This window comes from Streptomyces sp. ISL-43 (assembly GCF_018614195.1).
Classification (GTDB): Bacteria; Actinomycetota; Actinomycetes; order Streptomycetales; family Streptomycetaceae; genus Streptomyces.
This window is the reverse complement of record NZ_JAGGOT010000057.1, coordinates 1-56282: the sequence shown is the minus strand read 5'-3', so window position 1 is coordinate 56282 and position 56282 is coordinate 1. Positions and strand designations below refer to the sequence as shown.

Genomic DNA, 56282 nt, shown 5'->3' with positions numbered 1-56282 from the left:
CGCGCCGGGACCACGCTGCTGGTGCCCGGCGGGCAGTACACGGGCGACTTCGAGCCGCGGCTCACCGACTGGCTGCGCGCGTACGGGAGGCGTGCGGAGCGCCTGGTGTCGGTGTGCACCGGGGGGCTGCTGCTGGCCGAGGCCGGTCTGCTGGACGGCCGCCGCGCGACGACCCACTGGTACGTGTGCGAGCAGATGGCCCGGGACTACCCGGCCGTCGTCGTCGAACCGGATCCGATCTACGTCCGGGACGGGCCGGTGGCCACGTCGGCCGGGGTGACGGCCGGCATCGACCTCGCGCTGGCGCTGGTGGAGGAGGACCACGGGCGGGAGCTCGCCCTGTCGATCGCCCGGCACCTGGTGGTCTTCCTGCGGAGGCCCGGGAACCAGGCGCAGTTCAGCGCGCAGCTGGCGGCGCAGACGGCGATGCGGGAGCCGCTGCGTGACGTACAGCACTGGATCACGGAGCACCCGGGGGAGGACCTGAGCGTGGAGGCGCTCGCGGCGCGGGCCGCGCTGTCGCCGCGGCACTTCGCGCGGGCCTTCCAGGCGGAGACGGGGGTGACGCCGGGGCGGTACGTCGAACGGGTACGGGTGGAGCACGCGCGGCGGATGCTGGAGGAGGGCGGCGAGGGCGTCGCCCAGATCTCCCGGGCCTGCGGCTACGGCACCCCTGAAGCCCTCCGCCGCGCTTTCGTGAAGACCCTGGGCCAGTCCCCGGCCGAGTACCGCCGCCGGTTCGGCGTGCCCCGCTAGACCCCATCGCCAGACCCCATCGCCAGACCCCATCGCCAGGACCGACCGGTAGACCCCGTCGGTCACGTCAACCGCTCCGGAGGAGCCATGCAGATCGCCGTACTGCTCTACGACCGGTTCACCGCCCTCGACGCCATCGGGCCCTTCGACACCCTCGGCCGGCTCCAGGGCGCCGAGACCGTCTTCGTCTCCGAGCGGCCCGGGCCCGTACGGACCGACAACGGATCGCTCGCGCTCGTCGCCGACAAGGGGCTCGGCGAGGTGACGAGGCCCGACATCGTGATCGTGCCCGGCGGGCCGCACCCCGACCTGCAGATGGCGAACCCGGTCGTCCTCGACTGGCTGCGGGCCGTCGACGCCACGACCACCTGGACCACGTCCGTCTGTACCGGTTCGCTGCTGCTCGCCGCCGCCGGCCTGCTCGAGGGGCGGCGGGCCGCCGGCCACTGGCTGTACCTGGACCAGCTGCCCGGGTTCGGCGCCGAACCCACCGGGGAGCGGGTCGTCTTCGACGGGAAGTACGTGACCGCCGCCGGAGTCTCCTCGGGGATCGACATGGGGCTCACGCTCCTCGGCCGCATCGCGGGGGACGAGTACGCGCAGACCGTGCAGCTGATGACCGAGTACGACCCGCAGCCGCCCTACGACGCGGGTTCCCCGGAGAAGGCGCCCGCCGAAATCGTCGCGCGGCTGCGTGCGCTCAACCCGCGGGCGGGGTCCAGGTAAAGGCAGGAGCCCGGCGCTCCAGGAACGCGGCGACACCTTCCGTGATGTCGCCGCTTCCGGCGGCCTGCGCCGCCCAGTACGCGTCCCGGTCGGTGCGGCCGTCCGCGAACTCCTTCGCCGCGGCCTGGGTGAGCTGTGAGCGCGAGGCCAGGATCCGGGTGAACTCCGCCACCCGCTTGTCCAGTTGGCCGGCCGGGTGCAGCTCGTCCAGGAAGCCGGTCCGCAGCGCCCGGCCCGCGTCGATCAACTCCGCGGAGAAGAGGAGGTACTTGGCGGCGGCCGGGCCGACCAGGGCCGCCAGCCGCCGCGTCGAGGAGGCCGGGTAGACGATGCCCAGCTTCGCCGGCGTCACGCCGAACGAGGCGCCCTCCTGTGCGAAGCGCAGGTCACAGGCGGCCGCCAGCTGGCTGCCGCCGCCCACGCAGAAGCCGCGGATCGCGGCGAGCGTGGGCTTGGGGAAGGCGGCCAGGGCCTCCTCCGCCGCCACGGCCAGGGCTTGCGGGTCGTCGTCCCCGGTCAGGGAGGAGATGTCCGCTCCCGCGCAGAAGGTCTCGCCGGCGCCCGTCAGGACCAGCACCCGTACGGCGGGGTCGGCCGCCAGCCCGGCCAGCAGCCCGGGCAGGCCGCGCCACATCGCCGCCGTCATGGCGTTGCGCTTGGCGGGGTGGGAGATCACGACGGTGGCGACCCCGTCGGCGACGGAGGGGAGGAGGGCTGCGTCCATGCGCCGGATGCTATCCCGGGCGGTCAAACCTATGATCAAAAGACCGGGACCCCGCAGGTCGGTGGACCGGCGGTCAGGGAGTCCGTCCGGGGGGTGCTGAAAGGTGGCGCGTCCATGGGCGCAGACCGTACCGAGCATGCAGACCGCAACGGCTTCCAGGGCGGCAAGGCCGGCAAGGACGACGGGGACGGCAAGGGCGACACGAAGAAGGTCAGCCGCAGCTTCGGAGTGATGGCCCTGCTCGGGGTGCTCCTGGTGCTGGCCGGGCTGGTGGGCCTCGTCTACACCGGTGTCGCCACCCTGACCACGATGTTCCTCTTCGGCTGGCTGCTGCTGGCCGGTGGCGCGGTGGGCCTGCTGCAGGCGTTCCAGTCCCGCAAGAGCAATTACTTCTGGCTCGCCGTCATCGTCGCCGCGATCAACATCGCGGCCGGTTTCGTGATCCTGCGCCGCCCCGAGGCGAGCGCGGAGGCGCTGACCATGTTCGCCGCGCTGCTGTTCCTCATCGGCGGGGTGTTCCGGCTGGCCGGCGGTGTCGTGGTGCGCGGCGCGCACTTCGGGCTGACCCTCGTCCAGGGGGCCTTCGGCATCCTGCTGGGCCTGCTGATCCTCTCCAACTGGCCCGGCAACAGTCTGTACGTGATCGGAACGTTCTTCTCGCTCGCGCTGCTGTTCGACGGTCTGAGTCTGATCGCCCTGGGCATGGGCGCGCGCCGCATCCTGGGTTTGGTCAGCGACGACGGCGGGCCGGCGGCGTCGGCGGGGGTGCCGGACACGGCGGCCGAGGCGGGCGAGACCACTGGGAAGCGACCCTCAGAAGATCAGGAACAGTCGAACAACTGACTCTGTCATACGCCAGTGGTCAGAAAGTGTCCGATTGACGCTGACTTCTGGTCAGTGGTCCGGCCCGGACCGCTCGGGTCCCCACTCTTGACGCGTGGAGACGATCGAGCGTGAAGACGGGGGCCGGGAGATGGATGTCAGCGGGAGCGTCCCGCCAGTCAAGGGGGGTGAGCCGGAGGTCGCGGCTGCCCCCCTCGCATATGAGGGAGTGTGGCGTTTCACGGCTCCCGCCGTAGAAGGATCCGTTCCGCAGGCCCGCCGGGCGGTCCGCGACCTGCTCGGCCGCCAGGAGGTGCCGGCCGACCGGGACCTGGTGTACTCCCTGCTGCTGATCGTCTCCGAACTCGTGACGAATTCGGTCCGGCACGCGGCCCTGCTCTCGCCGGAGGTCGCGGTCGAAGTCGCCATCGGCCGGGAGTGGGTACGGGTGGCGGTCGAGGACAACCACCCGTACCGGCCCAAGGCGCTGGAGGCCGACTTCGGCCAGACCGGCGGCCGCGGGCTGCTCCTCGTCAGGGAGATCACCCTGGAGGCCGGCGGAGTCTGCGACGTGGAACACACCTCGACGGGCGGGAAGGTGATCTGGGCGGCCCTGCCGCTCACCACGCCTGCCGCGTCGCCGGCCGCCACCCCGACCTCGGCGGTCTGAGGCGGCGTACGGCGACACGGGCTCGGCCGAGGAGGCCTACCAGCCCGCCGCGTCACCCGTCAGTTCACGGATCGCGGGCCGGGCCGCGTCCAGCACCGTCATGAACCAGGCCGAGAAGGGAACCTCGGCATGCCGCTTGGCCAGCTCCTCGGCCGTGACGAAGGCGGTGTCCGCGATCTCCTCCGGGTCGGGCCGCACCGTCGACTGCGCGAGTCCCACGAACAGGTGGTTGTACTCCTGCTCCACCAGACCCGACGCGGGGTCCGGGTGGTTGTAGCGCACCGTCCCCGCCTCGGCCAGCAGCGTGGGCGACAGCCCGAGCTCCTCGTGGGTCCGCCGGGCCGCGGCCGCGAAGGGCGACTCCCCGGGGTAGGGGTGACCGCAGCACGTGTTCGACCAGACGCCGGGGGAGTGGTACTTCCCGAGGGCGCGCTGCTGGAGCAGCATGCTGCCCTGCTCGTCGAAGAGGAACACGGAGAACGCGCGGTGCAGCAGACCGGGGGCCTGGTGGGCGGAGAGCTTCTCCGCCGTGCCGATGGTGCTGCCGGACTCGTCGACCAGTTCGAGCATGATCGGTTCTTGAGTGCCGGTGCCGGTGGACGCGCTGTTCGCGGCGGTGGCTGGTGTGGTCGGCATACCCATCCTTCGCTTCGGACTTCGGCCTTCAGTCTGCCGTACAAAAGCAGATACCCCTGACTTCGGTGATCCGCGCATGTCCGCCCCCCGCCACGTGATATGCGGCGAGGGGCGGAGGAAATTCAGCCCATGGGGATGTCCGTCAGATTCCGAACGGGGCCGGATATCCGATCGTGCCCGCCGGCACCGGGAGGCGGTCGTCGAGCACCAGCGCCATCATCGCCTCGTCGGGTACCTCGAAAGGCGCCCGGATCCCGAACCGCGAAGCAGCTACGAACCCGAAGCGCGCGTAGTACGCGGGATGCCCGAGGACCAGGACCAGTGCCTCCCCCCGCTCACGTGCCGCCGCGAGCACCGCCCGTACGACCGCGCTGCCGGCGCCCGAGCGTTGGAGCGCGGGATCGGCCGCCACCGGCGCGAGCGCGAGCGCCGGGACCCCGTCCACCTCGCACCTGGTCAAGAGGGCGTGGGCCGCGACCGACCCGTCCGGGCCCTCGGCCACGTAGGAGAGGCCGGGCAGCCAGGAGCCGTCCGTCCGCAGCGCGTCCACGAGGTCCGCCTCGGCGCGGGTCTCGAAGGCCGCCGAGTTCAGCGCGTGGACGGCTGCCGTGTCGGCCCCGGTCTCGGGGCGGGTGGTCCAGGCGCCGCCGTCGCCGGCCGTGACCGGGCGCAGGACGTAGGCCGTGTACCCGTACTCGTGCCCGTACCGCTCCCGGGTGTCGAGCTCCTCGCGTACGAAGCCCAGCGCGGCCGCGGCCTGCGGCCCGGCCGGCTCCGGAGCCGCGGCGGCCCGCTCGCCGAGGGGGCCGTAGTAGGCGGCCCAGTCGGAGTCGGGATGGCGGTGGACGGCGAGCACCCGGTACCCGGCGGCCTGGACGGCGGCCAGGTTGCGGGCGGTGGTGCGCAGCGCGTAGTGCGGGTCCCAGAAGGCGCGGACCCCGGCGGAGGGCTCCTCGACGGTCCATTCGCACTCGCTGAGCACGAGGGTGCCGCCGGGTGCGAGGAGCCGCTTCCACCGCCGGAGCGCGGTGGCGAAGCCGATGTTGTAGGCGGAGCCCTCGGCCCACAGGAGGTCGAAGGAACCATCCGGACAGGGGAGGTCGCCCATGTCGGCCTTGACGGCCCGGACCCGGTCGGCGAGCCCGCGGGCCGCGGCGGCGGCGCGCACCTCGTCGAGGAAGCCCTCGTACAGGTCGACGGCGGTGACGTCGGCGCCATGGGTGCCGGCTTCGGCGGCGAGCAGCAGCGCGCTGGGGCCCGGACCGCACCCCAGGTCGAGGACGCGCGGCCGCTCGGGCAGCGGTCCGCACAGGGACAGCAGGTGACGGGTGGTGGCCTCGGATCCGGGTGACTGCCGGGGCAGGCCCCGGTGCAGCTCCATGAAGGACTCGAAGAAAGCGGTGTTACCGGTGATGTCGGTCAACGCGAACCCTTGAACGGGGGCTCCGGCCGACGAGGCCGCGAAGATCGCGAGGATCAGGCCTGGCCGGATGCCCGGAAGGAAGAAGGGGGGATGTACCGGAGCGCGTCGCTGCCCGTGGCCGCGACCTCTGCGACGGTCATCAACCCACCTCTTTCTCTCTCGGTTCCGTATGGGACGTATTGACGAGACTGGTACACGTCTGCGGTCAGCCTAACATCGAGGCGGTTTGAGTCCCCCGGCGTTCTCGTCAATGATGATCGCCACCGGGCGCACAGCCCCGGAATATTCGGCTTGTCGGGGCGCAAACGGGTGGTGAACCCCTCCTTCCGTTCATCCGATAGCCTCTGCCGACGTGCCGCCGCCCCCTGGCGCACGTCCCGTGTTCGTGCAAGGAGTGAGTTCGTCTGCCGACCGTCATCCTTACCGGCCTGCCGGTGCCCGGATCGCCGCTCGCCGACGAGCTGCGCTCCCTCGGCTTCGACGTCCGCCCCGCCGCCACCCCGCGCGACACCGCCGCCGCGCTGGCCCTCGTACCCGCCGACCAGCGGGTGGCCGTCGTGGACAGCGAGTTCGTGGGCCACGCCCACGCGCTGCGGCTCGCGCTGACCGACCCTCGGTTCGACGCCTGCGCGGTCACCGGAGCCTTCGCCGTCCAGCCGGGCGCCCGCGCGGCCCTGGACCGGGCCGCCGCACTGGACACCTCCGATCCCGTGGGGACCGGCCCGTACCCCGACCGGCTGGCCGCCGCCGTCGAAGCCGCCGGCACCACCGTCCAGCGCCCCGAGCTGGGCACCCTGGTCGCCGCCGTCCCCCTGACCACCGCCGAGCGCGACGCCGCGGCCGCGGCCGTGGCCGCCGTCGACGACGAGGCCGTCCGGCTGCGTACGGCCGTGAAGTCCCGGGACGGGTTCTTCACCACCTTCTTCATCAGCCCGTACTCGCGCTACATCGCCCGCTGGTGCGCGCGCCGAGGCCTGACCCCGAACCAGGTCACCACCGCCTCCCTGGTCACCGCGCTGATCGCGGCCGGCTGCGCGGCCACCGGCGACCGCTGGGGCTACGTCGCGGCCGGCGTGCTGCTCCTCTTCTCCTTCGTCCTGGACTGCACCGACGGGCAGCTCGCCCGCTACTCGCTCCAGTACTCGACGATGGGCGCCTGGCTCGACGCGACCTTCGACCGCGCCAAGGAGTACTCCTTCTACGCGGGCCTCGCGCTCGGCGCGGCGAGGAACGGCGACGACGTCTGGGCGCTCGCGCTCGGCGCGATGATCCTGATGACCTGCCGGCACGTCGTGGACTTCGCCTTCAACGAGGCCAACCACGACGCCACGGCCACCGCGGCATCTCCTTCCGGGAGCCCCACGGCCGCCCTCTCGGCCAAGCTCGACAGCGTCGGCTGGACGGTCTGGGTGCGGCGGATGATCATCCTCCCGATCGGCGAGCGCTGGGCCATGATCGCGGTGCTGACCGCCGCGACCAGCCCCCGGATCGTCTTCTACGCCCTGCTGGTCGGCTGCGCCTTCGGCGCGCTCTACACCACCGCCGGCCGGGTCCTGCGCTCGCTGACCCGCAAGGCCACGCGCACCGACCGGGCCGCCCAGGCGCTCGCGGACCTCACCGACTCGGGTCCCGTCGCCGAGCTGGTCAGCCGGGCGCTGATCCGCGTCCGAGCCAAGTCGCCGGGGGCCCTCGGGGTCGCGGTGCTGGCCTCGGCGCAGCTTCTCTACGGTGCCTGGCAGCTGCCGTTCGGCAGTTGGACCATGGTCGTCTCGGCCGGCCTCTACGCCTTCTTCGCGGGCGGCGCCGTCATGGTCCCCCTCAAGGGCGCCCTCGACTGGCTCGTGCCGCCCGTCTTCCGGGCCGCCGAGTACACCACCGTCCTGATCCTCGCCGCCAAGGCGGACGTCCCCGGGGCCCTTCCGGCGGCATTCGGACTGGTCGCGGCGGTCGCCTACCATCACTACGACACGGTGTACCGCATCCGCGGTGGCACCGGCGCGCCCCCGCACTGGCTGGTGCGGACGACCGGCGGGCACGAAGGCCGGGTGCTGCTGACCGCGGTCCTGGCCTCGGTCCTGGCCTCGCGCGCCGCAGACTTCCCCGTCGCGCTCACGGCCATGGCTGTGTTCGTGGCACTGGTGGTGCTCGTGGAGAGCATCCGCTTCTGGGTTTCCTCCGGGGCACCCGCCGTACATGACGAAGGAGAACCAGCATGATCGGCCTCGTCCTCGCTGCCGGTGCCGGACGCCGCCTGCGTCCCTACACCGACACCCTGCCCAAGGCCCTCGTGCCCGTCGGCCCCGAAGGTGACGAGGAGAGCATCACGGTCCTCGACCTGACGCTCGGCAACTTCGCCGAGGTCGGCCTCACCGAGGTCGCCATCGTCGTCGGCTACCGCAAGGAAGCCGTCTACGAGCGCCGGGAGGCCCTGGAGGCCAAGTACGGCGTCAAGATCACGCTGATCGACAACGACAAGGCCGAGGAGTGGAACAACGCCTACTCCCTGTGGTGCGCGCGGGACGTCCTGGGACAGGGCGTGATCCTCGCCAACGGCGACACCGTCCACCCGGTCTCCGTCGAGAAGACCCTGCTCGCCGCCCGCGGTCAGGGCCAGAAGATCATCCTCGCCCTCGACACGGTCAAGCACCTGGCCGACGAGGAGATGAAGGTCATCACCGACGGCGAGAAGGGCGTCCGGCGGATCACCAAGCTGATGGACCCGGCCACCGCGACCGGCGAGTACATCGGCGTCACCCTCATCGAGCCCGAGGCGGCCGAGGCCCTGGCCGAGGCCCTGAAGACCACCTTCGAGCGCGACCCCGACCTCTACTACGAGGACGGCTACCAGCAGCTCGTCGATGACGGTTTCACCATCGACGTGGCCCCCATAGGGGACGTCAAGTGGGTCGAGATCGACAACCACGACGACCTCGCCAAGGGCCGGACGATCGCATGCCTGTACTGACGCGGCTCATCCCCTCGCCCGTCGTCGTCGACATCAGCCGCGGGGCGATGGACGATCTGGCCGGCCTCCTGGCCGACCAGCGCGTCTCCACGTCCGGCAAGCTCGCGATCGCGATCAGCGGCGGCTCCGGCGCGGTGCTGCGCGCCAAGCTGGAGCCCGTACTGCCGCACGCCGACTGGTACCCCGTCGTCGACGGGACCATCGACTCCGCGGTCAAGCTCGCCGACGACATAAAGGGCCGCCGCTACGACGCCGTCGTGGGCCTGGGCGGCGGCAAGATCATCGACGTGGCGAAGTACGCCGCGGCGCGGGTCGGGCTGCCGATGGTGGCCGTCGCCACCAACCTCTCCCACGACGGCATCTGCTCGCCGGTGTCCATCCTGGACAACGACAACGGCCGGGGCTCCTACGGAGTCCCCATGCCGATCGCGATGGTCGTCGACCTCGACGTCATCAAGGAGGCCCCGGCGCGGTTCGTCCGGGCCGGCATCGGCGACGCGATCTCCAACATCTCGGCCATCGCCGACTGGGAGCTCTCGCACCGCCTCAACGGCGAGTCCGTCGACGGCCTGGCCGCCGCCATGGCCCGTACCGCCGGCGAGTCCGTGCTGCGCCACCCCGGCTGCGTCGGCGACGACGAGTTCCTCACCGTGCTGTCCGAGGCGCTCGTCCTCTCCGGCATCGCCATGTCGATCAGCGGGGACACCCGCCCGTCGTCCGGCGCCTGCCACGAGATCAGCCACGCCTTCGACCTTCTCTACCCCGGGCGCTCCGCGCTCCACGGCGAGCAGGTCGGCCTCGGCGCCGCCTTCGCCATGCACCTGCGCGGCGCCGCCGCGCAGTCCGGGCTCTTCGTCGAGGTGCTGCGCCGGCACGGCCTGCCCGTCCTCCCCGAGGAGATCGGGTTCAGCGTGGACGAGTTCGTCGCGGCCGTCGAGTACGCCCCCCAGACCCGTCCGGGACGCTTCACGATCCTGGAGCACCTCAACTTGTCCGCAGCCGAGATCAGGGACGCTTACGCCGATTATGCCAAGACCATCCGTAGCTGAACTCCGGCCCGTCGTTCACCCGGCGGGCGTCAAGGACCGGGTCAGCGGCGAGCACTGGGGCGGGCGCCTCTACATGCGCGAGATCTCCCTGCGCATCACCCGCCTCCTGGTCACCACCAAGGTCACGCCGAACCAGCTGACCTACGTGATGACCCTCGCCGGCGTCCTCGCGGCCCCGGCCCTGCTGGTGCCGGGCGTCTGGGGCGCCGTCCTCGGCGTGGTCGCGGTCCAGCTGTACCTGCTGCTCGACTGCGTCGACGGCGAGGTCGCCCGCTGGAAGAAGCAGTTCTCGCTGTCCGGGGTCTACCTGGACCGCGTCGGTGCCTACCTGTGCGACGCGGCGGTGCTGGTCGGCTTCGGCCTGCGCGCCGCGGACCTGTGGGGCAGCGGGCGCATCGACTGGCTGTGGGCCTTCCTGGGCACCCTGGCCGCGCTCGGCGCGATCCTGATCAAGGCCGAGACCGACCTGGTCGGCGTCGCCCGCCACCAGGCCGGCAAGCCCGTGGTCAAGGACGCGGCGGCCGTGCCGCGCTCGTCCGGCATGGCGTTCGCCCGCCGGGCCGCCGCCGCGCTCAAGTTCCACCGCCTGGTCCTCGGCATCGAGGCCTCGCTGCTCATCCTGGTGCTGGCCGTCCTGGACCAGGTCCGCGGCGACCTGTTCTTCTCCCGGCTGGGTGTCGCCGTACTCGCGGGCATCGCGCTCCTGCAGACCGTCCTGCACCTGGTGTCGGTCCTCGCTTCGAGCAGGCTGAAGTGAGCGCCCCGATGCGCCTGGGCGCCGTCGTCATCACCATGGGCAACCGCCCCGACGACCTCAAGGCCCTCCTCGACTCGGTGGCCCGCCAGGACGGCGACCCCGTACAGGTGGTCGTCGTCGGCCAGGGAGTGAAGGTCAGCGGGGTCCCCGAAGGAGTCCGTACGGTCGACCTCCCCGAGAACCTGGGCATCCCGGGCGGCCGCAACGTCGGCATCGAGGCCTTCGGCCCCGGCGGCAGCGATGTGGACGCCCTGCTCTTCCTCGACGACGACGGGCTGCTGGAGCGCACCGACACCGCCGAGCTGTGCCGGCAGGCCTTCGCCGAGGACCCCGCGCTCGGGATCGTCAGCTTCCGGATCGCCGATCCGCAGACGGGCGAGACCCAGCGCCGCCACGTGCCCCGGCTGCGCGCCTCCGACCCGATGCGCTCCTCCCGCGTGACCACCTTCCTGGGGGGCGCCAACGCCGTCCGCACGAAGGTGTTCGAGCAGGTCGGAACACTGCCGGGGGAGTTCTTCTACGCCCACGAGGAAACCGATCTGGCCTGGCGGGCGCTCGACGCGGGGTGGCTGATCGACTACCGCGCGGACATGGTGCTCCTGCACCCCACGACGGCCCCCTCCCGGCACGCGGTCTACCACCGTATGGTGGCCCGCAACCGGGTGTGGCTCGCCCGCCGCAACCTGCCCGCCCCGCTGGTCCCGGTCTACGTGGGCGTCTGGCTCGTTCTGACGCTCCTGCGCAGGCCCTCGGCGCCGGCGCTCAAGGCGTGGTTCGGCGGGTTCAAGGAGGGATGGACCACCTCCTGCGGTCCCCGGCGCCCCATGAAGTGGCGTACGGTCTGGCGGCTGACCCGGCTGGGCCGACCGCCTGTCATCTAGCACGCTCGCGTCTGAGAACATGACGCGATCACGATCCGAGTGCCTCAGGCCCGATGCCACTTCTGCCGCATCATGAAGACGGAAAGTTTCATCTTGTGAGTGACACAACCCAGGACGGCGCCCTCGCCACGAGCAAGCCGCCGTCCGAAGACGCGGGGCTGACCCCCGCGGAGCTCGCCAGGAAGTACGGCCTGTCCGTCAGCGGCGCCCGGCCGGGTCTGGCCGAATACGTGCGGCAGCTGTGGGACCGGCGCCACTTCATCGTGGCGTTCTCCCGCGCCAAGCTGATGGCCCAGTACAGCCAGGCGAAGCTCGGCCAGATCTGGCAGGTGGCGACCCCACTTCTGAACGCACTGGTCTATTACCTGATCTTCGGCCTGATCCTGGACGCCGGCCGCGGCATCGACAAGGACGACTACATCCCCTTCCTGGTGATCGGCGTCTTCGTCTTCACCTTCACGCAGAGCTCGCTGATGGCGGGTGTCAGGGCGATCCCGGCCAACATCGGCCTGGTCCGCGCCCTGCACTTCCCGCGGGCCTCGCTGCCGATCTCCTTCTCGCTGCAGCAGCTCCAGCAGCTGATGTTCTCGATGATCGTCGTGTTCTTCGTCGCGGTCGGCTTCGGCAACTATCCGAAGCTGTCCTGGCTGCTGGTCATCCCGGCGCTGGTCCTCCAGTTCGCCTTCAACACCGGCCTCGCGCTGATCTTCGGCCGGATGGGTTCCAAGACCCCCGACCTCGCGCAGCTCATGCCGTTCGTCACGCGTACGTGGATGTACGCCTCGGGCGTCATGTTCTCGATCAGCGAGATGCTCAAGGGCAAGCCCGCGTGGATCGCGGACGCGCTCCAGTGGAACCCGGCCGCGATCTACATGGACCTGGTCCGCTTCGCGCTCATCGACGGCTACGGCCGGGAGAACCTCCCGCCGCACGTCTGGGCTTTCGCCGTCGGCTGGGCGGTCCTGATCGGCCTCGGCGGTTTCGTGTATTTCTGGAAGGCTGAGGAGCGTTACGGCCGTGGCTGAGAACAACCGGGGGCACGTCCCCACCGTCATCGCCGACGACGTGCACATCGTCTACCGGGTCAACACCGGCAGCTCCGGCAGGGGCAGCGCCACTGCCGCGCTGAGCAAGATAGTCCGCCGGGGCAAGGGCGACTCCCCGGGCGTCCGCCGGGTCCACGCCGTGCGCGGCGTCTCCTTCACGGCGTACCGCGGCGAGGCCATCGGCCTCATCGGCTCCAACGGCTCCGGCAAGTCGACGCTGCTGCGCGCCATCGCGGGTCTGCTGCCCTGCGAGGCCGGCAAGGTCTACACCGACGGCCAGCCCTCGCTGCTGGGTGTCAACGCGGCGCTGATGAACGACCTCACCGGTGAGCGCAACGTGGTCCTCGGCGGTCTCGCCATGGGCATGAGCCGCGAGCAGGTCAAGGAGCGCTACCAGGGCATCGTCGACTTCTCGGGCATCAACGAGAAGGGGGACTTCATCTCCCTGCCGATGCGCACGTACTCCTCCGGCATGGCCGCGCGACTGCGTTTCTCCATCGCCGCGGCCAAGGACCACGACGTCCTGATGATCGACGAGGCTCTGGCCACCGGTGACCGGAAGTTCCAGGTGCGTTCCGAGGCGCGCATCCGGGAACTCCGCAAGAGCGCCGGCACGGTATTCCTGGTGAGCCACAACAACAACTCCATCCGCGACACCTGCGACCGGGTGCTGTGGCTGGAGCGGGGCGAACTCCTGATGGACGGCCCCACCGAGGAAGTCGTCTCGGCATACGAGAAGGCGACCAGCTGACGGAACGCCGCCGGCCCCCGCTGCTTCGCGCGGCGGGGGCCGTGGCATGCCGTGGAGCGCTATTTCCGCGGGCGACATTCGGTAGTGGACCGAATACCCGTCGAGCCGTCGCGCCGTTGTACAGCGTAAGCTGGGCCAGGCCTCAATCGCGGGCAAGAGGGGACGATTCCATACAGGTGAATAGCCTGGGACACCCCGGTGAAAGCCCGGCGGCGTGTCCGAAATGGGATGTATTGGGTTGGCAGTGTAGAACGGGAGATGTGACGGCAATGGCTACGGGAATTCTCCGGCCCCCAGGCACGACGGCCGTCCCCGCCACGGGCGGCGGGCGGTGACCCCGGGGCACGGCATCAGCTCCCGGCCGCACGCGGTCCCCGAAAACTCCGGCGCTCCCGGCACCTCCGACGATTTTTCCGCCGTCACGGGCGCGACCCTCGGCAAGGCCCGCAGCGAGAACTTCCCCGTCGCCCCCGCCTTCCTGCCCCGCGCCTGGCGCGAGGGTCTGATGGCGGTCTACGGGTACGCCCGCCTGGTCGACGACATCGGCGACGGAGACCTCGCCCCGGGCGGCCGCGACGCGGCCCTCCTCGGCCTCGACCCCGCCGCCGCGGACGACCGGCTCGCCGTGCTCGACGCCTTCGAGGCAGACCTGAAGCGCGTCTTCGGCGGCCCCGGCGGCCCCCCGCGCCACCCCCTGATGCTGGCCCTGCAGCCCGTCGTACGCGCCCACGGGCTCACCCCCGAGCCGTTCCTCGGACTCATCGAGGCCAACCGCCAGGACCAGCGGGTCGCGCGCTACGCGACGTACCGCGACCTCCTCGGCTACTGCGAGCTCTCCGCCAACCCGGTGGGCCGCCTCGTGCTCCAGCTCACCGGCACCGCCACCCCCGAGCGGATCCGCCGCTCCGACGCCGTCTGCACCGCCCTGCAGATCGCCGAACACCTCCAGGACGTCGCCGAGGACCTCGGCCGCGACCGGATCTACCTCCCGGGCGAGGACATGCGCCGCTTCCACGTGGCCGAGGCCGACCTGAGGGCCCCGTCCGCCGGAGCGTCCGTACGCTCCCTGATCGCCTTCGAAACCGAGCGCGCGCGGGATCTCCTGGACGAGGGCACACCGCTCGTGGGCAGCGTCCACGGAAGGCTCCGGCTGCTGCTCGCGGGCTTCGTCGGGGGAGGGCGCGCCGCCCTTCGAGCCGTCACCGCCGCCGGCTTCGACGTCCTGCCCGGCCCGCCCAAGCCCACCAAGAGCGGCCTGCTCCGCGAGGTGGCCGCCGTCCTGCGCACAGCGCCGAGAAAGGGGTGAGCCCGACCGTGGAGGGCCCCACACACGCGTCCGCACCGGGCGCCCCGTCCGCACCCGTACTGGCGGCATACAGCTACTGCGAGGCCGTCACCGGCGCGCAGGCGCGCAACTTCGCCTACGGCATCCGGCTGCTTCCCGCCGACAAGCGGCAGGCGATGTCCGCGCTGTACGCCTTCTCCCGGCGGGTCGACGACATCGGCGACGGCACGCTGCCGCCCGAGGTCAAACTGGCCCGGCTGGAGGAGACGCGTTCCCTCCTCGGCCGGATCCGCGCCGAGAGGATCGACGAGGACGACACCGACCCCGTCGCCGTCGCCCTCGCGCACGCCGCCCGCCGCTTCCCGATCCCGCTCGAAGGGCTCGACGAGCTCATCGACGGCGTCCTGATGGACGTGCGCGGCGAGACGTACGAGACCTGGGACGACCTCAAGGTCTACTGCCGCTGCGTGGCCGGCGCCATCGGCCGGCTCTCGCTGGGGGTGTTCGGCACGGCGAACGCCGGCGGCCCCGACGCGGCACGGGCCGGGGAGTACGCCGACACCCTCGGCCTGGCGCTGCAGCTCACGAACATCCTGCGGGACGTCCGGGAGGACGCGGCCAACGGCCGCACCTACCTGCCCGCCGAGGACCTGGCCAAGTTCGGCTGCTCCGAGGGCTTCCACAGCGACCGGATGCCCGCCGGCTCAGACTTCGCCGGGCTCGTCCACCACGAAGTCCGCCGCGCCCGCGCGCTGTTCGTCGAGGGCTACCGGCTGCTGCCCATGCTCGACCGGCGCAGCGGCGCCTGCGTCGCCGCCATGGCCGGCATCTACCGGCGCCTCCTGGACCGCATCGAGCGCGAGCCCGAGGCAGTGCTCCGCGGCCGGGTCTCGCTGCCGCCGCACGAGAAGGCGTACGTGGCCGTCCGCGGACTCTCCGGCCTCGACGCGCGGACCATCGCGCGCCAGAGCGCCAGGAGGCGGTTCTGATGGCGGCGGCGGGCGGCCCGCCCGTGCCCGCGAACCGAACGGGAGCAACCCCGCTGCGAGCGGCGGCGTCTGTCGCAGAGACGGAGGAGGACGTATGACCGCGCACCACGCCGTGGTCGTCGGCGGCGGTCTCGCCGGTGTGACCACCGCGCTGGAACTCGCCGGCGCGGGCCTGCGGGTGACCCTGCTGGAGGGCCGGCCCAGGCTCGGCGGCCTCGCCTTCTCCTTCAAGCGCGGCGACCTGACCGTGGACAACGGCCAGCACGTCTACCTGCGCTGCTGCACCGCCTACCGGTGGTTCCTCGACCGCGTCGGGGGCGCCGACCTGGCGCCCCTCCAGGACCGGCTCGACGTACCCGTCCTCGACGTCGCCCACCCCGGCGGCCCCCGGCTCGGCCGGCTGCGCCGCAGCGCCCTGCCCGTACCGCTGCACCTGGCGGGCTCCCTCGCCCGCTACCCCCACCTCTCGCTCGCCGAGCGGGCGAGCGTCGGGCGCGCCGCCCTGGCGCTGCGCCGCCTCGACCCCGCCGACCCGGCGCTCGACGGCCTGGACTTCGCGACCTGGCTCGCCCGCTACGGCCAGAGCCCGCGCACCATCGAGGCGCTGTGGGACCTCGTCGGCATCGCCACCCTCAACGCGACCGCCGAGCAGTCCTCGCTGGGCCTGGCCGCCATGGTCTTCAAGACCGGCCTGCTCTCCGAGAACGGCGCGGCCGACATCGGCTGGGCCCGCGTACCGCTCGGTGACCTGCACGACACCCTCGCCCGCAAGGCCCTCGACGCGGCCGGCGTCCGCACCGAACTGCGCACCCGGGTCACCGGGATCTCCCGTACGGCGGAAGGCGGCTGGCGGGTCGACACGGAGCAGGAGTCGCTGGAGGCCGGCACCGTCGTCCTCGCCGTCCCGCAGCGCGAGGCGCACGGGCTGCTCCCGGCCGGCGCGCTCGCCGACCCGGACAAGCTCCTCGACATCGGCACCGCGCCGATCCTCAACGTGCACGTCGTCTACGACCGCAAGGTGCTCAAGCAGCCGTTCTTCGCGGCGCTCGGCTCCCCGGTCCAGTGGGTCTTCGACCGCACCGACTCCTCCGGGCTCCCCGACGGCGGCCAGTACCTGGCCCTGTCCCAGTCGGTCGCCCACGAGGACATCGACGAGCCCGTGTCGGTCCTGCGCGCCAAGTACCTGCCCGAGCTGGAGCGGCTGCTGCCCGCCGCGCGCGGCGCCAAGGTACGGGACTTCTTCGTCACCCGGGAGCGGACCGCGACCTTCGCCCCCACCCCCGGTGTCGGGCGCCTGCGGCCCGGCGCGCGGACCGACACGCCGGGGCTCTACCTCGCCGGTGCGTGGACCGCGACGGGTTGGCCCGCGACCATGGAGAGCGCCGTCCGCAGTGGACTGAGCGCGGCTCATGCCGCGCTCGGCATGCTGGGCCGCCACCGCGTACACCCCTTGCAGGAGGCGGCATGACGACCACCGGCACCATCGGTACCAGCACCACCGGCAATACGGGTACCGCAGCAGCACGCACCGCAGTACGTAAAGGAACCAGAGGAGAGCCAGTGAACCCGGGGAATCCGGCCGTCGAGAACTCGGGCGCCAGTACGGGCCCGGCCGGCGGGGAGAAGGCGGACACGCTCGCCCTCCTGGAGCGCGGCCGCACGCTCTCGACGCCCGCGCTCCGCGCCGCCGTGGACCGGCTCGCCGCGCCCATGGACACCGTCGCCGCCTATCACTTCGGCTGGATCGACGCCCAGGGCAACCCGGCGGACGGCGACGGCGGCAAAGCCGTCCGCCCCGCCCTCGCCCTGCTCTCCGCCGAGGCCGCGGGGGCCGCGGCCGAGGTCGGCATCCCGGGAGCCGTGGCCGTCGAGCTCGTCCACAACTTCTCGCTGCTGCACGACGACCTGATGGACGGGGACGAGCAGCGCCGCCACCGCGACACGGTGTGGAAGGTCCACGGACCGGCCCTGGCCATCCTGGTCGGCGACGCGCTGTTCGCCCTGGCCAACGAGGTGCTGCTGGAGCTCGGCACGGTCGAGGCGGGGCGCGCCGCGCGCCGGCTGACCACCGCCAGCCGCAAGCTCATCGACGGCCAGGCGCAGGACATCTCCTACGAGCACCGCGAGAGCGTCAGCGTCGAGGAGTGCCTGGAGATGGAGGGCAACAAGACCGGCGCCCTGCTCGCCTGCGCGGTCTCCATCGGCGCCGTGCTCGGCGGCGCGGACGACCGTACGGCCGACAAGCTGGAGGAGTACGGCTACCACCTCGGCCTCGCCTTCCAGGCCGTCGACGACCTCCTCGGCATCTGGGGCGACCCGGAGTCCACCGGCAAGCAGACCTGGAGCGACCTGCGCCAGCGCAAGAAGTCACTGCCCGTCGTCGCCGCCCTCGCGGCCGGCGGACCCGCCTGCGAGCAGCTCGCGGAACTGCTCGCCGCCGACGCCAAGAGCAACGACTTCGAGAACTTCTCCGAGGAGGAGTTCGCGGCCCGCGCGGCCCTCATCGAGGCGGCCGGCGGCCGGCAGTGGACCGCCGACGAGGCACGGCGCCAGCACGCGGTGGCGATCAAGGCCCTCGACGACGTGGACATGGACCAGCGGGTGCGTGACCAGCTCGTGGCGCTCGCCGACTTCGTCGTCGTGCGCAAGAGGTGATCACCACCCGATCTCGCATATGAATCGCGAGTCGCCGGCCGGTACCGCCTGAGGGCGGTACCGGCCGACGGCAGACCCCAGGACAGCAGAGGACACTGCACGCAAAGGGGAAGCCATGACAGCGACGACCGACGGCGGAGCCGATGCACGCGCCGCCGACCCGGACGACAGCGCGGCCGCCGGGCCGCCGGGCGTCCGCGAAGCCACGGCCAGGGCCGTGCGCAACCTGCTCGACCGGCAGGACGAGGCCGGCTGGTGGAAGGGCGACCTGGAGACCAACGTCACCATGGACGCCGAGGACCTGCTGCTGCGCCAGTTCCTCGGGATCCGGGACGAGGCCACCACGCGGGCCGCCGCCCTGTTCATCCGCGGCGAGCAAGGGCCCGACGGCACCTGGGCCACCTTCCACGGAGGCCCCAGCGACCTGTCCGCCACCATCGAGGCCTACGTGGCCCTGCGCCTCGCCGGTGACGCTCCCGACGCCCCGCACATGGCCCGCGCCTCGGCGTGGATCCGCGGCCACGGGGGGATCGCCGCCGCCCGCGTCTTCACCCGCATCTGGCTCGCGCTCTTCGGCTGGTGGAAGTGGGACCACCTGCCCGAACTCCCGCCCGAGCTGGTCTTCCTGCCGCACTGGGTGCCGCTGAACATCTACGACTTCGGCTGCTGGGCCCGGCAGACCATCGTCCCGCTCACCATCGTCTCCGCGCTGCGCCCGGTCCGCCCGGCCCCCTTCGCGCTGGACGAGCTGCACGCCGACGCGCGCAACCCGTACCCCGTCAAGCGGCTTGCCCCGGTGACCAGTTGGGGCGGGGCCTTCCAGCGGATGGACAAGGCCCTGCACGTCTACCGCCGGCTCGCCCCGCGCCGGCTGCGCAGGGCGGCCATGGCGAGCGCCGGCCGCTGGATCGTGGAGCGGCAGGAGAGCGACGGCTGCTGGGGCGGGATCCAGCCGCCCGCCGTGTACTCCGTCATCGCCCTGCACCTGCTCGGCTACGACCTCGGGCACCCGGTGATGCGGGCCGGACTGGAGTCCCTGGACCGGTTCGCGGTGTGGCGCCCGGACGGCGCCCGGATGATCGAGGCCTGCCAGTCCCCGGTGTGGGACACCTGCCTGGCCGCCATCGCGCTGGCCGACGCGGGAGTGCCCCCCGACGACCCGGCCCTGGTGAAGGCCGCCGACTGGATGCTGGGCGAGGAGGTCACGCGCAGCGGCGACTGGGCCGTGCGCCGGCCCGGACTGGCCCCGGGCGGCTGGGCGTTCGAGTTCCACAACGACACCTACCCCGACATCGACGACACCGCCGAGGTCGTCCTCGCGCTGCGCCGGGTCAAGCACCCCGATCCGGCGCGCGTCGAGGCGGCCATCGCCCGCGGGGTGTCCTGGAACCTCGGCATGCAGTCGAAGAACGGTGCCTGGGGCGCCTTCGACGCCGACAACACCAGCCCCCTGCCCAACAAACTGCCCTTCTGCGACTTCGGCGAGGTCATCGACCCGCCCTCGGCCGACGTCACCGCCCACGTCGTGGAGATGCTCGCCGTCGAGGGCAGGGCGGGCGACGCGCGCACCCGGCGCGGCATCGCCTGGCTGCTCGCCGAACAGGAGCCGGAGGGCGGCTGGTTCGGCCGCTGGGGCACCAACTACGTCTACGGGACCGGCTCGGTGGTCCCGGCCCTGACGGCCGCCGGCTTCGCCCTCTCGCACCCCGCGATCCGGCGGGCCGTGGGCTGGCTGGAATCCGTACAGAACGAGGACGGCGGGTGGGGCGAGGACCAGCGCTCCTACAAGGACCCGTCCTGGGCCGGGAAGGGTGCCTCGACCGCCTCCCAGACGGCTTGGGCGCTGATGGCGCTGCTGTCGGCGGGGGAGCGGGACGGCGACAGCGTCGAGCGGGGCATCGCGTACCTCGTCTCCACCCAGCGCGAGGACGGCGGCTGGGACGAGCCGTACTTCACCGGGACCGGCTTCCCCTGGGACTTCTCCATCAACTACCACCTGTACCGGCAGGTCTTCCCGCTCACCGCGCTCGGCCGCTACCTGTACGGAGAACCGTTCGGCCCGGAGGGCCGGTACCCGGACCCGGCCGCCGCCGCGCACGCGGCCCCGGCCGCCGGGGAGGCCCGATGAGGCTCGTCCCCGCCGGCGCACCGCCCCCGCTGCTGGTCGCCTGCGCGCTGCGCATCGAGCGGGCGGCCCTGCGCAGCGGCAGCGGGACGGGCGCGCCCGAGCGGTACGAGATCCTGCGCACCGGCATGGGCCCGCGCGCGGCCGACCGCGCCGTCGGCCGGGCCCTCGGCGAGCCGGGGCTGGGCGGGGCCGCCGTACTGGCGACCGGATTCTGCGCCGGGCTGCTGCCCGGCATGAGTCCAGGCGACCTGATCGTGGCCGAGGAGACCCGGGACCCGCGCGGAACCGTCGCCTGCGCCGGTACCGCCCTGCTCGCCGAGGCGCTGGCCCGGGCCCTGCCCGGCCGGACCGTACACCTCGGCGCACTGACCGGATCCGACCACGTCGTCCGGGGCCAGGAGCGCGCGCAGCTGCGTGCCACCGGGGCCATCGGGGTCGACATGGAATCCGCGGCCACCTTGTGGACCGCGGCCCGGGGCGGGACCGTTGCCGACGGCGCGGACCGTCCGGTTGCGGCCGTCCGGGTGATCGTGGACGCTCCGGAGCATGAGCTCGTCCGTATCGGCACCGTTCGGGGGGGAATATCAGCCTTTCGCGTATTGCGTGCCGTACTGCCCGCGTTTTATGACTGGCACCGTTCTTTGCTGCTCCCCAGGAGGTGAGCCAGATGGCAATGCCACTGCGACAGACCATCAGGGTCGGGACGTATCTTCTCGAACAGAAGCTCCGCAAGCGTGAGAAGTTCCCGCTGATCGTCGAGCTGGAACCCCTCTACGCCTGCAACCTCGCCTGTGAAGGGTGCGGGAAGATCCAGCACCCGGCCGGGGTGCTCAAGCAGCGCATGCCCGTGGCCCAGGCCGTCGGGGCCGTGCTGGAGTCCGGCGCGCCGATGGTGTCCATCGCGGGCGGCGAGCCCTTGATGCACCCGCAGATCGACGAGATCGTGCGCCAGTTGGTGGCGAGGCGGAAGTATGTCTTCCTCTGCACCAACGCGATGCTGCTCCGCAAGAAGATCGAGAAGTTCACGCCGTCCCCGTACTTCGCCTTCGCCGTGCACATCGACGGACTGCGCGAGCGCCACGACGAGTCGGTGGCGAAGGAAGGCGTCTTCGACGAGGCGGTCGCGGCCATCAAGGAGGCGAAGAAGCGCGGGTTCCGCGTGACCACCAACTCCACCTTCTTCAACACCGACACCCCGCAGACCATCATCGAGGTGCTCAACTACCTCAATGACGATCTGCAGGTGGACGAGATGATGATCTCGCCGGCCTACGCCTACGAAAAGGCGCCCGACCAGGAACACTTCCTGGGTGTCGAGCAGACCCGCGAACTCTTCAAGAAGGCCTTCGCGGGCGGAAACCGGCGGCGCTGGCGGCTCAACCACTCCCCGCTCTTCCTGGACTTCCTCGAAGGCAAGGTCGATTTCCCCTGCACCGCCTGGGCCATTCCGAATTACTCGCTCTTCGGCTGGCAGCGCCCCTGCTATCTGATGAGCGACGGATACGTGCCCTCGTACCGGGAACTGATCGAGGACACCGACTGGAGCAAGTACGGCCGCGGAAAGGACCCGCGCTGCGCGAACTGCATGGCGCACTGCGGGTACGAGCCCACCGCCGTCCTCGCCACCATGGGGTCGCTGAAGGAGTCGCTGCGGGCGGCCCGCGAGACCGTGGGCGGGAACCGGGACAAGTCGGCATGAGCACGGGCCACGCGGGGGAGGGCGGCCGGGGCAAGGGCTTCGACCTCGGCGCCCTGCTGGCCGAGCGCGGCGGCGAACGGTACGAGCTGCACGCCCGCCACCTCAACCACCAGCTGCCCCGGATGCTGCACACCATCGGCTTCGACAAGGTCTACGAGCGGGCCGAGGGAGCCCACTTCTGGGACGCCGAGGGCAACGACTACCTCGACATGCTGGCCGGGTTCGGGGTGATGGGCCTGGGCCGCCACCACCCGGTGGTCAGGCAGGCCCTGCACGACGTCCTCGACGCCCAGCTGGCCGACCTCACCCGCTTCGACTGCCAGCCGCTGCCCGGGCTGCTGGCCGAGAAGCTGCTCTCCCACAGCCCGCACCTGGACCGGGTCTTCTTCGGCAACAGCGGCACCGAGGCGGTGGAGACCGCCCTGAAGTTCGCCCGGTACGCCACCGGGCGGCCCAGGGTCCTCTACTGCGACCACGCCTTCCACGGGCTCACCACGGGCTCGCTCTCGGTCAACGGCGAAGGCGGCTTCCGGGAGGGCTTCGCGCCGCTGCTGCCCGACACCAAGATCGCGCTGGGCGACCTGGCCGCCCTGGAGCGGGAGCTCAAGAAGGGCGACGTGGCCGCCTTCGTCGTCGAGCCGATCCAGGGCAAGGGGGTGATCGCCGCCCCGCCCGGCTTCCTGCTCGCCGCGCAGGAGCTGCTGCGCCGGCACAAGGCGCTGCTGATCGCGGACGAGGTGCAGACCGGTCTCGGACGGACCGGTGACTTCTACGCCTACCAGCACGAGGCCGGGGTGGAACCGGACCTGGTGTGCGTGGCCAAGGCCCTCTCGGGCGGCTACGTGCCGGTCGGAGCGACCCTGGGCAAGGACTGGATCTTCAAGAAGGTCTACTCGTCCATGGACCGGGTGCTCGTCCACTCCGCGAGCTTCGGCTCCAACGCCCAGGCGATGGCGGCCGGACTCGCGGTGCTCAGCGTCATGGAGGACGAGCAGGTGGTGGCCAACTCCCGCGCCATGGGCGATCTGCTGCGCGGGCGGCTCGCCGGGCTCGTGGACGAGTACGAGCTGCTGTACGAGGTGCGGGGACGCGGGCTGATGATCGGCATCGAGTTCGGCCGGCCCTCCTCGCTGGGACTGCGGAGCCGGTGGGCCATGCTGCAGGCGGCCCGCAAGGGGCTGTTCGCGCAGATGGTGGTGGTGCCGCTGCTGCAGAAGCACCGGATCCTCACGCAGGTCTCCGGCGACCACCTCGAAGTCATCAAGCTGATCCCGCCGCTGATCGTGGACGAGGCGGACGTCGACCGGTTCGTCGGCGCCTTCCGCGAGGTCATGGACGAGGCGCACGGCGGCGGCGCACTGATGTGGGACTTCGGCAGGACGCTGGTGAAGCAGGCCGTCGCCAACCGCTGAGCCGGGCGGCGGGTCGAGGGCGGGGCGGGCCGGCGGGCGGATCTGCGGGCGGTTCTGCGGGCGGTTCTGCGGGCGGTTCTGCGGGCGGTTCTGCGGGCGGGCCGCCGGGTCGATGATCCGGCGGCCCGCCCGCCCCGCGGGGTGTCAGTCCAGGAGCCGGTCGCGGAGCCGGTCCAAGGTCTCGGGCGCGAGGGCGAGGCCCTCGGCGAGGTAGCGCTCCACCCCGCCCCACTCCTCGTCGATGGTCTCGAAGGCCGAGGTCAGATAGGGAGCGCGGGCATCGAAGAGCGGGGCGAGCAGCTCCGTCACCTCGGCGGTGCGGGGCTGGGCCGCGTCGCTGCTCCGGCGGACCCGGTAGCGGTTGTGGGGGGCGTTCGACTCCAGGTAGTCCGCGACGATCGCCTCCCGCTCGACGCCCAGCGCGAGCAGGATGACGGCGATCGACAGACCGGCCCGGTCCTTGCCCGCGGCGCAGTGCATGAGGGCGGGGACGCTGTCGTCGGCGAGGGCGTGCACGACCCGGCTGTGTTCGGCGGTGCGCGTCGTGATGATCGTGCGGTACGAACGGGACATCCGCGCGACGCCCTTGCCGTCCCCCAGGATCTCGCGGAGCTGGGCGAGCTCACCGTCGCGGACCATCTTCCAGAACTCCCGGCCGTCGGCCGGGTCCGACAGCGGGATGTTGACGTTCCGCACGCCGGGAAGCTCCACGTCCGGGCCTTCCAGCGCCTGGTCGGCGCCGTTGCGGAAGTCGAAGACGGTGTGCAGCCCGAGCGATTCGAGGAACTCCGTGTCGGTTTCAGTGGCATGTGCCAGATGTCCGCTTCGGAACAGTCGTCCCGTCTTGACCCGTCGGCCGTCCGTGGTCGGCAACCCACCCACGTCACGAAAGTTGCGCACGCCGGTCAGCGCCGGCTCCGCGTGGGGGGTTTCGGGTATCCGCTGGGTCACAGGGCTCCTCCGTGTCTTCGTCGTCGGTGTCCGAATTACGCCAGTTCTGGGCAACTTGCCATAGCGAGAGGCGAGATCGGACACGTCCCCGTGAGCCAGATCATACGGTGACCGTGAGTGCCTGATCACGAATGGCGAATTGCCCTGTCGGGGCGGTTGTTGAAGGTGCGGAATGGACGGAGGGTGACCGGAATTCCGGCGGCCCGTCATCTTCAAGATTCTGTTGGGAAATTCATGACTTGTTCCGTGCGGCCGGACTGGATTACGTTCGCGATCGATCCGGACGGACCGCCTAATCCTGCCGCCGACCGGAAACCGCACCCGACTATTCACGCGCGTGGCAGGAGCGGGGGAACCAGGTAAGCCGCTGTTCCGGATCTCCGTCGAGATCTTTACAACGGGACAGCTCGGGGTGAAGCCGTACATGTGCTGTTCACCGGCACATGGGAGGCCGGACATCTCCAGTCCGAACCCGACAGCTCACCTCGCAGGCGCCGGAGAGGAATTCGACATGCCTGCAACGGGTAAGCACCGCCGTCCGAAGTCCCGCTCGATATCCCGCGGTTTCGCCGCCGCCGGCACCGGTGGCGCGGCCCTCGCGCTTCCGCTGCTCGGAGCCACCGGCGCCCACGCGGCCGGTGCCCCGGCCGCCGCGCCCGCCGCCGTGCCGGTCCAGGCTCCGCAGGTTCCGGCCTCGCTCCAGGCCGCGCCCAGCGCCCCGCAGGCCGCCCCCACCGTCTACACGGTGGTGCCCGGGGACTACCTCTCCAAGATCGCCGAGCGCCAGCACCTCAGCGGTGGCTGGGAGCGGCTCTACGCGGACAACCGCGAGGCCGTCGGCTCGAACCCGTCGCTGATCCACCCGGGCCTCAAGCTCACGCTCGGCGCGAAGGGCGCTGCCCGGACCGCTCCGAGCCGCGCGTCCGCGCCGGTCGAGCAGTCCGCCGACTCCGCCGGCTCCGCGGACTCCTCCGCCGACGGCTCCGAGGACGTGGCCGCCGACGAGTCCGCTGCCGACGAGGCCGTCTTCGACGGCGGCTCGGACGAGGGCGGCTCCGACGAGGGCGCGTCCGGCGAGGCCGAGGCCCCGGCGGCGCCCGCCCCCAAGGCCCCCGCCAAGCAGCAGCAGGCCGCGCCCGCCTCCGCCGGATTCGTCGCCCCGGTCAGCGGTGGCCCCTCCACCGCGTACAAGATCGCCGGCTCCATGTGGTCCAGCGGCTACCACACCGGTGTCGACTTCTTCGCGAGCACCGGCTCCACCGTCAAGGCGGTCGGCGCGGGCACCGTCGTCTCCGCCGGCTGGGGCGGCGCGTACGGCAACGAGGTCGTCATCCAGCACGCCGACGGCAAGTACAGCCAGTACGCGCACCTCTCCCAGCTCTCCGTCTCGACCGGCCAGAGCGTCACCGCCGGACAGCGCGTCGGCCTCTCCGGCTCCACCGGCAACGTGACCGGCCCGCACCTCCACTTCGAGATCCGCACGGGGCCGTCGTACGGCTCGGACATCGACCCGCTGGCCTACCTGCGGTCGAAGGGCGTCAGCATCTGACCCTGCCGGCCTGCGGGTTAGGCTGCCCGTCCGGTCAATCGTGGACGCCGTCGCCGCCGGTTCACGAGGCGGGGGACGAGGCGGCCACGGGACGGGGTTCACGGCATGAGGGTCACGGCAAGGGAGCTCAACCGCTCCACGCTCGCACGGCAGTTGCTGCTCGGGCGTGAGGCGCTCGGTGTCACCGACGGGGTCCGGCGGGTGGTCGCGCTGCAGGCGCAGCAGGCCGCCTCGCCGTACCTCGCCCTGTGGAACCGGCTCGCGGACTTCGACCCGGCCACCCTCGACGCCGCTTTCACCGGCCATGAAGTCGTCAAGTCGACCTTGATGCGGATCACGCTGCACGCCGTACACGCCGACGACTTCCCGGCCTTCCGGGAGGCGGTACAGCCGGGCGTGCGGGCGGCCCGGCTGGGCGAGCGGTTCACGGTGTCGGGGCTGACCGCCGAGGACGCCGACGCGCTGGTGCCGGAACTGCTGGCCTTCGCCGACCGGCCCCGTACGGCCGCGGAGTGCCAGGAGTGGCTGGAGCGGCGGCTGGGCGCGCCGCCGAAGCCCGGAGCGTGGTGGGGGCTGAGGCAGTACGCGCCACTGCTGCACGCGCCCACCGCGCCGCCGTGGTCCTTCGGTGAGCGTCCCTCGTACATCGCGTCCCGGTACGGGACGACGCGGGCGGTGCCGGCGAATCCGGAGGCCTCGGAAGAGTCCCTGCGGACGCTCGTCGTGCGCTACCTGGAGGGTTTCGGGCCGGCGTCGGCGGCGGACGTGGCGCAGTTCTCGCTGGTCCAGCGGGCCAGGGTCAGGAAGGCGCTCCGCGACGCCGAGCTCTCCGGGGCCCTCCAGCGGCTGGAAGGCCCGGCCGGCGAGGAGCTGTTCGACGTCCCCGGCGGGCCCCTGCCGGACGGGGACACGCCGGCGCCGCCCCGGCTGATGGCCATGTGGGACAGCATCCTGCTGGCCTACTCCGACCGCGGTCGGGTCATCCCGCCGCGGTACCGGGGGCTGGTCACCCGGGTGAACGGCGACACGCTGGCGACCCTGCTGGTCGACGGGTACGTCGCCGGCGTGTGGCGCCCGGCGGAAGGGGGTGTGGAGGCGACGGCCTTCCACCCGCTGCCGGAGGAGGTCTGGGAGCGGATCGCAGCCGAGGCCCGGTCGCTGACGGCCTTCCTCGCCGACCGCGACCCGGAGGTCTACCGGCGGTACGGCCACTGGTGGGGCAAGCTGCCGAGCGCCGAGACCCGGCTGCTCGTCTGACGTCGGCGGGGCCGGGACCGAAGGGGGGTCGCGGCCCCGCCGACGTCGCTCCTTTATTCCTGATCTGACGGGTGGTGAAGATCACGGTCCGTAAGTCCGTGGCTACGGTCGCGTAGGTGGTGGGCCGGGGTGAAAGATGTGGTCCCGTGGCAGCGACGACGACGACACTCAAGACCATCGGCTCGTACGCGGCGATCGGGGACAGCTTTACCGAGGGCGTTGGGGACCCGGGACCCGGGGAAACGTTTCTTGGATGGGCGGACCGGCTGGCCGTACTCCTGGCCGATCAGCGCGACGAGCACGACTTCCGGTACGCGAACCTGGCCGTGCGCGGCCGCCTCCTGGACCAGATCGTGGCCGAGCAGGTCCCCCGGGCCAAGGAGCTCGCACCGGACCTGGTGACCTTCTGCGCGGGCGGCAACGACATCATCCGGCCCGGCAGCGACCCGGACGCCGTGGCCGAACGGTACGAGGCGGCCGTGCGCGACCTCACCGGATCGGTCGGCCTGGTCGTGATCACCACCGGCTTCGACACGCGGGACGTGCCGGTCCTCAAGCACATCCGGGGCAAGATCGCGACGTTCAGCGCGCACGTCCACTCCATCGCGGACCGGTACGGCTGCCCGGTGCTCGACCTCTGGTCGCTGAAGTCCGTACAGGACCGGCGGGCCTGGGACGCCGACCGGCTGCACCTCTCGCCCGAGGGGCACACACGGGTCGCGCTGCGCGCCGCGCAGGTGCTCGGCCTGGAGGTACCCGCCGACCCCGACCAGCCGTGGCCGCCGCTGCGGCCGCGCGGGTCCGTGGACGTGACCCGGGACAACATCCAGTGGGCGCGCGAGTACCTGGTGCCGTGGATCGGACGTCGGCTGCGCGGCGAGTCCTCGGGCGACCACGTCGAGGCGAAGCGGCCGGACCTGCTGCCGCTGTAGGAGTGCCGTAGGAGTGGACGGGAGCGGTCGGGCGCGAGGGGCGGGGCGGCCTCGGGGGCGCGAAACGGAACCCTTGGGGAGCGCGGAGCGGAATCCTTCGGGAGCGCCACGCGTTGGGAAGGTGGTAACCGATGAGAACGCCCTGCCCGCACCCCACCCAGGAGGCGCCTTGACCGGCTCCCGTCCCTTGCGTCCACGGCTGCGCGCCCTGCGGCCCGAAGCCTTCGGCGCGGACCCGTCCGGTGCCCGGCTGGAGCGGATCCGGCGTTCGCCGAACTTCGCCGACGGCGTGTTCCAGAATCCGGTCGGGGCCCGGACCAGGCCCTCCGGGTCGATGGCGGAGTTCGCCAAGATCTACTTCCACAAGGAGCAGCGGCTCCGGCGCAACCCCGGCGCCCCCATCCCCGTCTACCCGACGACGCTCGCCGAGCTGGCGAAGCCGCCGGCCGGCGGGTTGCGGCTGACCTGGATGGGGCACTCCAGCGTGCTCGTCGAGATCGACGGGCGCCGGGTGCTCTTCGATCCGGTCTGGGGCGAGCGGTGCTCCCCCTTCCCCTTCGCCGGGCCCAAGCGGCTGCATCCGGTGCCGGTCCCTCTGGCCTCGCTGGGCGAGGTCGACGTCGTGGTGATCTCGCACGACCACTACGACCACCTCGACCTGCCGACCATCAAGGAGCTGGCCGGTACGGACACGATCTTCGCCGTGCCGCTCGGCGTCGGCGCGCACCTGGAGCGCTGGGGCGTCGCGGCGGACCGGCTGCGCGAGCTCGACTGGAACGAGACCACCAAGGTCGCCGGGCTCTCGCTCACGGCCACCCCGGCCCGTCACTTCTGCGGCCGCGGCCTGCGCAACCAGCAGTTCACCCTCTGGGCGTCGTGGGTCGTCGCGGGGGACGAGCACCGGGTGTTCCACAGCGGGGACACGGGGTACTTCCCCGGGTTCGGGGAGATCGGCGCCGCGCACGGGCCCTTCGACGCGACGATGATCCAGATCGGCGCGTACAGCGAGTACTGGCCCGACATCCACATGACGCCGGAGGAGGGCATGCGCGCCCACCTCGACCTCCAGGGCGGCACCCCGCACGGCACGATGCTGCCGATCCACTGGGGCACCTTCAACCTGGCCCCCCACCCGTGGGACGAGCCCGGCGAGGGCACGGTGGCCGCGGCCGAGGGGGCCGGGGCGGCGATCGCGCTGCCGGTTCCGGGGCAGCCGTTCGAGCCGGGCGCGGCCGACGCGCCGAGCTCGCCCTGGTGGCGGCCGTTCGTGGCCGGTGGCGCGCACCTGCCGCCCGCGGCGGTTGCGCCGGTCGGCGCGGCCGGACTGCCCGTCGTGGCCGGGCGCGCGCGCGGCGAGACGCGTGAGGAGCCGGAGGCCGTCGGTTCGTAGTGGCCGCCGCGGGGTGCCGTCCCTCCCAGGGCACCCGGCGGGGCCGGCGGGGAGCGTGGGGCGTCGGGGGCGGGTGGTGTGCGACCCGGGTGGGCGGGCGTATGCGCTCCCGGCGCATTCGGGCTTTCGTGCGAGCGCTCCATCGGGAGCGGGAAGCACCCGGGCGAAGTTCCCCAACTGCCCGCCCTCGGCGGGAGCGCGCGGTCTAGCGTGGGTATCCGGTGATCAACACCGGATCCCGGGACGCCCGGGGGCCGGGCCCCACTGACCGAGGACGCCGATGTCCGGACTCCGCGCCGCCCGCCACTCCCCGTCGAGACACGCCGTGACCGGTCCAAGCCGGCAGATACGTCCCCAGCTGGTCCGTGCCGCCGTACTGCCCACCCTCGCCGCCGGGCTCAGCGGCGCCGCCGCGGTGATCTTCACGCTTCAGCTCGGCGGCGGCGCGGGTGCCCGGGACGCCCGGCTGTGGCCGGTGCTCACCGGCTGCGCCCTGCTCGTCATCGGAGCGCTCGCGGCCGCCCTGCTCGGGGCCCAGCGCGCCGGCAAGACCGTCCGGGACCGCTGCGAGTCACTGCGCCGCTCCAGCGTGCGCGGCCGCCAGGAGCTGCGCACCGCCGCCGACCGGCTGGAGCGCGGCGAGCTGCCCGCCCTCCCGGTGCGCGGCGGACCGACCGGGCCGTCCTTCGGCTCGGAGGCGGGAGTGGACGAGTTCTGGCTGCTCTCCCAGGAGTTGCGCGGAGCCCGCGAACAGGCCCACGCGACCCTGGTCCGCCTCGGCGGCCCGGTCGCACCCTCCGACAGCGACCGCAAGGTCGAGGTCTTCGTCAACCTGGCGCGCCGCCTCCAGTCCCTCGTGCACCGCGAGATCTCGCTGCTGGACGACCTGGAGGACACGGTCGAGGACCCGGACCTGCTCAAGGAGCTCTTCCACGTCGACCACCTCGCCACCCGGATCCGCCGGCACGCCGAGAACCTCGCGGTCCTCGGCGGCGCCGCCTCGCGCCGCCAGTGGACCCGGCCCATCGACCTGAGCGAGGTGCTGCGCTCCTCGGTCGCGGAGGTCGAGCAGTACACCCGGGTCAAGGTGGTGCCCCCGGCGGGCGGCACGGTACGGGGCCACGCCGTCGCCGACGTCGTGCACCTGCTGGCCGAACTCGTCGAGAACGCCACGGTGTTCTCCGCCCCCGACACCGACGTCGTGGTGCGCGCGGAGCGGGTCACGGCCGGGATCGCGGTCGAGGTGGAGGACCGGGGCCTCGGCATGCCGTCCGAGGAGGCCCACCGGATGAACGCCCTGCTCGGCGACCCCGACCAGATCAGCGTCCGGCACCTGCTGGCGGACGGGCGGATCGGCCTGTTCGTCGTCTCGGCGCTGGCCCGCCGGCACGGGATCGCCGTCGAGCTCAAGTCCAACATCTACGGGGGCGTGCTCGCCGTACTCGTCCTGCCGCAGGAGCTGTTGGGGGCGGAGGCGCCGAGCGCGGCCGACGCCCTGGGCGGGTCCAGGGCCACCGCGTGGGGGACCGGTGAGGGGGCGGGCGCGCCGCCTCTGGAGCCCGTGCGCGTGAGCCTGCCCGGAGCGGAGTCTTCCTGCGCTCCACCGGCCGTGCCGGGATGGGCCGTTGGCGTCCCGGGCGCCGTGCCCCGTACGACATCGGTTGCCGCGGAAGCCGCGGAAGCCGTGACGGCCCCGATGGCCGTGGCCGTGCCGGTGACCGCGCCGGCGCCCGCGGCCGTACCCGTGCCGGCGCCCATGGCCGCGCCCGAGCCAGTGACGGTGCGCGGGCCGGTGACGGTGGCCGAGCCGGTGACGGTGCGGGCGTCGGTGACGGTGGCCGAGCCGGTGACGGTGCGGGCGCCGGTGACCAGGGTCGCGCCGGTGACCGTGTCCGTGCCGGCCGCCCGGGTCGGCGAGGAGCGGCCGCCGCTGCCCCGGCGCCGCGCCCAGCAGCACCTCGCGCACCAGCTGCGCGAAGCACCCGTACCCCGGCCGGCCGAGGACGTGCGCGCGGAGCAGCCCGTGCACGACCCCGGCCTGATGGCCGCCTTCCAACGGGGCTTCGGCCTCGCCCAGTCGGAGCACCAGACGTGACCCCGGCCTCTCACCCGAAAGCTAAGGAGCGCACCCCCATGGGCGGCGAAGTGGCGACCACGACCAGTCGGCTCTCGGATCTCGACTGGCTGCTCAGCGGCCTGGTCCAGCGGGTGCCGTACACGCGCAGCGCGGTGCTGCTGACCGCCGACGGGCTCGTCACGTGCGTGCACGGGCTCGACGCCGACAGCGCCGACCACCTGGCCGCGCTCGCCTCCGGGCTGTACTCGCTGGGGCGCAGCGCCGGGTCCCGGTTCGCGGACGGCGCCGAGGTCCGCCAGGTGGTGGTCGAGCTCGACACGGCCCTCGTCTTCGTGTCGGCGGCCGGATCGGGCACCTGCCTCGCCGTCTTGGCGGACCGGGAGGCCGACGCGGGCGTACTCGGCTACGAGATGGCGATGCTGGTCAAGAGCGTGCGCCCGTACCTGGCGGCCCCGCCGAGGCGGCCCGCCGCCGACGCGGAGCGATGAGGGCCCGGGCGAGGGGGGCAACGGCACCGGGGGCGCCGCGTGACACACCGTGGCTGGACGATTCGGCGGGCCGCGTGATGCGCCCCTACACGGCGAGCGGCGGGCGGACACGCCCGGCCGTCGCGCTCGACCTGCTGTCGCTGGTGACGGCCACCGGCGTACGCCCGCGCGGACCGCTGGGCGCCGAGCACGCTCTCGCGCTGCGCCTGTGCGCCGGCGCGGCGGCGGTCACCGTCGCCGAGGTGGCGGGACAGCTGCGACTGCCCGCGGTGGTGGTCAAGGTGCTCCTGTCCGACCTGATGGAACACGCGGCCGTGACGGTGCGGGCGCCGCGCTTCCCGAGCCCGGCCGCCGGCGCGTTCGCCGACGATGACCAATCCCTGCTCCGGGCGGTGCTCGATGGCTTGCGCAAGAGGCTCTGAGACCCCCGCCCACGTGGCCCCCGCGACCTTGAAGATCCTGGTCGCGGGCGGTTTCGGGGCGGGCAAGACCACCTTCGTGGGCGCGGTGAGCGAGATCGAACCGTTGAGCACGGAGGAGCTGCTGAGCGGGCTGAGCGAGGCCGCCGACCCGCTGGACGGGGTCGAGGCGAAGACGTCCACGACCGTGGCGCTGGACTTCGGCCGCATCACGCTGGACGAGCGGCACGTGCTCTACCTCTTCGGCACGCCCGGCCAGGAGCGCTTCTGGTTCCTGTGGGAGGAGCTGTGCGCGGGCGCGCTGGGGGCGGTGGTGCTCGCCGACACGCGCCGCCTCGCCGACTGCTTCCCCGCCGTGGACTTCTTCGAGCGGCGCGGGATCGGCTTCGTCCTCGCCGTCAACGAGTTCGACGGCGGACACCGCTACGCCGCCGACGAGGTGCGGGAAGCGGTGGGGCTCGGGCCGGACGTGCCCGTCGTACGGTGCGACGCGCGGCTGCCGAGCTCCGGCACGGGGGCGCTGGCCGCCCTCGTCCACCACCTGCTGTCGGCGGCGGAGCCTTCGGCACGCGGGAAATCTGTGAAGTATTCGGAGTAACGGGATTCGGGGGAGACACCATGACCTACTACGAATCGACCGGGCACCTGCTGCTCACACCAGTGGACCGGGAGGCGCCCGCGCGCGTGGTGCGGCTGCGTGAACTGGGCCTGGGGGAGCGGGCGGACGGCGAGCTCGACGCCTTCGCGCGACGGGTCGCGGACGCGCTGGACGCGCCGTACGCCGGGGTCAACTTCATCAGCGAGGAACGCCAGTTCTTCGCCGGCCTGCACCACGCGCCCGACGCCCCGGCGAGCGGCTACCCGGCGCGGGTGCTCGCCCGCGATCGCGGCTACTGCCCGCACGTGGTGGTGCGGCGGCGGGCGCTGGTCCTGGAGGACGTACGGGACTTCGCGCGCTTCGCGGGCAATGCCGTCGTGGACGAGAGCGGAGTGCGCTCCTACGCCGGCGCGCCGGTGACCGACCGGCGCGGGATCGTCCTGGGGACGGTGTGCGCGGTGGACGTGGTGCCGAGGCGGTGGGGGCTGGACGGGCTGGCGGCGGTGAAGGCGCTGGCGGCCGAGCTGGTCGAGCTGGTGCACGAGCGGGAGGACCGCTGCGGGTGAGGGGCCTCGCCACTCGGAGGCGATCGGCTCGGAGGCGATCGGCTCGGGGCGACTGTCAGTGGCCGGGTCTACGGTCGGAGACGAGGGATCACCGGTGGCTGGAGAGGAGTCGCGGGGATGGCCACGACAGCACAGGACGTCAGGGCGATCGCACTGTCGCTTCCCGGGAGCAGCGAGAAGCTCGCCTGGGGCATGCCGACCTTCCGGGTGGGCGGCAAGGACGGGAAGAACGGGAAGATCTTCGTCGCGCTCGCCGACGACGACACCTCGATCGGGGTGAAGTGCCCCATGGAGGAGCGGGCCGAGCTGATCGCGGCGGAGCCGGAGAAGTTCTTCATACGGCCGGGCCACGACGACAACTACGCCTGGCTGCGGGTGCGGCTGGCGGCGGTGCAGGACGCGGCGGAGCTGCGCTCGATCCTGACCGACTCCTGGCTCCAGGCGGCCCCCAAGCGCCTGGCCGCGGCCCACCCCGAACTGGGCGGCTGAGGGGCGGGGGCGGCCGTACGAGGCGGGTCGGCCGGGGTGCCGGGGCGGCCCGGGCTCCGGGGTCAGGCGCGGAGGAAGGCGGCGATCCGTGTGCGCAGCGACGCCGGGTCCAGACCGTGGGCGGCCGTGTGCTCCTCGATCGTGCCGTAGCGGCGAAGCTCGGCGCGGCCGACGCCGAGCCCGAGCACCCGGTGGGGCACCTCGATGAGCGCTTCGCCGGCGGCTGCCGCGGAGGTCCCGGCGAGGTAGGGCTCGACCAGGACCACGTCGGCAGCGGCGCGCCCGACGGCGGCGCGGAGCGCCTCGTCGTCAAGGGGTCGCACGGTCGGGGCGTACAGGACGGTCACGTCCATGCCCCGCGTCGCGGAGAGGACGTTGTCGAGCAGCGGGCCGACGGCGACGACGACGCCCGCGCGTCCCTCCCGTACGGTCTGGAAGCCGAGGCCGGTGACGGGCCGGGCCCGCGCGTTCGACTGCGCGGAGAGCCGGACGTAGACCTTGTCGTCCCCGGCGGCGTAGGCGTGGCGCAGCAGTGCCTCGGCCTCGTCCGGGTGGCCCGGGACGTGGACGGTCCAGCCGTCCAGGGTGTCCAGCAGGGCCACGTCACCTGGAGCCATGTGGGTGAAGCCGCCGGCAGGCCAGTCGTAGCTGGCGCTCGCGCTGACGAGGACCCCGCCCGTGCCCTGGTGCCCGAAGTCGAGCTTGACCTGCTCGAAGGGCCGCTCCACGAGGAAGCTGGCGAAGGTGTGCACGACGGGCCGCAGCCCGGTGAGAGCCAGCCCGCCGCCCACACCGATCAGCAGCTGCTCGCGGATGCCGACATTGACCACCCGGTCCGGGTGGCGCTCCTGGGCGGGGCGGAAGCCGTCCATGGTGATCTCGGCGAGCACGAGGGCCAGCCGGGGGTCCTCGTCGAGTGCGTCCGATGTGACCGAGATGAACCGTTCGCGCATGGTGTCCATGTCTCCCCCTGATCTCGCTGCTTGCTCACTTGCTCACTTGCTCACTTGCTCACTTGCTCACTTGCCCGCTTGGTTCGCTCCCGCTTCTTCACCGCTTCTTCTCGACACGGGCGACGACGGCGTGCGGGCGGCCCGGGTGCGGTGCGGTGAAAGCGGCGTGCAGGGCCGCGTGGTCCCGGCCGTCCACGGTGAGCGCCGACCAACCGGCCGCCTCGAAGCGGGAGGCGATGCCGCCCCGCCAGCCGTGGGTGGCGGAGTCGTTGTCGATCACGATCGTGTGCAGCCGCTCCAGACCGGCCGGGCCCGCGTACGCGATCGCCTCGTGATTGCTGCCCTCGTCCAGTTCGGCGTCGCCGATCAGCACCCACACCGCCGGCTCGGTCAGCCCCTGCGCCCGCAGCCCGAGCGCGCTGCCGACGGCGAGCGGCAGCCCGTGGCCGAGGGAGCCGCTGCCGATCTCCACGCCGGGGATCAGGGTGCGGTCCGGGTGGTGCCCGAGGGGGGAGTCGTACGCGCCGAACCCGCTGAGCCAGCCGACGGGGAAGAACCCCTGGGCGGCGAGTACGGCGTAGTAGGCCATCGGCCCGTGCCCCTTGGACAGCAGGAACCGGTCCCGCCCGGGATCCCCGGCGGTGCCGGGCCCGACCCGCAGCACCCGGTCGTAGAGCACCCACAGCGCGTCGAGCGTGGAGGTGGCGGCGGGACCGTGCTTCTCGGCCCCGGTCATGAGCGCCATGAGCGGTCCGAGGTCTTCGTAGCGGAACCGGGTGTCCGCGGCTGCCTGTGTCATGGCTCGATCTTTCAACCTCAAGCGCGCTTGAGGTCAAGCGTCCGCGCGCCACCCCGTGCGGCCGCCGGAAGGGCCGGAGGACCGGAAAGAAAGGTGCGCGCGAGCACGTCCTGAAGTGCGGTATTGTTCTCCTGCGCGTTCAAACCAGGGGAAACCCCAGGTCAGCGGGCATCGGGACGTGGCGCAGCTTGGTAGCGCACTTGACTGGGGGTCAAGGGGTCGCAGGTTCAAATCCTGTCGTCCCGACTAGAGTTCTACTCATAGTCGCAGATCAGAGCCCTGCTTCACTTCGGTGAGGCAGGGCTCTTGATCGTTTTCCGCTCTGTTGTGTCACATTTGGTCACAGACCTGATGGATCCCGCCTTAGCTGGCGAGCAGCTCCCCAAGCTTGTCTGAACCGGCCCTTAGGCTCTGCGGGTCAGGGTGAACATAGAACCGCTTGGTGAAGGACAGGTCAGCGTGCCCGGCCCACGCTGAGACAACGGTGTCGGGTACCCCGTTGTTGGCCATCCACGAGAGACACGCGTGTCGGGCGTCGTAGAGACGAACCTTGCGGACGCCAGCCTGGACCATCAGCCGGTGGGCCTCACGGCGCAGCTTGTCGGTCTTAAACGGTCGGCCCAGTTCGTCAACGACCACGTAGCCGCTTTCTTCGTACGCTGCCCCGGCGGCGAGTTTTTCCTTCGCCTGACGAGCGCGGAAGGTCACGAGTGCTACTTGCAGCGGCTTAGGCAGTGGCAAGACTCGCTCACCATTTTGGGTCTTGGGGTCCTTCTCAACGACTTTGTTGCGCGACCCTTTCGGCAGGCTGCGGTCGTAGACGATGGTTCGGGTATTGCCGACCGCGATGGTGCCAGCCCCAGTTAGGTCAACGTCCTCGTCCCAACGCGTGCCGCACACCTCGGCAGGACGCTCGGCAATAAGCGTCAGAAGCATTACGCCAAAGAGTCGGTCGTCCTTGATCGCCTCGATGAATGCCTTGACCTCGCTCTCGTCCCAGGGTCGGCGCTTGGCGTCTTGCTGGGCCGCTATGCGCACCGCGTCGCGTGAGACGCGAACGTGGTCGGCAACATTTCGAGCCACCCAATTGCGACGAACCGCAAGGTTAAGGGCAGAGCGCAGCCGGCCAAGGGCAAGTCGGACTGAGCGAAGGCTCAGACCGGTGCCCGGCTTTCCGCCACGCTGACGACCGCGGGTGAGCATCCAATCGACAAATGCCTCGACGTCTTCCTCGGTCAACAGCTGGAGTCGTTTCTCTCCGAGAAACAGCCGAGCGGGACGGATAGCGTTGTCATAGTTGGAGGCGGTCGCTTCTTCAACACCTCGAATGGCACTCTTCAGCCACAGGTCGAGAAGCTCATCAACCGTGATTTTGCTGGGCACAACAAACGTCCCTGTCGTGGACTGATGCCGAATACGAACCAGCTCGGCCCGTGCTTCCTTCTTGGTGTCGAAGGTTTTTCTGATCTGGCGGCGCGTGCCGTTAGGCCGGCGAGGGCCGTCAGTGATAAAGCGGTATCGCGTCGAACCATTCTTGAGTAGCACCTTGGTGATCGGATCGCTCATCGTGCACCTTGCCTAGAACGAAACCCCCCACACCCTTGACTCTTCCCCTCCTCGTCAAGTCGCCTCCAAATAGCGAATGAGAGACGCGGTAATGACGCGATAGCGGCTGCCAAACGAGACAACTCGAAACGGCGCCTCTCCCCGCTTGATCAACTCATACAGATGCGACTTGGAGATACCAACAGCCTGGGCAGCCTTGTGAACGTCAACCGTTGCTGCCCAAGAGTGGATCTCATCAAGAGTGGGATGCATCGCGATCCCCTTCTCAGCGAACTTGCCGGAGGCCAAGGACGCTTGGCGGCAGAAAGCTCGCCTGCGGTACTACCAGTTTATCTCCCCGGAGGGTAAATCCCAAGGAAATCCGGGACAAATCGGCCATCAACTCCCAAGGTTTAGGCCCCCTTCTCTCGCCTCACTCGCCGGCGGGGTGAGAGGAGGTTACCGAGGGGCGGGAACGCGACCGCAAGCAGGCCCGGCAGGCCCGTACGCCACCAGATCCGCGCTCGGTGACGAGCCCAAGGCTCTTTTGCGGCGATGCCGCCCATCCTGTTGACCCGTACGGGTCCGTTCGACCGCGTTAGCGGCTTATTGCTGCGCGGCGGAAGGAAGGTCTGGAAGGAATGCCGCCGCCGCAGCCACTCTGGCCCCCCTTGGGGGGTGGACTCGGAACCTGTGCGCCCCGAAGGGTTGTGTTGTTTCCTTGCGCGCAGGTGGAGAGGACGGGGGGAGTCAGCCTCGCCACCGACCGCAGGGAGCTCGGGAACACCCCGTGGCGAGGCTGACTCCCCCCGTCTGCTGACCACCCCCGAACCCGCTGGTCAGCGGGCCTTTCCTTCCAGCTACAACCGTCCGTAGGACGCTTCCTCTGACCGGCTCCAGGTGTACCGGCCGTATTACCGGCCTGAGACGGTACGACACCCGGCCTGCCAAACCGGGTACGAAACCTACTCGATCACTATTTACGATCAAGGTTTGTGTTCACTAAGCCAGGCACGAGGCCGTTTTTGGGCATGACAAATCTTCCCCCTAAGGTCCCCCTTGGAGGCTCCCCTATTCCCCGTTCCCTCAGATCCCTCGTTTCCCTTCGCTTGCCTATCGACGCTGGCGCGTCGGTTTTCTTTTGAACGCCAGCGGTTTGTCGATGAGGTAACTCGGGTTGGCTGGTAGTTAACCAGCGCCCTAGACCGATCCTCTACTTTATAGATCGATCGTGTTTGCTTCGGTCACTCGGTCACGTCAGTCACGGCCAGCTAGTCCGTCTTTATTCGCAAACCCCGCTGGGCGGGGGAGACGGCGGCTGCTGTGTCTGCTCTTTGATATAAGCAAATTACTAAGAGGCTTGTATAGTCCCGTACGGTCAGTCGGTCGGATAACCGCTCGGCCGACTCGTCGCCCGGTCGGGCGGTCGGGTAGATAGGTAAATAAGATGCGCAGGCGAAAGTAAGCTAGAGCCCCCGTTTTTTGAAGTAGTCATCAAGGGCCTGGCGGACCATAGCGCTCATGCTTCCCTCTCCCCCTTCGAGTTGCTCCTCCAGGGACAGCTTTTTCAAAGTAGCCAACTGGTCTTGACCGTATTCAAAGCCTCGGCGTATGAGCACGCGCTTACCGGTCGGGCGGTCGGGTAATCGGGCGGCCGGCTCGTCGCCCGGTCGGGCGGTCGCTTTGATAGTCACAACAGACGGAGAGGACGGGGGTGATGCAAACTGCGAATTCTTAGGGAAGAACGATGATCCCTCAAGCTCGTTTGTGATTATGTTGGTATCAAGTTTCTTGTTCATACGTGAAACAACTCATTGATTAGTTTGGTGTAGGCGAGTGCCGCGGGCGACTTCGGGTTGAAGGCAAAAATGTCTTGCTTCTGAAAGTGGGCATCGCGCAGGTCGGTGTTCCGGGGGATAACCGTATTGACTACCGAGCTTGTATAGGTCTGACGCAAAATTTGCAGTGAGGTCTTACTGTTCACGGTTGGGTCGCTCATGGTGAAGAGCAGGCCGGCGAGCTCCAAGGAGGGGTTAAAGTACCCACGAACGTCCTTGATGGTCTTGCTGATCTGAACGATCGAGTCAAGCTCGAAATAGCCGGGCGAGACAACGACGATGACGCGGTCCGCGGCCGTGAATGCGTTGATGGTGAGCCACGAGAGGGTGGGAGGGCAATCGATAAACACGTAGTCGTACCTGCCCTTGGCGGCGTCAAGCTCTTTCTTGAGCCGTTCCTCCCGGTGATCGATGGCAGTTGTTAGTTCGACGTCCGTATTGGAAAGAAGGATGTGTGAGGGGACGATCTCAAGGTTCGGAACGCTCGTCTGGTGTGTTGGGAGGGGACTGCGCTCCAGGATCGTCGCAAAAACGGTCTGGTGCTTCTGTATCTGGGGATAGTTCGGTAAGAGGACTTTGCTACTGTTGGCCTGGGAATCGATGTCGATAAGCAGGACATGCTTGCCCTTACGGGCGAGGCCGGCGGCAAGTGAGATTGTGGATGATGTCTTTCCGACGCCTCCTTTCTGTGAGGCAACTGCAATAACCATAAGCAGTTAAACCCGCCGAAAACCCAAAGGGTTCATTCCGGCAGTATTTCTTTTATTCAGAATAGCGAAATGTGACATCTCGTGTCAATAAGGAATAAACGGGACTAACTTCCCAGCGCGTGGCGAGCACGGGCAATTGCTCGATGTGCAGTGTGGCCGTAAACGGCAGCACTGTCGTAGTAGTCCCAGAGGCGCAAGTACAGCGCGACGTCGTCGGGCTCCTTGAGCTCCATCTCGGCGCTGAGGGTCTCAACGATGACGTTGCGGTCGTCGTGGATCCAGAACCCGTGCTTGGGCGTGAGATCCAGGGAGGCTGAGAAGGGGAGAACCCCGAGGGTGACGGTGTCCAGGCCGATGATCCCCGCAAGGCGGTCGAGCTGGCCGAGCATGACCTCCGGGCTGCCGATCACGGCATAGAGGGTGGCTTCCCAGATGATGACGCGGTACTTCTGCCCTCGTTGGTACAAGACCTCTTGACGACGCATGCGAGCCCGTACGGCGTCCTCGACGTCCCTGGGGGAACGACGCAGCCTCGCTGAGTGTGTGAAGAGGTGGCGGGCGTAGTCCGCGGTCTGGAAGATGCCAGGGACGACTGAGGTCTCGTACACCCGGATGACCTGAGCGCGCTGCTCCTCAGCGAGAGCGGCGTCCTGGACGGCCTTGTGGCCGCCAGCCAGCTGGCGTCGCCATGAGCGGTAGTGCGTCTCAAGCCGGCGGAGGTGGTTCTTCAGCTCAGGAAGGGTGTCGGAGAAGCCTGTCGACTCAGCCCAGGCGGCGAGGTCGGCGATCGACGCGGTCTGCTTACCGGTCTCAAGCTTGGAGATCTTGGAATGGGCCCAGCCGAGGCGGGCTGCCAGCTCCCGGTGGGTGAGGTGTGCCTCGGTGCGCAGTTCGCGCAAGCGCGCACCGAGGGCCTCTCTGGCTCGCTGAAAATCCGTGCTCACACAGCGGAAGGTACTTGAGTGGCGAACTCTCGGTAGGGGATGGCGTAATGCCAGGCGGCATCACGTACTTGGCAGTAACGCAGCACAAGAGCCGGATCGTCGATCAGCTCCAGGCCGACGGGCTCGTCGCCCTCGTAGTGGAAGAGAGCAACGTACCGGCTGTCAAACAGCCAGAAGTCCTCAGCGGGCAGGGCCACTTCCTCCGCCTGTGAGCGGTGCAAGTAGCGGACATCCTCGCCGGCCTCCAGGGCGGCCGGGACACCGGTAAGTCCGTATCGCTGGTAGGTCGTTGGCGGATCATCGATGAGGCGAACCCGCTCAACTCGCTTGCCCGCGCCGGTCTGCTTACGCATGTTCACCAGCCACGGGCGATCGGGGTCACGAGCCGGTTCTTCTCCCCGGAGGAAACGCTGGTACGTCTCACCCTCGTAGTCGACCTGGTAGGCCCGCCGACTCTCCAGACGCCAAGCGGTGTGCTCGAATCCCTCGCGAAAGAGGCGGTCGATCTCGTCGCTGTCGATCAGCTCCGGCACGGGCTACTCCTTGGGCGCGAAGCGAGTCAAGAGCTCACGCGGCACGACGACGAACGTCTCACCGGGCAACACGTCTCGCAGTTGCTCAAGTGCCTCCTCGTCGGTGAGTTCGTATCCCTGGACGACGATCTGACCGTCCTCGGTCTCGTAGAGCGTCGGGCACTTGCCGTCGTCTGACGTCGTGCCGATGAACTTGAGCTTCATGACAACCCCTCCCAGTGATCGTTGTAGTCGAGCCGCTCCGAACCGTAGCCGCCACAACACCGGAAGCAGAAGGGTGCACAGCACCCACAAACAAGAAGCATCCCGAACCACGGGAAGTGGATCAAGAAGCAAGAAGAAGCATCGTTAACCGTGGGGCGCTAACGCTTCTACCGTCTCGGGGCATGACGACTAAGCAGGCAAAGCTGAAGCCCAGTGCTGCTGACGAAGCGGCAATGGAACTGCGAGACGCGTTGACCGGCGCGGGGATCGTGCTGCCCTCGCTGGACAGCGACTTTGCGAGCCCATACCTCAATCTGGTGGAACTCGGACGTGTCCGTGCGGACGTCGCAGTGAAGCTCGCCGAGGTCGTGCGCCGCGGAACCGCATGATGGCCAGCGAGCAGGAAACGTCCGAAGCCCCAGGGGCTGAGGTCGGCTTGCTCCTGGTAGACACACGGACTGACCGAGTAGGCGTTGTCGTGGGAAACAAGGGGCCGTACGTCCAGCCGCGCCCGCCAGCCGGGGGCCGAGTGTGGGACGCATCGCCTCACGATCTGCGGCCGGCTGAAGTTCTCGATGAGCTGCGCGCGAAGATAACCGTGGTCAACGCTCAGGGAAGGAGACCACGATGACTCCACGCAGCGTCATGCGATTCGCTGACTGGACGATGCGTCCCGAAACCGCCCCGGAAGCCCCGGCGATGGTGCATGAGCTCCAGTGCACAACGTGCCTTGCGGCCTCAAGCGCCAATGAGGACTTCGAGACCGCTCGTGACTGGGCGTTCCACCACGTAGGGAAGAACCCTTCCCACCAGGGATATCGGGAGACGGTGACCCGCTTCTGGCGCATGACGCTCACAAACTGAAACCCAAACTCCGGGGGACTGCGAGCCCTCGGGCAACGCCAGCTCACTGCCCTGAGGTTTTGGCCGGTGGCCTGCATCGTGTTGGGAGCAGGGAGGCCTCACACTTGTGAAATCGGGCAGCACCGCAGCTGCCTCAAGAGCCCGATCAGGTCTCCCTGCTTGAGAGCCCCGACGCGGGGCAGGTGGGTAAAGCCTCAGGGCCACCAGGGAAGTGACCCCGCTAGTCCCAACGCCACTTGATAAACGGTTGCAGACTCAACCAAAAAGCACCGCCGGTAGTGTCCCATGGTGAGCTAGTAAAAGATAGCCCTAGACGCACCAGGCGTGCACCTGTTGTCCTAGATGTACCGAAAGGGCGGGATACTGGGACCGGAGGTCCAATGGCCGAGAATGACGCAGCTTCGAGCTGGATAAACTCAGCAGGCGGTGCGCTGCTAGCAATCGGTACCAGCGTCTTTGGTGTAGTTGGATACCTGATCGCCATGGGTCTAAATGAACTGGCTGTAACTCGGTGCTCGATAGAGCGGATGAAGCAACCGTGGGTCTCGCACGAATACGGGAATATCACAGCTGCGCTGCAAGAGCACTCTAACTGCGGAGCGCTACTGAAGGTCCCCGTCTTGGGGCCAATCTATGACGTCAAGGCCGCTGGCGGGATTATCGGTATTGGCCTTGCGCTGGGAGTATTGGTGATCGCGGGGATCGCGAAAGCTAAGAATAACTAAGCCCAACACGGCTTTGATGGCGAGCGCAACGTATTGAGAGTTATGAATCAAGAGAGAAGCCCTTGCGCTTGCCGCGTCGTCAGCCCTCTGCGCAAAAAGGGCACCCAGTGGTATGTGTGAGGTAATGACCTCGGTCTAGCGCATCGCTAGATCACATCAATGGGTGCCAAAAGATACGACTAAGCAGGTCTGGTTGATAGCTCATGAGCGCAGCCTGCGCTCACCAGACGTGCCTGCCTTGCTGAATTCCTTCACACGATCAAAATGGCGGCTCGGTCCAATCATCGGCTGCTGTGCGAAGCAAAAATGCCAGCATCTCAGGCGTCGTGTCTGGATCATCGTTCGACGCGCTGAGATTCGTAATGCCGCGAGTCCAGGTCAGCCAGTCACAGAAGTAGTTCCTAGCCTCAATGAGCTCCGAAAACTCGCCGGTGTCGAATCGGAACGAATCGAAGCGTTGCACCTGGCCCCAGATAGCGCGTTCCATCGCGCCCTCAACTGAGACAGGCGCTCGCGTAACTGCATCTTCAATGAGCTGTTCCCATGTCGCACCGCCTGTGCGGCGCATGCGGGGATACGCGAACGCTGATCCCTTATTGAGGCCGTGACATTCAATGATGTTTGCTGCTGCTCGCAGAACTTTTGCCGGTGTCATCGCAAACCCCGATCCCGAGTTGTAAAGGAACAGGCGTAGCCTGACGTTTCGCCATGGGTTTGCTAATACCACCGGTCTATAAGCTGGTTCTGTAAGGTAAATGACAACCTGTCCAGAGTAAGGGGCCTTCATGGACGGTCAAGGGTGGAGTGGGGGCGCGATACTCAACTACAGGATCAAACCTGCTGCGTTGGGATGTCATCAGCCTCAACATGCTGTCTGGGAACAATTCTTCTGCGACATGGCCGTTGACCAATGCTCACAGCTATGAGACCTTTTCTTCCTTCTGGCTCAGGATGTTCCGGCCCGTCCACCGCGTCAAGGCCAAGCCGACTTCGTCGGTCCTGCGGAGCCTTGACCCGCCGGCCAGGCCGTAAGAGCCGCCAATTAAGGAAGGAAAAGGGAAAGTTAGTCAGTGGGTTAATCCAGGGGTGGGAGGTTGAGGTGCTTCTCAACGCGGGTGATGCGCTGATCCTGGTGCTCGAAAGTGACCTTCATCCGGTTCGTCAGTACCTCAACGGTCTTCTGGTGCGCTGCCTCTATGGCCTTGTCGGTGTGCTCGGCCAGCCCGGAGATGAGCACTCCTAGTTCCTCATGTTCTTTCTTAGACGCTTGCGCATGAGCCTCAAACATAGGGGCCAAGAGCCCGCGCAGTTGATTTAGTTGTTCTTCTGTAAACATAGGTTGTCCTATTTATAACAAATCACCCTGATTGAATCAATGGGGAAAATTCCGCTCATTTTGCCTTCCCTGGCTTCGATGGGAAGCGGTAAAGCGTCGTCCCTACAGTGCGTCTCGGAGGCTTACGCCGCCTGATAACGGTTGTGGGTGCCTCGGCCCGTATGGCGGGTGCGAGAACGGGCTCGACACCGGGCGGCTCGAAGTAGCGGTCAAGGTAGTACCGCTCGACTTCGTCAAGGGCGCGGGGCAGCTCGGTGAGAGCGGGGAGGCGAGGGGTGCTGACCTTCTGCACGCGGTCGTCCGGGAGCCTGACGAATGCCTCGCCGACGCGTAGCTGCTGGATGGACTGCACCTGTCGCTCCCACTGTTCGGCCAGGGGGTAGTAGGCAGGGTGGGTGCGGTCTTCGGCGGCATCGTCGGTGACGATGTGCTTGACGGCGTCGGGATCGACAGTGCCGAAGAGCCGGGCGGAGTGCTCGGCGTCCGGCCGGCCTGCCTTGAGAACGACCTCCAGGCCGACGTTCTGGAGTGCTCCCTTGAGCCGGTCTGACGCCTGGCTCCAGTTCTGGTGGGCCATGACGCAGAACAGGTTGTACTTGCGGGTCTCCGAGAGCATGCGGGTCAGGCTCTCCTCGCTTTGGGCCATGAACTGGGAGAACTCGTCCAAGATCAGAAAGTGGGGTACCCGGCCGGATCCTGCGGCCCGGACGTTGGCACGACTCAGCGCCGCGGTTTCCATGCCAACGGTAAGAAGACAGCCGAAGAGCCGGCGGGCATCGGGTGAGGCAACCGCGAGGTTGACGATCAGCGAGGTGCCCGAGTCGATCAGCGATCGGAAGTCCAGGACGTTTCGCTCATGTCCCAGGGCATAGCGAAGGATGGGCGAGAGGGTCAGGAGGTCTGCCCGGTTGAGGGTTGACTCCTTCATCAAGGGCGCGTCTCGTCCCCACTGGTCCATGCGCAGCTTGAAAAAGCGGATCACCTGCGGGTCTCGAACGTGGGTCAGCACCCCGTCGCGGAAGGACTTGTCCGTGAGGAGATCGGAGAGACGAGTCAAGGGAAGCCCTGCCTGGCAAAGCGCCACGACCGAGTGCTTGAGGATGTTCTCGAAGGTGGGTGCGCCGTGGGCCAACTCGGGCCATGCCCTCCGGGCTGCCTCGGCGACGTGCTCGGCCATGGCGTGGTCGTCGTAGGGCTGGGCGAGGTAGTTAAACGGCAAGTAGTGGTTCTCAACGGCCGCCGCCGGTACGTCCAGATACATGAGACGTGAGCGCTGCTGCGGGGTCTCAAGCTGTCCGGCCTGGACAAGATGGGCCAGAACCAACTGGGCCAGATCTCCGTGGGGGTCGATCAACGTAACCGGCTGGCCTGCCAGGTAGAGGGACAGGAAAAGCGAGGCAAGGAAGTAGCTCTTGCCCGAGCCTGTCTTGCCCAGCACGTGCATGTGGACCCGGGATTGGTTCAGGGGTAAATACAGTGTCCGGGGGATGAGCCAACTCCGGTACGTGCCAAGGGGAATGCTCGGCCCTTGGCGGTTGCGGAGGAAGATCACGACAGGCCGTGGTCGGCCTGGGCTTCCTCCGGCAGATCGATCAGGGCAACGGGCGTGCTCTGTCCGGCGAGGTACCAGAGCGGCGAGAAGAAGAACTCAACGGGCTCGGTCGCAACGGGCGAAGCATCGGTGAAAAGGAAGATCTCCGCGAGGTGCAATCCGGAGATGGCCTCAAGCTCCATTCGGGTCCACGTCCTGAGCTGGTCGCGTCTGGCCTGGTTGGAGGTTGCAACGGCCACGGTGAGGTTGTCGGCCTCAAACGATGAGCGGTACGGACCGTCTGCCCAAGCAGTGAGCGAGGCGACCTTGCGGCGCCACGAGCGCTGGTACTCGGTCCCACGATCAAGCTCCAAAGCGATGGCCACTGCGGGCTCTTCTGCGGCCTCCAGCTCGAACCACGCATCGGGGATGACGGTGACACTGCGGCCATCCTGGCCGTGCGGCTGGACGCGGATGTTCATCCGCTTGAGCTGTCGCTCAGTGATGAGACGCGGCATAGAGACCTGGAAGCACTGACACAACAGCTCGGCGGCGACGAGAACGTCTACCGCGGCAAGGGTGTGCTCCATGAAGGGGTTGTCCCGGGCTTTGGCCCGCTCTTCAGACGGCCGGTAGTAGGCGCTGGGGAGCACCTCGCCACGACCGGAAACGAAGCGCCGGCCTCTGTCGGCCAGAGTGAAGACGAGAGGCGCTGAGCCGATCCGTGGTGTGGGAAGCTCGCGCAGTCTGAGCAAATAATCAGCTTCGGCCAACCGGCGAAGACGACGCTGCACATAGCGGTTGTCGTCGTGCTGGTTGGGATAGAACAGCCGAGCGACTTGGGCGGCCGTCATGTACTGGAAGCGGTTGACAGCCCGAAGAATCTCCTCGTCCACCGCACCAAGGCGAAGCGGACCAGTTGGCGTGACGCTGGGGGTATGAGGTGATTCGTTCATTGAGTCACTTTGCCAAATCCGTGTGAAGGCTTGCCTCCCAAGGCCGTAAGACTCGCGTAAGAACACCTAGTCTCCACGCTTCTTCTTCGGCGACCTCCTCCCGAGCGGCGGCTGGTGGTACTCCTCCCCGGGGCGCTTGGGCTCATCCTTTCCTTGTCCGTGTTCACGTTGCCGCTTAGCCTGTGCGGTCGCCCGGGCCAAATCAATCGGGGGCGAGGCCGGCGTCTCAGGCTCTGGTTTCACGGGTTGACCATGAACCAAGCGTTGCTGCCGCAGCTTGATGTCAGCCTCTACCTGCTCCCGAGGCGTACCAAAGCGCTCGCGACTGCGGACACGAGCCTTCTGCATACGAGCTTCAGGCGTTTGCGACTTTTGAAGATCGGCCATAAGCCCTGCCATGGACTCCTGAAACTCTTTCGTCGTGAAGTAGAAACCAGTGTCTGGCGCCCAACCGCCGAGATTTTCCAGGTCGAAATCCTCGACACCTTTGATCTTCCTGTTGATTCTGGCTGCCCTCTCAGGCTGCCTCTCTTTAGATTTGCGCTGCTGTTCCTCTTCGAATGTCAAGGGCGGAGGCGCGAGCTTCACATGGGAGACTTGCACCCCGTCCTGAGTGCGCAGCCTCACGTACGCGTGGTACTTCGGCAAACCCTTGATATTATTGGCCAACTCCCCCTGCGCGTCCGACACGGCTTGAACGGGACGACCTCGGTGGCCAGGAACGTCGGTATAAACCGGACTCACCGAGAGAAGCTGGCAAAGCTCATGAAAGCCAGCAAAGAAGTCATAGATCTCCGGGCCAGCCTCGTGAAGTGGGCTCGGCGCTTGCTCAACGGCACGTTGAATGAAGCCCTCTAGCCACTCCAGGGGCATTGCGTGATCGCGTTCTGTCCGGGTTCGTCAGGTGAGTCCGAGGGCGGATAGGGGCCTGTGGTAGTCGCGGCCGGTGTGGCGGAGGGCGGCGGCGATGTTGGTGTGGCCGTCCTGGCGGTGTATGCCGATGGCGAGGTTGCGGAGGCTGGCCATGGTCCGGGGCAGTTGCCCGGTGCGGATCTTGGAGTCGTCCTCGCGGTAGGTGCGGTCGCGGACGTGGTGCAGGAGGTTCTCGATGCCCAGTGCCCTCGGATCCAGGCCGCGAGCTGGGCGCCGTCGGCCTGGCCCGGTTCCAGGCTGGTGATCAGGTAGACGCGTTCGATGGTGAGCTTGCTCTTCGTCTTCTCCCGTCGCCAGCGCACGACTTGGAGGGCCTGGCGGGCTCCGGGGTAGTCGATGTGGTCGAACCTGGCGGTTTTCAGCCGACGTATCTCGTCGCGATGGTGGGCGCGGGTGCGGTCGTAGTGATCGAGGGCGATGTCCTGCCAGGGCAGCCGGCTGATCCGCTGGTGGAGGCCGGGGTGGTTCTTCTTCACGACGGCGAGGTAGTGGGCGCCCCGTTCCCGAAGGTAGGCGCCGTGGCCGTGCTGGGTGTGAAGGGCGTCGGCGGTGATCACGGCCTGCTCCAGATCGAGCGTGTCCAGCAGGGGCCGGAAGGCGGGGATCTCGTTGCTCTTGTCGGCGACCTGCCGCTGCGCGAGGACGCTGCCGGTGTGGTCCATCGCGGCCAGCAGCGCGATCGCGGGCCGGTCCGGTGTGCGTGAACCGCGCAGGGTTTTGCCGTCCACCGCGATCGCCCGTCGTGCCGTGGGCCGCGGCTGCGGTGCCGGCCCGGGCGGCTGACGTGTGAGGAGGTATCGACCTATAGCAGTGTCCAGGGCATCGCCGTCGGCCCGTACAAGCAGACGTCGGAGTGTGGCACCGTGCGGCGGGCGGATGATGCCGGTGAGCGGGTCGGGCCGGTACCCGAGGCGGGCCAGGACATGCTGAGGAGCGTCCGCCGCCCACTCCCCGATCGCGAGCAGCGACTTCGCCCCGGCCAGGACCGCGGCTGCCGCGGTGGCCAGCAGGGCGGCGGCCGGGTAACGCGCCCCACGCCGCCCACGCGGATCAGGTACATGCTCAAGGTGAAGGTGCAGGTCAGCGACGGTATCCGCCGTCATAGGCGCGGGGGCGGCACCCAGTTGACCGAGGGCGGAGGGTATGCGGGATGATGAACGGGCAGGCACGGTCTCGCTCGGTTCTCATGGGTCTCGACAACCACATGATCACCGGCACCGTGCCTGCACTGCTTCCCGCACCCATGGCGGGATATGACGGAACGTCACTCGCGAACCGGACTATTCGCGTTCATGCAATGCCCCTGCTAGCCACTCCTCCGAAAGTCCATGAGGCAAGTAATAGTAGGTTGGCCAACCAAGATAAGCCGAAAGGCGAAGCATGATGTCAGCTGTTCGACGGTAAAATTCGAGGGACGAAAGCTGGAGATCATGCTTCATGACATCAGCAAGGAATGCGTCGACAAGAGGAAGGAGGATCTCTCGTTCTCGTGCACCCGGAATGTAGTCCCGCTTAGCCACATCAAGAATGGGCGAGAGAATCTTCCTCGCCAACGCCTGCACCCCTGAGGACTCGTGCTTGCCTTCGAGGAGCTGCTTCACGGGTTGCAAAGATATGGCGCGTGGAGACTCTTCCGCCGGCCTGACTACAACCTTCATCGAATCCGCAAGTTCGCGTGCATCAGAACCGCTGGTTGGATGAAAACAAATCAGCGCAGCGGCTTGAAGCTCCGCATCCTCGTTTCCAGTGTTTCTGACATCCGATCGAGACTGATGCGCAACCGTCAAACCAAAGTTGTACTTACGCGTCTCACCAAAGAGCCGGGCAGTCGTCGGGGTTGCATACCGGCCATACTCGTCAAGATAGAGATGCACCCGGTTGAGGCCCTGCAGCGGAAGCCCGGCTCGGTTGAAAATAAGGCGACTGATGAGGCACACGAAGAGGCTGCCGAGGAATCTACTTTCCCGCTCCGACCCGCTTCCACCGATGGGGAGGCTGATCAGAAGGGTTTGGCCCGGGGTATCCAAGAATTCCTTGAGCGGAACAGTGGTCTTGGACTGGCCAATGATTCTACGCATCGTCTCGGATCCAAGGAACGAGTTGAACCTGTTACGGAGCGGACCATTGCGGGCGAGGCGTTCGCGAGTACTTAGGGCGTCGTAATCCCTCCACGAGGCAAGAAGCGCGTCATTGGTGAGGTTGCGGGCGAGGCGCGCGCGAACTGCTCGGTCCTCGCCCAACAGGGGCAGCACCTCGGCAAGCGTGCATCCATCGTTCGTGAGTAGCGTTCGAACGAGGAGGTCAAGGTCGTGGTCAAGCTGCGGATAGAAGGAAGTCTCGCCCTCAAACATTCGCTTGAGTACGAGCACAACCTCCGGGGCAATCAGATCAAGCGTGCGTTGTGAACGATCAGGTAGCTCAAGCAAGTTGAGCCCAAAGGGCCGGTCCTCCCAGATCTCAAGCAGGTGAATCCGCTCCGAGGTGTCAGGCGAAGACTTCTCTAGAACGCTTCTGGTGATGTCGCCATGGGCATCGATGACAACGCACGAGATGCCGGCCTGGATGTCAGCAAGGATGAGCCGTTCAAGCAGCGTGGTCTTGCCCGTGCCAGTCGCGCCAATGATGGTCACATGCTCCGCACGGATGGCATCTGGCAGGTACACCGGCTCGTCGCCATCGTGGCCGAGGAGGAAGTCCGACAGCACTGACGTGTCTCGCTTCGCTGAGAAGGGGGTCCTAACAGAAAGCGTAGGCCCGATCAGCGGACTCTGCGACGCGCACAAGCGGGCCCGTGTGTGCTTGACTCGTCGGCAGTTCGTGAGGAAGAGACTAGCGCTCGTGGTAGTCACGATCGTCGTTGATGGTTCCCCAGGCTGCGAAGGCGTTCTTAGCCGAGATGAAGTCGGGGAAGTATTCAGGAAACTTGGGCTTCTCGTAGTTACTCATGCCGGCCCGCTCGGTGAGCACGGTAACGAGATTTGCCTGCTGCTCGGTGAGATGGATGCCTGGCCAGCCAACTCCGCTTCCTGGGTGATCCCCAAAGGTAGCTGGCTTCGCGATTGCTTGAAGATCGGGCCACAGATCGCGAAGCGAAGTAGCTCGATCATGCTCGTTAAAGTGAGGAAAAGCAAGAAGCGCATAGGCGGTTTGAGCTGCACGCAGGTCGTGATAAGCAGTGGGAAGCTCTGAGTTGCCTCCATACGTCGCATGCACATGCTGGATGTCTTTTGTGATAAGGCGCAAATCTCTGTAAAGGTCATACTCGGGAGAGCGGTCCGAAGGTTCCCCGTCAAGTATCTGCGCCCGTAACTCCGCCGCGTGATCCAACTCCTTAGAGACAAACGGAATCAGATTGGCCTCCGCGCCTTCCGGGCTCAACACGGATTGTATCGGCAGGCGCTCAGAGCTCTGCGCTTCATGCTCAACAAGTTCTTTTCTGTCTGGTTGCTGCCCTTCTCCTCCTTCTGCCATATATAGATGTTTTTCTCATATCCGACACCTGAGTGTCAAGATGCAAAAAAAGCGCGAGGAGACCTGGTGTTGTTATGGGAGAAAAATCAGGGTCACTGAGAATTCTTCGCACCAGGCCCGAAAAGGGTCATCCTCAGCGGCGTTTGACCGCAACTGAGTAGATCTCCTGCGCCGTCTTGGGTGTGCCGTCCCGTCCCTTGTACTCCCTTGTGTGTGCATAGCCGACCACCTCGACCTCGTTGCCCTTGACCAGCTCGCCGGCTTCGGCTCGCTTCTGGAGTGCTTGAGCACGGTCACCGAAGGCCAACACGTCCTGCCACTTGGTCGTGCCGTCCTCAAGGTGAATCGCCAGGGGGAACTTGGCTATGAGCTTGCCGCCCGCGGTCTCCCGGACGGTGGGCGTTCGTCCGATCCTTCCGATGAGCTTGACCCGCTCGGCACCGGCCTCCGCGGTCTCTTGCTTGGCCTGCTGGTCCTGGTCTCGCAGACGCGCGGCATGATCGAGCGGGTGCTCGTCCTCCGGTTTGTCGGTGGTGCCTGGTTCCTGAGGCGTCGGTGCGGGCTCCGCGCTGACGCTGACTTGCTGGATCATCGGGCGAACGTCAGGGAAGGCACCCAGTGAACGTTCGGGCTTTTCAGGAGGCTTGGACGCAGAGACAACACCGTCCGGCTGGGACTCGGCCTCTTCGGCTGGGGTCTGAACTGCCTCGCTACGCGTAATGATCTGCTCGGTGTCCTTGACCTCGTCGGGCAAGCCGGGAACCGACACAGGCCCTGTATCGACCTGATATCCCATGGTCATGCCGCCGTCAGGGCTCAGAGACACCGTGGAGTGCTCGTGGTCTGAGTCCTTCTGGAGGAAGACGATCCCCTCGTCCTCAACTCTGGGGAGCATGCCCCCGAACAGCTCGATCCGAGCGCTCTTGGTGGTGATACGAGAAACGCCGCTCTGGGGGAAGGTGTCAAGACTTAAGAAGCTGCCGTTACTCCGCACCTGAAAGTGCTGTCCATCGCCGTAGGCGGGATCGGTTACCTCTTGGGCCTGGGTGCCTAGTGCTTTCGCAACGGCCGGCGCATCAAAGTTCTTCGCTTGTTCTGGTTCTCGTTCTGCCATATGAGGACGGATTATAAACGGTGAGATCCGGCAAAGATGTAAGCTGGATTACAAGCCATAGAAGCGCCCATACAGCAAAAAAGGCCGCAAAAACCCAACTTTGCGACCAAACTTCAAGCTATTGCGTTATCGGAAAATCTTAACGCCAGAAAAGAACGACCCGACAGGCTCCCTAGGGGTCTGGGTCGGAGTCATCTTCCAAACCGTAGATGGCGATTTGACCTGGGGGTCGACCACCGGCTTCGTTATCGGTTCTCTGGCGGCAACGCCAGCATTCTCATCCGCAGGCTTGCTCATAATATTCCTCCAGATTCGCCGAGTAAGCCCTTTTTCTTTATTCATATATGCATACATGATACCAGTTGCCCCGACGGAAAACAAGACCCCGTGTCCTTGTGGTGGGCTGGAAGGATGAAGCGATTGGGCTGAAATGGTGAAACTGTGGCGAAAATGTTGCCGCTTTCTCCCTTTAGGGGGATGTGGCTCCCGGAGGAAGCCGGTTGAGATCGCTCTAAGGGGACCAGGCGATGGCACAAGCTGAAGGGGGCAACCCCGAAGAGACCACCGTTGACCTGCGCATCCATGAGATGCGGGACAAAGTTGTCTGTGACCTATTGCTCCACCGCCAAGAATGGCGAACGCGCGCAGTCGAACGAATTGACCTCCCAAGCGCGTTGTGGGCGGAAAGGAGAAGGTCCACTCAGGTCGCTCCCTTGAGGGAATTTCTACAAGGGTATGTCGGTGACGATGACACGCATGCTGAGCTGTACCTCCCCATCGGGAGTTTCCGAAGAGGTCTCCTGCTCGACTTTGACCTCACAGTGGCGGGTAAACCCGCATATCTGCTTCCTCGTGGAGCGCATGGCTATTTCCAGAGTCAATACCTTAAGTATCTAGCAGCTGCATTTGGGACTGAACTCGACGACGGTCTTGTGGACATGATGCGCGAAATTTGTCAACTAACACTCGGATCCTGGCGCTCGATCCATAGGGATGAGCCGCGGAAGCGGCGAACCTCAACGGGACTCAGTGAATTGATGTGCGAGTATCTTGCAAGTAAAGGGCTAGCTGAGAGGTTTGAAAAGCAGACTCTAACTGTCGATATTCAGGCGCTGGAGTGCGCTATCGCGCCATTGCAAGCCCTGGTGAGGAGGAATGCCCCTTCGGATATTGATAGCCCCGCAGAGTATCCGTTGCTGGCCTTGCCGTATCTTGAGGAAAGTCAGGTTCCAAGTGTAAACGCCGCCCTCGTCCTACTGGAAAAACTTCGAAACTCGCTGACTGAAGCCGAGGTTGTCGCTAATCGTATCCCGGTTGAGCAGCCCAATTATGCGGAGAAGTACGTGACTACCTATTCCGATTCTGGGCGCCACTGGGAGGGGCTTGCGGAATGTGTGGTACCCCTTGATGGTCCTTTCATGGTCAAGGTCGCACACAAGACTGCGCTGCGTTTCAGGAAGCCAGAGAATGGCATCCACGACGATTCTGCTCGGAGCCTAAGTTGGCGACGGGCAAGGGTTCATCAGCTCGTTGATTTTGCGGATGCGCAATCCAATCACGTGAATATCCGTGTCACAGACACCAATCTCAGGCTGATCCCTCGCAAGTGGGAGACGTTCGATGAGTCATACGCATCCAACCTCAAAGGGGTAACGGACAGCGGAGAAGCTACCGAAGAAGTGATCGTCTTCTACGATGCTAAGCCTGAAAGGAGGAATAGGCTTTGGGTCGAATTTGCGGTCCGACCAGCCGGCATCGTTATCGCAGCGAACACTGTAATCTCAGTGCTAATGGCTACTGCCATCGCTGGCCTCCTTGTTCTGGTGTTCCATGCCTTCAGTGTGGGAGGAGACAAGAAGCTTTCAGGTAATGATGTCGCTGTGCTCCTCGTTCCTTCCGCTGTTGCAGCAGCACTATTGCTTGTCCGGCAAACCACAACGCTGGGTGCGGTCATCAATAAGAAGGTCCATGTAGGGGCAGCTATCATGCTCGGCATCCTTTGGCTTTTGACAGTGGTCCTCTATGTGTGCGAAAGAATCTCTTTCGGTGAGCTCCAGATGTGAAAACCGGCTATTAGCGATCTCCGTCACAGACGTATAGAGCGAGGCTGGTGATCTGAAGTGGCTGCCGCATCTGAGAGACCGGCCGGCTAGTAGGCTGAGATGAAATCAGGTTCCTCTCCTACAAAACCGCGAGTGCTGACGCCAGCCACACTGAGCGTGGGCGGGATCCTGGTTCCCCGCTTCGCGGGACGCAGTACGACCGGGGCGTACTCCTCAGGGGGCATACCTGGCGCCCGAATGGATCCTCTGCTTTTGACAGAGGCGGCAACCCGGCGTTGCCTGAAGGTGACTTCTGGAGTTGTGACGGAAGTGGGCGCTGCGCTATGAGGCGGGTTGGACATAGAAAGAGGCGATCGCCGGCCGAGCATCCACCTTGGCTCGCGTCAATGCTGCGGCAGACAGTTCTCTGGCTGGTCTTGCTATGGCTGTCTTCGAGGAAAGGGAAGTGTGCTGTGAGTACTGCGCCAGAACCTGAGGATGCCAAGCAGCAGGAAAAAGTAGACCGAGACTTGGCTGGGATTGCAAAAATCCTGGCGGGTGTTTTCCTTGCAATCGCAGGTGTTGGCACAGCCTTCGGGCTCTCGCAAGACTCTCTGTTGGTGGCGGTCAACAACGACCTAGGGCTGTTCATCGGTGTAGGCATCCTGGCGCTCCTCGCGGTCGGCCTCAGCGTTGTATCGCTGTTCTTCAGGAACGACAAAAGTGGGAACGTTTGGCAAGTCGGCCTTCTGGCTGTAGGAGTAGCTGCATACCTTGCAGCGTTGGTGCTGGTGATTGCTGCAGTGGCAAATTATGCGACGGGTCATGGGCGACCCAATGTCTCCAATTTGTCCGTCACCTACGGCTCACCGCTGAAAGTTAATTTCACGGTTCATGCTGATGGTGTGAACAACGATAAGATGGTCATCGTTGAGGTCGAGGCGTTCAAAGACAAGGTCGCGATGAGCAGTAATCCGCTATACCGCACGGCCCTCCACGCGGACGACAAGGGTGACATCGAGCAAAAAGTCGAGTTCGTGATGGAGCAAGGCGACGCAACGCGTCTCACCATCCGAGCGTTTGAGGATCATGGAAGCAAGGGCGGTGAGACCTGCGAGGCGAGCCAGACTTCGCACAAGCTCGGATGCGCGACGGTACTCCTTCCCCCACCCGTTCCTGTCGCGAAGAAGCAGTAATCGAATCAAAGCAAGGATGAACCGTCCGCCTGCATTTTAGTTGGGGTGAGACGTCCACTGGTGGTAGGAACTGAGCCAAGGAGCAGAGATGGCAACGTACCGCTTGAAGAATGGCCACACCACCATCGACCCTCGGTTGGACCGAATTCCCCAGCCAGATGAACGGAACAACAACTACCCGATTCGCGAGTTGGTCACAGAGCAGGCTTCCTTGCGTTCTGCAGGTTGGGCTTGCTCATCGTGGCTGGACCAAGGCAACGAAGGCGCCTGCGTCGGATTTGCGTGGTCCCACGAGTTGATCGCGACCCCGGTTAAGGTCAAGAAGGTGGACGCTTCCTTCGCCCGTACCATCTATCACGAAGCCCAAGGGTTGGACGATTGGCCTGGAGAGGCGTACTCGGGCACCTCGGTGCTTGCCGGAGCCAAAGCGGTGGCCGCACGCGGCTACATGGAGGAATATCGCTGGGCCTTCGGAGTGCAGGGCTTCGGCGTAGTCGC

Annotated in this window: 56 protein-coding genes, 1 tRNA gene and 1 riboswitch (1 of these 58 running past the window's edge); of the genes, 35 read left to right on the top strand and 22 right to left on the bottom strand. The window is 67.8% G+C overall.

All coding sequences use genetic code 11. The features are described 5' to 3' along the window. Positions 1 to 756 carry the 3' portion of a GlxA family transcriptional regulator gene (locus J7F03_RS30470; RefSeq protein ID WP_214955145.1) on the top strand. Its footprint begins 207 nt before the window's first position, so 756 of the gene's 963 nt are visible here — the last part of the coding sequence; its start codon lies beyond the left edge, outside the window; it ends in the stop codon at positions 754 to 756. Positions 757 to 843: 87 nt separating this feature from the next. Further along, complete coding sequence (locus tag J7F03_RS30465; RefSeq protein ID WP_214955143.1) at positions 844 to 1482, top strand: DJ-1/PfpI family protein; 639 nt, start codon at positions 844 to 846, stop codon at positions 1480 to 1482. Here the strand turns inward: J7F03_RS30465 and J7F03_RS30460 are convergent. Further along, the gene (locus J7F03_RS30460; RefSeq protein WP_214955141.1) at positions 1457 to 2206 is read right to left on the bottom strand and encodes an enoyl-CoA hydratase/isomerase family protein; all 750 of its coding nucleotides are present in this window, start codon (positions 2204 to 2206) and stop codon (positions 1457 to 1459) included. The genes J7F03_RS30465 and J7F03_RS30460 overlap by 26 nt on opposite strands. 231 nt (positions 2207 to 2437) lie before the next feature. Between J7F03_RS30460 and J7F03_RS30455 the strand changes: the two genes are divergently transcribed. Together J7F03_RS30455 and J7F03_RS30450 are read left to right on the top strand one after the other, a co-directional pair. Further along, positions 2438 to 3049: an HdeD family acid-resistance protein gene (locus J7F03_RS30455; protein ID WP_251072728.1), complete on the top strand. Its 612-nt coding sequence runs from the start codon at positions 2438 to 2440 to the stop codon at positions 3047 to 3049. A 130-nt stretch (positions 3050 to 3179) separates the two neighbouring features. Then, the gene (locus tag J7F03_RS30450) at positions 3180 to 3698 is read left to right on the top strand and encodes an ATP-binding protein (protein WP_214955163.1); all 519 of its coding nucleotides are present in this window, start codon (positions 3180 to 3182) and stop codon (positions 3696 to 3698) included. Between the two features lie 36 nt (positions 3699 to 3734). Here the strand turns inward: J7F03_RS30450 and idi are convergent, their stop codons facing one another. Together idi and J7F03_RS30440 are read right to left on the bottom strand one after the other, a co-directional pair. Beyond that, a complete protein-coding gene (idi, locus tag J7F03_RS30445) occupies positions 3735 to 4334 on the bottom strand; it encodes an isopentenyl-diphosphate Delta-isomerase (protein WP_214955137.1) in 600 nt (199 codons plus the stop codon). A 142-nt stretch (positions 4335 to 4476) separates the two neighbouring features. Then, entirely contained in the window at positions 4477 to 5715 is a 1239-nt protein-coding gene (locus J7F03_RS30440) for a bifunctional class I SAM-dependent methyltransferase/N-acetyltransferase (protein ID WP_214955160.1), read from the bottom strand. Positions 5716 to 6161: 446 nt separating this feature from the next. Between J7F03_RS30440 and J7F03_RS30435 the strand changes: the two genes are divergently transcribed. From J7F03_RS30435 to J7F03_RS30365, 15 genes are all read left to right on the top strand, one after another. Further along, positions 6162 to 7973: a DUF5941 domain-containing protein gene (locus J7F03_RS30435; protein ID WP_214955158.1), complete on the top strand. Its 1812-nt coding sequence runs from the start codon at positions 6162 to 6164 to the stop codon at positions 7971 to 7973. Next, positions 7970 to 8722: a sugar phosphate nucleotidyltransferase gene (locus J7F03_RS30430; protein ID WP_214955135.1), complete on the top strand. Its 753-nt coding sequence runs from the start codon at positions 7970 to 7972 to the stop codon at positions 8720 to 8722. The genes J7F03_RS30435 and J7F03_RS30430 overlap by 4 nt, the downstream gene beginning before the upstream one ends. Then, the gene (locus J7F03_RS30425; RefSeq protein ID WP_214955133.1) at positions 8710 to 9771 is read left to right on the top strand and encodes an iron-containing alcohol dehydrogenase family protein; all 1062 of its coding nucleotides are present in this window, start codon (positions 8710 to 8712) and stop codon (positions 9769 to 9771) included. The genes J7F03_RS30430 and J7F03_RS30425 overlap by 13 nt, the downstream gene beginning before the upstream one ends. Further along, a complete protein-coding gene (locus J7F03_RS30420; protein ID WP_214955131.1) occupies positions 9749 to 10528 on the top strand; it encodes a CDP-alcohol phosphatidyltransferase family protein in 780 nt (259 codons plus the stop codon). The genes J7F03_RS30425 and J7F03_RS30420 overlap by 23 nt, the downstream gene beginning before the upstream one ends. Before the next feature lie 8 nt (positions 10529 to 10536). Beyond that, on the top strand, positions 10537 to 11409 hold the full coding sequence (locus J7F03_RS30415; protein ID WP_214955156.1) for a glycosyltransferase family 2 protein: 873 nt from the start codon (positions 10537 to 10539) through the stop codon (positions 11407 to 11409). A 95-nt stretch (positions 11410 to 11504) separates the two neighbouring features. After that, entirely contained in the window at positions 11505 to 12434 is a 930-nt protein-coding gene (locus J7F03_RS30410; protein ID WP_214955129.1) for an ABC transporter permease, read from the top strand. Beyond that, positions 12427 to 13206 (top strand): ABC transporter ATP-binding protein, encoded by a 780-nt coding sequence (locus tag J7F03_RS30405; RefSeq protein ID WP_214955127.1) that lies wholly within the window; start codon positions 12427 to 12429, stop codon positions 13204 to 13206. The genes J7F03_RS30410 and J7F03_RS30405 overlap by 8 nt, the downstream gene beginning before the upstream one ends. A 331-nt stretch (positions 13207 to 13537) precedes the next feature. Then, positions 13538 to 14512 (top strand): squalene synthase HpnC, encoded by a 975-nt coding sequence (hpnC, locus tag J7F03_RS30400; RefSeq protein WP_374104410.1) that lies wholly within the window; start codon positions 13538 to 13540, stop codon positions 14510 to 14512. Continuing rightward, entirely contained in the window at positions 14509 to 15480 is a 972-nt protein-coding gene (gene hpnD / locus J7F03_RS30395; RefSeq protein ID WP_214955125.1) for a presqualene diphosphate synthase HpnD, read from the top strand. Before hpnC ends, hpnD begins: the two co-directional genes overlap by 4 nt. 94 nt (positions 15481 to 15574) lie before the next feature. After that, positions 15575 to 16948: a hydroxysqualene dehydroxylase HpnE gene (gene hpnE / locus J7F03_RS30390; protein ID WP_214955123.1), complete on the top strand. Its 1374-nt coding sequence runs from the start codon at positions 15575 to 15577 to the stop codon at positions 16946 to 16948. A 92-nt stretch (positions 16949 to 17040) separates the two neighbouring features. After that, the gene (locus tag J7F03_RS30385; protein WP_308380018.1) at positions 17041 to 18135 is read left to right on the top strand and encodes a polyprenyl synthetase family protein; all 1095 of its coding nucleotides are present in this window, start codon (positions 17041 to 17043) and stop codon (positions 18133 to 18135) included. A gap of 115 nt (positions 18136 to 18250) precedes the next feature. Further along, complete coding sequence (gene shc, locus J7F03_RS30380) at positions 18251 to 20263, top strand: squalene--hopene cyclase (RefSeq protein ID WP_214955121.1); 2013 nt, start codon at positions 18251 to 18253, stop codon at positions 20261 to 20263. Continuing rightward, on the top strand, positions 20260 to 20925 hold the full coding sequence (locus J7F03_RS30375) for a 1-hydroxy-2-methyl-2-butenyl 4-diphosphate reductase (RefSeq protein WP_214955119.1): 666 nt from the start codon (positions 20260 to 20262) through the stop codon (positions 20923 to 20925). The genes shc and J7F03_RS30375 overlap by 4 nt, the downstream gene beginning before the upstream one ends. A 5-nt stretch (positions 20926 to 20930) precedes the next feature. Next, positions 20931 to 21962: an adenosyl-hopene transferase HpnH gene (hpnH, locus tag J7F03_RS30370; protein ID WP_214955118.1), complete on the top strand. Its 1032-nt coding sequence runs from the start codon at positions 20931 to 20933 to the stop codon at positions 21960 to 21962. Next, positions 21959 to 23374: an aspartate aminotransferase family protein gene (locus tag J7F03_RS30365; protein ID WP_214955117.1), complete on the top strand. Its 1416-nt coding sequence runs from the start codon at positions 21959 to 21961 to the stop codon at positions 23372 to 23374. The genes hpnH and J7F03_RS30365 overlap by 4 nt, the downstream gene beginning before the upstream one ends. A 144-nt stretch (positions 23375 to 23518) precedes the next feature. On the opposite strand, the gene J7F03_RS30360 is transcribed toward J7F03_RS30365, so the two are convergent. Then, entirely contained in the window at positions 23519 to 24325 is an 807-nt protein-coding gene (locus tag J7F03_RS30360; RefSeq protein ID WP_214955116.1) for a tyrosine-protein phosphatase, read from the bottom strand. Positions 24326 to 24637: 312 nt separating this feature from the next. Then, a riboswitch (cyclic di-AMP (ydaO/yuaA leader) is annotated at positions 24638 to 24832 on the top strand. 4 nt (positions 24833 to 24836) lie between these two features. Here J7F03_RS30360 and J7F03_RS30355 point away from each other — a divergent pair. From J7F03_RS30355 to J7F03_RS30310, 10 genes are all read left to right on the top strand, one after another. Beyond that, positions 24837 to 25874, top strand: coding sequence for a M23 family metallopeptidase (locus tag J7F03_RS30355; protein WP_214955115.1), 1038 nt, complete (start codon positions 24837 to 24839; stop codon positions 25872 to 25874). 105 nt (positions 25875 to 25979) lie between these two features. Beyond that, positions 25980 to 27131 carry a winged helix DNA-binding domain-containing protein gene (locus tag J7F03_RS30350; RefSeq protein ID WP_214955114.1) on the top strand — a complete coding sequence of 384 codons (1152 nt, stop codon included), beginning with the start codon at positions 25980 to 25982 and terminating at the stop codon, positions 27129 to 27131. A 146-nt stretch (positions 27132 to 27277) separates the two neighbouring features. Further along, positions 27278 to 28063 carry an SGNH/GDSL hydrolase family protein gene (locus J7F03_RS30345; protein WP_214955113.1) on the top strand — a complete coding sequence of 262 codons (786 nt, stop codon included), beginning with the start codon at positions 27278 to 27280 and terminating at the stop codon, positions 28061 to 28063. 169 nt (positions 28064 to 28232) lie between these two features. After that, positions 28233 to 29453, top strand: coding sequence for an MBL fold metallo-hydrolase (locus J7F03_RS30340; protein ID WP_214955111.1), 1221 nt, complete (start codon positions 28233 to 28235; stop codon positions 29451 to 29453). 325 nt (positions 29454 to 29778) lie between these two features. After that, the gene (locus J7F03_RS30335; protein WP_214955109.1) at positions 29779 to 31548 is read left to right on the top strand and encodes a sensor histidine kinase KdpD; all 1770 of its coding nucleotides are present in this window, start codon (positions 29779 to 29781) and stop codon (positions 31546 to 31548) included. A 38-nt stretch (positions 31549 to 31586) separates the two neighbouring features. Next, positions 31587 to 32018: a roadblock/LC7 domain-containing protein gene (locus J7F03_RS30330; protein ID WP_214955108.1), complete on the top strand. Its 432-nt coding sequence runs from the start codon at positions 31587 to 31589 to the stop codon at positions 32016 to 32018. A 77-nt stretch (positions 32019 to 32095) separates the two neighbouring features. Beyond that, positions 32096 to 32440 carry a DUF742 domain-containing protein gene (locus J7F03_RS30325; protein WP_251072724.1) on the top strand — a complete coding sequence of 115 codons (345 nt, stop codon included), beginning with the start codon at positions 32096 to 32098 and terminating at the stop codon, positions 32438 to 32440. Then, positions 32418 to 33035: an ATP/GTP-binding protein gene (locus J7F03_RS30320; protein ID WP_214955106.1), complete on the top strand. Its 618-nt coding sequence runs from the start codon at positions 32418 to 32420 to the stop codon at positions 33033 to 33035. Before J7F03_RS30325 ends, J7F03_RS30320 begins: the two co-directional genes overlap by 23 nt. A gap of 20 nt (positions 33036 to 33055) precedes the next feature. Beyond that, positions 33056 to 33601 carry a GAF domain-containing protein gene (locus J7F03_RS30315; RefSeq protein WP_214955105.1) on the top strand — a complete coding sequence of 182 codons (546 nt, stop codon included), beginning with the start codon at positions 33056 to 33058 and terminating at the stop codon, positions 33599 to 33601. Between the two features lie 117 nt (positions 33602 to 33718). Further along, positions 33719 to 34090 (top strand): MmcQ/YjbR family DNA-binding protein, encoded by a 372-nt coding sequence (locus tag J7F03_RS30310; protein WP_214955104.1) that lies wholly within the window; start codon positions 33719 to 33721, stop codon positions 34088 to 34090. A 62-nt stretch (positions 34091 to 34152) separates the two neighbouring features. Here J7F03_RS30310 and J7F03_RS30305 read toward each other — a convergent pair whose 3' ends face one another. Then, entirely contained in the window at positions 34153 to 35052 is a 900-nt protein-coding gene (locus J7F03_RS30305; protein WP_214955103.1) for a transketolase family protein, read from the bottom strand. An 88-nt stretch (positions 35053 to 35140) separates the two neighbouring features. Next, positions 35141 to 35842 (bottom strand): transketolase, encoded by a 702-nt coding sequence (locus tag J7F03_RS30300; protein WP_214955101.1) that lies wholly within the window; start codon positions 35840 to 35842, stop codon positions 35141 to 35143. Positions 35843 to 36014: 172 nt separating this feature from the next. On the opposite strand from J7F03_RS30300, the gene J7F03_RS30295 reads away from it, so the two are divergent. Further along, positions 36015 to 36088: transfer RNA gene (locus J7F03_RS30295), tRNA-Pro, on the top strand. Between the two features lie 117 nt (positions 36089 to 36205). Here J7F03_RS30295 and J7F03_RS30290 read toward each other — a convergent pair. From J7F03_RS30290 to J7F03_RS30260, 7 genes are all read right to left on the bottom strand, one after another. Continuing rightward, positions 36206 to 37408 (bottom strand): tyrosine-type recombinase/integrase, encoded by a 1203-nt coding sequence (locus J7F03_RS30290; protein ID WP_214955099.1) that lies wholly within the window; start codon positions 37406 to 37408, stop codon positions 36206 to 36208. Positions 37409 to 37462: 54 nt separating this feature from the next. Then, a complete protein-coding gene (locus J7F03_RS30285) occupies positions 37463 to 37660 on the bottom strand; it encodes a helix-turn-helix domain-containing protein (RefSeq protein WP_214955097.1) in 198 nt (65 codons plus the stop codon). Between the two features lie 1193 nt (positions 37661 to 38853). Beyond that, the gene (locus J7F03_RS30280) at positions 38854 to 39186 is read right to left on the bottom strand and encodes a hypothetical protein (RefSeq protein ID WP_214955095.1); all 333 of its coding nucleotides are present in this window, start codon (positions 39184 to 39186) and stop codon (positions 38854 to 38856) included. Then, on the bottom strand, positions 39183 to 39935 hold the full coding sequence (locus J7F03_RS30275; protein WP_214955093.1) for a ParA family protein: 753 nt from the start codon (positions 39933 to 39935) through the stop codon (positions 39183 to 39185). Before J7F03_RS30275 ends, J7F03_RS30280 begins: the two co-directional genes overlap by 4 nt. 104 nt (positions 39936 to 40039) lie before the next feature. Beyond that, positions 40040 to 40879 (bottom strand): helix-turn-helix transcriptional regulator, encoded by an 840-nt coding sequence (locus J7F03_RS30270; RefSeq protein ID WP_214955091.1) that lies wholly within the window; start codon positions 40877 to 40879, stop codon positions 40040 to 40042. Further along, positions 40876 to 41412, bottom strand: coding sequence for a DUF6879 family protein (locus tag J7F03_RS30265; RefSeq protein ID WP_214955089.1), 537 nt, complete (start codon positions 41410 to 41412; stop codon positions 40876 to 40878). The genes J7F03_RS30270 and J7F03_RS30265 overlap by 4 nt, the downstream gene beginning before the upstream one ends. Positions 41413 to 41415: 3 nt before the next feature. Then, on the bottom strand, positions 41416 to 41616 hold the full coding sequence (locus J7F03_RS30260) for a hypothetical protein (protein WP_214955087.1): 201 nt from the start codon (positions 41614 to 41616) through the stop codon (positions 41416 to 41418). 182 nt (positions 41617 to 41798) lie between these two features. Between J7F03_RS30260 and J7F03_RS30255 the strand changes: the two genes are divergently transcribed. After that, positions 41799 to 42005, top strand: coding sequence for a hypothetical protein (locus J7F03_RS30255; RefSeq protein ID WP_214955085.1), 207 nt, complete (start codon positions 41799 to 41801; stop codon positions 42003 to 42005). Between the two features lie 855 nt (positions 42006 to 42860). Beyond that, positions 42861 to 43205: a hypothetical protein gene (locus tag J7F03_RS30250; protein WP_214955083.1), complete on the top strand. Its 345-nt coding sequence runs from the start codon at positions 42861 to 42863 to the stop codon at positions 43203 to 43205. A 259-nt stretch (positions 43206 to 43464) separates the two neighbouring features. Here the strand turns inward: J7F03_RS30250 and J7F03_RS30245 are convergent, their stop codons facing one another. The 9 genes from J7F03_RS30245 to J7F03_RS30205 form a co-directional block, all read right to left on the bottom strand. Then, the gene (locus J7F03_RS30245; RefSeq protein WP_214955081.1) at positions 43465 to 43992 is read right to left on the bottom strand and encodes a hypothetical protein; all 528 of its coding nucleotides are present in this window, start codon (positions 43990 to 43992) and stop codon (positions 43465 to 43467) included. A gap of 288 nt (positions 43993 to 44280) precedes the next feature. Next, a complete protein-coding gene (locus J7F03_RS30240; protein WP_214955079.1) occupies positions 44281 to 44541 on the bottom strand; it encodes a hypothetical protein in 261 nt (86 codons plus the stop codon). A gap of 55 nt (positions 44542 to 44596) precedes the next feature. Next, the gene (locus J7F03_RS30235; protein ID WP_308380017.1) at positions 44597 to 46093 is read right to left on the bottom strand and encodes a helicase HerA domain-containing protein; all 1497 of its coding nucleotides are present in this window, start codon (positions 46091 to 46093) and stop codon (positions 44597 to 44599) included. Then, positions 46090 to 47028, bottom strand: a complete 939-nt coding sequence (locus tag J7F03_RS30230) for a replication-relaxation family protein (RefSeq protein ID WP_214955074.1) — start codon at positions 47026 to 47028, stop codon at positions 46090 to 46092. Before J7F03_RS30230 ends, J7F03_RS30235 begins: the two co-directional genes overlap by 4 nt. Positions 47029 to 47094: 66 nt before the next feature. Next, on the bottom strand, positions 47095 to 47901 hold the full coding sequence (locus J7F03_RS30225; protein WP_214955072.1) for a hypothetical protein: 807 nt from the start codon (positions 47899 to 47901) through the stop codon (positions 47095 to 47097). Continuing rightward, positions 47883 to 49064: an ISAs1 family transposase gene (locus tag J7F03_RS30220; protein WP_251072716.1), complete on the bottom strand. Its 1182-nt coding sequence runs from the start codon at positions 49062 to 49064 to the stop codon at positions 47883 to 47885. Before J7F03_RS30220 ends, J7F03_RS30225 begins: the two co-directional genes overlap by 19 nt. Before the next feature lie 177 nt (positions 49065 to 49241). Further along, positions 49242 to 50666: a type IV secretory system conjugative DNA transfer family protein gene (locus J7F03_RS30215; protein ID WP_214955070.1), complete on the bottom strand. Its 1425-nt coding sequence runs from the start codon at positions 50664 to 50666 to the stop codon at positions 49242 to 49244. A gap of 124 nt (positions 50667 to 50790) precedes the next feature. Then, positions 50791 to 51432, bottom strand: coding sequence for a hypothetical protein (locus J7F03_RS30210; protein ID WP_214955068.1), 642 nt, complete (start codon positions 51430 to 51432; stop codon positions 50791 to 50793). Positions 51433 to 51565: 133 nt separating this feature from the next. Beyond that, complete coding sequence (locus tag J7F03_RS30205) at positions 51566 to 52546, bottom strand: single-stranded DNA-binding protein (RefSeq protein ID WP_214955066.1); 981 nt, start codon at positions 52544 to 52546, stop codon at positions 51566 to 51568. A gap of 527 nt (positions 52547 to 53073) precedes the next feature. Here J7F03_RS30205 and J7F03_RS30200 point away from each other — a divergent pair. The 3 genes from J7F03_RS30200 to J7F03_RS30190 all read left to right on the top strand — a co-directional run. Then, positions 53074 to 54609, top strand: a complete 1536-nt coding sequence (locus tag J7F03_RS30200) for a hypothetical protein (RefSeq protein WP_214955064.1) — start codon at positions 53074 to 53076, stop codon at positions 54607 to 54609. A gap of 452 nt (positions 54610 to 55061) precedes the next feature. After that, complete coding sequence (locus J7F03_RS30195; protein ID WP_214955062.1) at positions 55062 to 55784, top strand: hypothetical protein; 723 nt, start codon at positions 55062 to 55064, stop codon at positions 55782 to 55784. 88 nt (positions 55785 to 55872) lie between these two features. Then, a partial coding sequence (locus tag J7F03_RS30190) for a hypothetical protein (protein WP_214955060.1) occupies positions 55873 to 56282 on the top strand: 410 nt, incomplete at its 3' end.

Coding starts and splice junctions, on each gene's coding strand:
- J7F03_RS30465 (WP_214955143.1), top strand. CDS start 844: ATGCAGATCGCCGTACTGCTCTACGACCGGTTCACCGCCCTCGACGCC.
- J7F03_RS30280 (WP_214955095.1), bottom strand. CDS start 39,186: ATGAACAAGAAACTTGATACCAACATAATCACAAACGAGCTTGAGGGA.
- J7F03_RS30210 (WP_214955068.1), bottom strand. CDS start 51,432: ATGGCAGAAGGAGGAGAAGGGCAGCAACCAGACAGAAAAGAACTTGTT.
- J7F03_RS30255 (WP_214955085.1), top strand. CDS start 41,799: ATGACGACTAAGCAGGCAAAGCTGAAGCCCAGTGCTGCTGACGAAGCG.
- J7F03_RS30305 (WP_214955103.1), bottom strand. CDS start 35,052: ATGGACACCATGCGCGAACGGTTCATCTCGGTCACATCGGACGCACTC.
- J7F03_RS30375 (WP_214955119.1), top strand. CDS start 20,260: ATGAGGCTCGTCCCCGCCGGCGCACCGCCCCCGCTGCTGGTCGCCTGC.
- J7F03_RS30230 (WP_214955074.1), bottom strand. CDS start 47,028: ATGAACGAATCACCTCATACCCCCAGCGTCACGCCAACTGGTCCGCTT.
- J7F03_RS30460 (WP_214955141.1), bottom strand. CDS start 2,206: ATGGACGCAGCCCTCCTCCCCTCCGTCGCCGACGGGGTCGCCACCGTC.
- J7F03_RS30285 (WP_214955097.1), bottom strand. CDS start 37,660: ATGCATCCCACTCTTGATGAGATCCACTCTTGGGCAGCAACGGTTGAC.
- J7F03_RS30365 (WP_214955117.1), top strand. CDS start 21,959: ATGAGCACGGGCCACGCGGGGGAGGGCGGCCGGGGCAAGGGCTTCGAC.
- J7F03_RS30320 (WP_214955106.1), top strand. CDS start 32,418: ATGGCTTGCGCAAGAGGCTCTGAGACCCCCGCCCACGTGGCCCCCGCG.
- J7F03_RS30455 (WP_251072728.1), top strand. CDS start 2,438: ATGGCCCTGCTCGGGGTGCTCCTGGTGCTGGCCGGGCTGGTGGGCCTC.
- J7F03_RS30325 (WP_251072724.1), top strand. CDS start 32,096: ATGCGCCCCTACACGGCGAGCGGCGGGCGGACACGCCCGGCCGTCGCG.
- J7F03_RS30260 (WP_214955087.1), bottom strand. CDS start 41,616: ATGAAGCTCAAGTTCATCGGCACGACGTCAGACGACGGCAAGTGCCCG.
- J7F03_RS30350 (WP_214955114.1), top strand. CDS start 25,980: ATGAGGGTCACGGCAAGGGAGCTCAACCGCTCCACGCTCGCACGGCAG.
- J7F03_RS30240 (WP_214955079.1), bottom strand. CDS start 44,541: ATGTTTACAGAAGAACAACTAAATCAACTGCGCGGGCTCTTGGCCCCT.
- hpnH (WP_214955118.1), top strand. CDS start 20,931: ATGGCAATGCCACTGCGACAGACCATCAGGGTCGGGACGTATCTTCTC.
- J7F03_RS30250 (WP_214955083.1), top strand. CDS start 42,861: ATGGCCGAGAATGACGCAGCTTCGAGCTGGATAAACTCAGCAGGCGGT.
- J7F03_RS30330 (WP_214955108.1), top strand. CDS start 31,587: ATGGGCGGCGAAGTGGCGACCACGACCAGTCGGCTCTCGGATCTCGAC.
- shc (WP_214955121.1), top strand. CDS start 18,251: ATGACAGCGACGACCGACGGCGGAGCCGATGCACGCGCCGCCGACCCG.
- idi (WP_214955137.1), bottom strand. CDS start 4,334: ATGCCGACCACACCAGCCACCGCCGCGAACAGCGCGTCCACCGGCACC.
- J7F03_RS30245 (WP_214955081.1), bottom strand. CDS start 43,992: ATGAAGGCCCCTTACTCTGGACAGGTTGTCATTTACCTTACAGAACCA.
- J7F03_RS30225 (WP_214955072.1), bottom strand. CDS start 47,901: ATGCCCCTGGAGTGGCTAGAGGGCTTCATTCAACGTGCCGTTGAGCAA.
- J7F03_RS30310 (WP_214955104.1), top strand. CDS start 33,719: ATGGCCACGACAGCACAGGACGTCAGGGCGATCGCACTGTCGCTTCCC.
- J7F03_RS30420 (WP_214955131.1), top strand. CDS start 9,749: ATGCCAAGACCATCCGTAGCTGAACTCCGGCCCGTCGTTCACCCGGCG.
- J7F03_RS30275 (WP_214955093.1), bottom strand. CDS start 39,935: ATGGTTATTGCAGTTGCCTCACAGAAAGGAGGCGTCGGAAAGACATCA.
- J7F03_RS30355 (WP_214955115.1), top strand. CDS start 24,837: ATGCCTGCAACGGGTAAGCACCGCCGTCCGAAGTCCCGCTCGATATCC.
- J7F03_RS30290 (WP_214955099.1), bottom strand. CDS start 37,408: ATGAGCGATCCGATCACCAAGGTGCTACTCAAGAATGGTTCGACGCGA.
- J7F03_RS30430 (WP_214955135.1), top strand. CDS start 7,970: ATGATCGGCCTCGTCCTCGCTGCCGGTGCCGGACGCCGCCTGCGTCCC.
- J7F03_RS30200 (WP_214955064.1), top strand. CDS start 53,074: ATGGCACAAGCTGAAGGGGGCAACCCCGAAGAGACCACCGTTGACCTG.
- J7F03_RS30220 (WP_251072716.1), bottom strand. CDS start 49,064: ATGACGGCGGATACCGTCGCTGACCTGCACCTTCACCTTGAGCATGTA.
- J7F03_RS30205 (WP_214955066.1), bottom strand. CDS start 52,546: ATGGCAGAACGAGAACCAGAACAAGCGAAGAACTTTGATGCGCCGGCC.
- J7F03_RS30440 (WP_214955160.1), bottom strand. CDS start 5,715: ATGGAGCTGCACCGGGGCCTGCCCCGGCAGTCACCCGGATCCGAGGCC.
- J7F03_RS30415 (WP_214955156.1), top strand. CDS start 10,537: ATGCGCCTGGGCGCCGTCGTCATCACCATGGGCAACCGCCCCGACGAC.
- J7F03_RS30315 (WP_214955105.1), top strand. CDS start 33,056: ATGACCTACTACGAATCGACCGGGCACCTGCTGCTCACACCAGTGGAC.
- J7F03_RS30300 (WP_214955101.1), bottom strand. CDS start 35,842: ATGACACAGGCAGCCGCGGACACCCGGTTCCGCTACGAAGACCTCGGA.
- hpnE (WP_214955123.1), top strand. CDS start 15,575: ATGACCGCGCACCACGCCGTGGTCGTCGGCGGCGGTCTCGCCGGTGTG.
- J7F03_RS30450 (WP_214955163.1), top strand. CDS start 3,180: ATGGATGTCAGCGGGAGCGTCCCGCCAGTCAAGGGGGGTGAGCCGGAG.
- J7F03_RS30425 (WP_214955133.1), top strand. CDS start 8,710: ATGCCTGTACTGACGCGGCTCATCCCCTCGCCCGTCGTCGTCGACATC.